At 45.5% G+C, this 57,671-nt stretch carries 33 protein-coding genes and 1 pseudogene (2 of these 34 running past the window's edge); 12 read left to right on the top strand and 22 right to left on the bottom strand.

Annotation, left to right across the window (positions count from 1 at the left end; translation table 11 throughout):
* The 6 genes from J4N45_RS08265 to cobB all read left to right on the top strand — a co-directional run.
* On the top strand, positions 1 to 137 hold the 3' end of the coding sequence (locus tag J4N45_RS08265; protein WP_252014484.1) for a formate dehydrogenase subunit alpha. It extends 2,719 nt beyond the left edge of the window; the window shows 137 of its 2,856 coding nt (coding positions 2,720-2,856); its start codon lies beyond the left edge, outside the window; the stop codon is at positions 135 to 137.
* A gap of 11 nt (positions 138 to 148) precedes the next feature.
* Positions 149 to 757, top strand: a complete 609-nt coding sequence (gene fdh3B / locus J4N45_RS08260; protein ID WP_042501521.1) for a formate dehydrogenase FDH3 subunit beta — start codon at positions 149 to 151, stop codon at positions 755 to 757.
* Positions 758 to 768: 11 nt separating this feature from the next.
* On the top strand, positions 769 to 1,845 hold the full coding sequence (locus J4N45_RS08255; protein ID WP_252014483.1) for a formate dehydrogenase subunit gamma: 1,077 nt from the start codon (positions 769 to 771) through the stop codon (positions 1,843 to 1,845).
* Positions 1,846 to 1,860: 15 nt separating this feature from the next.
* Complete coding sequence (locus tag J4N45_RS08250) at positions 1,861 to 2,292, top strand: hypothetical protein (RefSeq protein WP_252014482.1); 432 nt, start codon at positions 1,861 to 1,863, stop codon at positions 2,290 to 2,292.
* A gap of 353 nt (positions 2,293 to 2,645) precedes the next feature.
* The gene (locus J4N45_RS08245; protein WP_234496007.1) at positions 2,646 to 3,866 is read left to right on the top strand and encodes an ammonium transporter; all 1,221 of its coding nucleotides are present in this window, start codon (positions 2,646 to 2,648) and stop codon (positions 3,864 to 3,866) included.
* A 176-nt stretch (positions 3,867 to 4,042) separates the two neighbouring features.
* Positions 4,043 to 4,777, top strand: coding sequence for a Sir2 family NAD+-dependent deacetylase (cobB, locus tag J4N45_RS08240; RefSeq protein WP_234496008.1), 735 nt, complete (start codon positions 4,043 to 4,045; stop codon positions 4,775 to 4,777).
* Between the two features lie 76 nt (positions 4,778 to 4,853).
* On the opposite strand, the gene J4N45_RS08235 is transcribed toward cobB, so the two are convergent.
* The 5 genes from J4N45_RS08235 to potA form a co-directional block, all read right to left on the bottom strand.
* The gene (locus tag J4N45_RS08235; protein ID WP_252014480.1) at positions 4,854 to 5,891 is read right to left on the bottom strand and encodes an extracellular solute-binding protein; all 1,038 of its coding nucleotides are present in this window, start codon (positions 5,889 to 5,891) and stop codon (positions 4,854 to 4,856) included.
* A gap of 240 nt (positions 5,892 to 6,131) precedes the next feature.
* A complete protein-coding gene (locus J4N45_RS08230; RefSeq protein WP_234496010.1) occupies positions 6,132 to 7,166 on the bottom strand; it encodes an extracellular solute-binding protein in 1,035 nt (344 codons plus the stop codon).
* 95 nt (positions 7,167 to 7,261) lie between these two features.
* Entirely contained in the window at positions 7,262 to 8,032 is a 771-nt protein-coding gene (potC, locus tag J4N45_RS08225) for a spermidine/putrescine ABC transporter permease PotC (RefSeq protein ID WP_042472982.1), read from the bottom strand.
* Positions 8,032 to 8,889, bottom strand: coding sequence for a spermidine/putrescine ABC transporter permease PotB (gene potB, locus J4N45_RS08220; protein ID WP_042472986.1), 858 nt, complete (start codon positions 8,887 to 8,889; stop codon positions 8,032 to 8,034). The genes potC and potB overlap by 1 nt, the downstream gene beginning before the upstream one ends.
* Positions 8,873 to 10,042: a spermidine/putrescine ABC transporter ATP-binding protein PotA gene (potA, locus tag J4N45_RS08215; RefSeq protein ID WP_252014478.1), complete on the bottom strand. Its 1,170-nt coding sequence runs from the start codon at positions 10,040 to 10,042 to the stop codon at positions 8,873 to 8,875. Before potA ends, potB begins: the two co-directional genes overlap by 17 nt.
* A 275-nt stretch (positions 10,043 to 10,317) precedes the next feature.
* Between potA and J4N45_RS08210 the strand changes: the two genes are divergently transcribed.
* From J4N45_RS08210 to ttcA, 4 genes are all read left to right on the top strand, one after another.
* On the top strand, positions 10,318 to 11,166 hold the full coding sequence (locus tag J4N45_RS08210; RefSeq protein WP_252014477.1) for a hypothetical protein: 849 nt from the start codon (positions 10,318 to 10,320) through the stop codon (positions 11,164 to 11,166).
* Entirely contained in the window at positions 11,159 to 11,953 is a 795-nt protein-coding gene (locus J4N45_RS08205) for a glucosaminidase domain-containing protein (protein ID WP_252014476.1), read from the top strand. The genes J4N45_RS08210 and J4N45_RS08205 overlap by 8 nt, the downstream gene beginning before the upstream one ends.
* A 21-nt stretch (positions 11,954 to 11,974) precedes the next feature.
* Positions 11,975 to 12,631: a DUF2987 domain-containing protein gene (locus J4N45_RS08200; protein ID WP_234496014.1), complete on the top strand. Its 657-nt coding sequence runs from the start codon at positions 11,975 to 11,977 to the stop codon at positions 12,629 to 12,631.
* 168 nt (positions 12,632 to 12,799) lie between these two features.
* Complete coding sequence (gene ttcA / locus J4N45_RS08195; protein WP_128648504.1) at positions 12,800 to 13,693, top strand: tRNA 2-thiocytidine(32) synthetase TtcA; 894 nt, start codon at positions 12,800 to 12,802, stop codon at positions 13,691 to 13,693.
* Positions 13,694 to 13,755: 62 nt separating this feature from the next.
* Here ttcA and J4N45_RS08190 read toward each other — a convergent pair.
* The 12 genes and pseudogenes from J4N45_RS08190 to ccoN form a co-directional block, all read right to left on the bottom strand.
* Positions 13,756 to 14,595 (bottom strand): annotated as a pseudogene (locus J4N45_RS08190) (IS3 family transposase); the annotation flags it as partial.
* Positions 14,595 to 15,098, bottom strand: a complete 504-nt coding sequence (locus J4N45_RS08185) for a helix-turn-helix domain-containing protein (protein ID WP_252011666.1) — start codon at positions 15,096 to 15,098, stop codon at positions 14,595 to 14,597. The gene J4N45_RS08185 and the pseudogene J4N45_RS08190, both read right to left, overlap by 1 nt.
* A gap of 214 nt (positions 15,099 to 15,312) precedes the next feature.
* Positions 15,313 to 16,257 carry a universal stress protein UspE gene (gene uspE / locus J4N45_RS08180; RefSeq protein ID WP_042472992.1) on the bottom strand — a complete coding sequence of 315 codons (945 nt, stop codon included), beginning with the start codon at positions 16,255 to 16,257 and terminating at the stop codon, positions 15,313 to 15,315.
* 166 nt (positions 16,258 to 16,423) lie between these two features.
* Positions 16,424 to 17,170 (bottom strand): fumarate/nitrate reduction transcriptional regulator Fnr, encoded by a 747-nt coding sequence (fnr, locus tag J4N45_RS08175; RefSeq protein ID WP_042472995.1) that lies wholly within the window; start codon positions 17,168 to 17,170, stop codon positions 16,424 to 16,426.
* A gap of 91 nt (positions 17,171 to 17,261) precedes the next feature.
* Positions 17,262 to 17,936 (bottom strand): sulfite exporter TauE/SafE family protein, encoded by a 675-nt coding sequence (locus tag J4N45_RS08170; RefSeq protein ID WP_252014474.1) that lies wholly within the window; start codon positions 17,934 to 17,936, stop codon positions 17,262 to 17,264.
* Positions 17,926 to 18,129, bottom strand: coding sequence for a cbb3-type cytochrome oxidase assembly protein CcoS (gene ccoS / locus J4N45_RS08165; RefSeq protein WP_252014472.1), 204 nt, complete (start codon positions 18,127 to 18,129; stop codon positions 17,926 to 17,928). The genes J4N45_RS08170 and ccoS overlap by 11 nt, the downstream gene beginning before the upstream one ends.
* 1 nt (position 18,130) lies before the next feature.
* Entirely contained in the window at positions 18,131 to 20,500 is a 2,370-nt protein-coding gene (locus tag J4N45_RS08160; protein WP_252014471.1) for a heavy metal translocating P-type ATPase, read from the bottom strand.
* Between the two features lie 3 nt (positions 20,501 to 20,503).
* Entirely contained in the window at positions 20,504 to 20,983 is a 480-nt protein-coding gene (locus tag J4N45_RS08155; protein ID WP_252014470.1) for a FixH family protein, read from the bottom strand.
* Between the two features lie 89 nt (positions 20,984 to 21,072).
* A complete protein-coding gene (gene ccoP, locus J4N45_RS08150) occupies positions 21,073 to 22,047 on the bottom strand; it encodes a cytochrome-c oxidase, cbb3-type subunit III (protein ID WP_128648507.1) in 975 nt (324 codons plus the stop codon).
* Positions 22,047 to 22,223 (bottom strand): cbb3-type cytochrome oxidase subunit 3, encoded by a 177-nt coding sequence (locus J4N45_RS08145; protein ID WP_128648508.1) that lies wholly within the window; start codon positions 22,221 to 22,223, stop codon positions 22,047 to 22,049. Before J4N45_RS08145 ends, ccoP begins: the two co-directional genes overlap by 1 nt.
* Positions 22,224 to 22,233: 10 nt before the next feature.
* Positions 22,234 to 22,854: a cytochrome-c oxidase, cbb3-type subunit II gene (gene ccoO / locus J4N45_RS08140; RefSeq protein ID WP_006074497.1), complete on the bottom strand. Its 621-nt coding sequence runs from the start codon at positions 22,852 to 22,854 to the stop codon at positions 22,234 to 22,236.
* Positions 22,855 to 22,865: 11 nt separating this feature from the next.
* A complete protein-coding gene (gene ccoN / locus J4N45_RS08135; RefSeq protein WP_042473011.1) occupies positions 22,866 to 24,293 on the bottom strand; it encodes a cytochrome-c oxidase, cbb3-type subunit I in 1,428 nt (475 codons plus the stop codon).
* A 259-nt stretch (positions 24,294 to 24,552) separates the two neighbouring features.
* Here ccoN and J4N45_RS08130 point away from each other — a divergent pair, with 259 nt between their 5' ends.
* Entirely contained in the window at positions 24,553 to 24,909 is a 357-nt protein-coding gene (locus J4N45_RS08130) for a hypothetical protein (RefSeq protein WP_252014469.1), read from the top strand.
* 26 nt (positions 24,910 to 24,935) lie between these two features.
* On the opposite strand, the gene J4N45_RS08125 is transcribed toward J4N45_RS08130, so the two are convergent.
* Genes J4N45_RS08125 through J4N45_RS08105 form a run of 5 tightly spaced genes read right to left on the bottom strand, consistent with a single transcriptional unit; the run spans position 24,936 to position 33,664 of the window.
* Positions 24,936 to 27,080: an ATP-binding cassette domain-containing protein gene (locus J4N45_RS08125; RefSeq protein ID WP_234496018.1), complete on the bottom strand. Its 2,145-nt coding sequence runs from the start codon at positions 27,078 to 27,080 to the stop codon at positions 24,936 to 24,938.
* The gene (locus tag J4N45_RS08120) at positions 27,077 to 28,705 is read right to left on the bottom strand and encodes an ABC transporter transmembrane domain-containing protein (protein ID WP_252014467.1); all 1,629 of its coding nucleotides are present in this window, start codon (positions 28,703 to 28,705) and stop codon (positions 27,077 to 27,079) included. The genes J4N45_RS08125 and J4N45_RS08120 overlap by 4 nt, the downstream gene beginning before the upstream one ends.
* A 17-nt stretch (positions 28,706 to 28,722) precedes the next feature.
* Positions 28,723 to 30,105: a TolC family protein gene (locus tag J4N45_RS08115; protein WP_252014466.1), complete on the bottom strand. Its 1,383-nt coding sequence runs from the start codon at positions 30,103 to 30,105 to the stop codon at positions 28,723 to 28,725.
* Positions 30,080 to 32,314 (bottom strand): ATP-binding response regulator, encoded by a 2,235-nt coding sequence (locus J4N45_RS08110; protein ID WP_252014465.1) that lies wholly within the window; start codon positions 32,312 to 32,314, stop codon positions 30,080 to 30,082. Before J4N45_RS08110 ends, J4N45_RS08115 begins: the two co-directional genes overlap by 26 nt.
* A 3-nt stretch (positions 32,315 to 32,317) precedes the next feature.
* Positions 32,318 to 33,664, bottom strand: coding sequence for an HlyD family type I secretion periplasmic adaptor subunit (locus tag J4N45_RS08105; RefSeq protein WP_252014464.1), 1,347 nt, complete (start codon positions 33,662 to 33,664; stop codon positions 32,318 to 32,320).
* A 322-nt stretch (positions 33,665 to 33,986) separates the two neighbouring features.
* Here J4N45_RS08105 and J4N45_RS08100 point away from each other — a divergent pair, with 322 nt between their 5' ends.
* Positions 33,987 to 57,671, top strand: partial view of a tandem-95 repeat protein gene (locus J4N45_RS08100; RefSeq protein WP_252014463.1) — the 5' portion only. The gene runs 1,659 nt beyond the window's last position; 23,685 of the gene's 25,344 nt are visible here — the first part of the coding sequence; it begins with the start codon at positions 33,987 to 33,989; its stop codon lies off the right edge, out of view.

The raw sequence follows: 57,671 nt of genomic DNA, 5'->3' as shown, positions 1-57,671 counted from the left end.
TCACCAACAAGTATCCGGAGGGCACTGTGCCTTACGTTATTGGTGAAGCGGCCAACACTGCGACCACTTATGGTTATGACCCAGTGACCCAGATGCAGGAAACTAAAGTCACTCTCTGTAACATCAAGAAAGCGTAAGGAGTCACCTAATGGCTAATATGAAATTCCTATGTGACACCAAGCGTTGTATTGAATGTAACGGCTGTGTGACCGCATGTAAAAATGAAAATGACGACGCGCTGCAATGGGGTATCCAACGCCGTCGTGTCGTCACGTTAAACGACGGTCTTCCGGGTGAGAACTCGATCTCCGTGGCTTGTATGCACTGTACTGATGCTCCTTGTATGGCAGTATGTCCAGCAGACTGTTTCGAACGCACAGAGGATGGCATTGTACTTCACAACAAAGATCTTTGTATCGGTTGTGGCTACTGCTTATTTGCGTGTCCGTTTGGTGCTCCTCAGTTCCCGAAACAGGCAGCATTTGGTGAGCGTGGCAAAATGGACAAATGTACTTTCTGTGCCGGTGGCCCTGAAACTGAAGACAATTCAGAAGAAGAGCGTGCTAAATACGGTGCGAACCGTATTGCAGAAGGTAAATTGCCAATGTGTGCCGAGCTTTGCTCAACCAAGGCTCTTCTAGCAGGTGACGCAGCGAAAGTATCGGACATTTTCCGCCAACGTGTTGTGGAACGTGGTGCTAAAGATGCTGGCTGGACAGACGGTAATGACCTAGCGTATGACGCAACGAAAAGCTAATGGAGAGAGCAATGGCTATTTTGTCTAAACAACAAGGTTTGCTTGGCTCTATCTTCCAATTACTGCTGCCGCTATTGGCAGCAGTGGTTCTAGTGATGTCGTTTGGTGTTCACGCTGAAGAAAGCAAGAGCAATAAAGTTGTTCAAGGTGAGATGACACAGCTCGCTGGAGCGGACTATTGGCGCATGGTAAAGGAAGGAGTAGAGGGTACAACGACCTCCGCTTCTCCTGAACACGGTGTGTTGATTAGTACTCCGGGTGAGACGTGGTACATCTTAAAAGAGAAGTGGATGTCGCCTGCGGGAGCAGTTGCCATTTTTGGTAGCATCACCCTCGTTATGCTGGCGTATTTCATCGGTGGCCCGATGAAACTGTCAGGTGCTAGAACGGGACGTAAACTGCAAAGATGGAGTCGAATGGACCGAGCGCTTCACTGGAGTATGGCGTTTGTATTTCTAACGCTTGCATTCAGTGGTCTTATGCTGGTTTATGGTAAGCACTTTATGAAACCTTACGTCCCTACTGACTTGTGGGGGTGGACCGTATACCTAGCGAAACAATACCACAACTACATGGGGCCTATGTTCCTTGTACTGTTAGTTGCACTGCTAATCAAATGGTGGAGTAAATCTATTTTCACCAAAGTGGATGTACAGTGGTTTATGAAGCTTGGTGGTATGGCTGGGAAACACAAAGGCAGTCACCCGTCTGCGGGCTTCTCCAATGCAGGGGAAAAAGTACTGTTCTGGATGTTGATTATTGTTGGTGCTGTTGTTGCAGCAAGTGGATTGATTCTTGATTTCCCTATCTTTGGTCAGACCCGTCGAGATATGGAATGGTCAAACCTAATCCACATGCTCGCAGCGCTGATCCTTATTTGTGGCTTTATCTTCCACATTTATATCGGTCTATTCGGTATGGAAGGGGCGCTTGAAGGTATGGTAACGGGTGAGGTTGATGAGACTTGGGCTAAAGAGCACCATGACTTATGGTATGAGGAAGTCAAACACGAGTTAGACAACCCTAAGCCTAAAGAAGAGAAAGCCCAACCCAGTGTTGACGCCAAAACACGTAGCGACCTGACTTAAGGAGAGTATTAGGATATGCAAGAACAACACAAAGGTATTTGGATAGCATATATTCTCAGCCTCTTTACGCCTTTCACTCTACTAATTTCAGGTGTGATTGCTATCGTCTATGCGGGCTATCGCCTTGATAAAGGCGAAGATAGTGACGTAGTCAATTCGCACTACTACGGGTTGATTAGGACCTTCTTCCTGAATCTAACTTTCTTTGTCGTTTTAATCGTAACAGTAGCGACCTCTAACGGACTGCTAAAAGGCGTAACGCACTACTGGTATCAGGCGACTTGGATAGATCAGATTGCTAACTTCATCCCGTACGTGGGGATGTTGTTCGCATCAGTAGCGATTGTAGTCTGGATCATTCGAATGTTTGCCGGTATGAGTAAGCTTAAGCAAGACATCCCGATGACATTTGGTAAAGACGCGAAGCCAATTCAACACCTTCCTTAATCCGTTTCAAGATCGACTAAAAGGGTTTGCAGTGTTTCTGCAAACCCTTTTTTATTGGTTTAATTACAAATAGTTACATTTTTGCAACACAGTGGTGCACGCCAATTTGGTGCGAATTCACTTATATGGTGCATTTCTGGGTTGGATTGACTTTACTTACAAATAGCGACTTACAATAAAATCATTATTAATCAATGGAATAGACTAATTCTTCTCTCAATAAATAAATTGGAACGTTCTTTGCTCTATCAGTCGTTCAGATAAAAACGCATTCACCAAAATGGTGTATTGCAAAATGATGTAGCACGATTTTGGTGCGCGCATCCAATCATCGATAAAGGAGTGATCGACACATGACCCCCTCGGTAGAGCACGTACACGGTGCCGTACAAACACTAACTCAAAGCTCAGATACGCTTTTTTTATTGCTGGGCGCCATTATGGTGTTCTTAATGCACGCTGGTTTTGCATTTCTTGAAGTGGGGACTGTCAGGCATAAAAACCAAGTAAACGCTTTGGTTAAAATATTAGCTGATTTCGGCGTGTCCGCTATCGCTTATTTCTTTATCGGATATTGGGTCGCTTACGGAGGCACCTTCTTCGCAGACGCAGAAACGCTTTCTCAAGGAAATGGTTACGAACTCGTTAAGTTCTTCTTCTTGCTTACCTTTGCAGCGGCTATACCAGCTATTGTCTCTGGTGGTATTGCAGAACGCGCTCGATTTTATCCCATTCTTCTTGCAACGTTTTTCACCGTTGGATTAGTTTATCCATTATTTGAGGGCATGATTTGGAACGGCAACTTTGGGTTCCAAGGTTGGTTAGAATCGACATTTGGTGCGGGCTTCCACGACTTTGCCGGCTCAATCGTTGTTCACGGTGTGGGTGGCTGGATTGCATTAGTGGCGGTTGTCTTTCTTGGTATGAGAAAAGGGCGCATTCGTGCCGGTAAACACACTAACTTTGCTCCTTCGAATATTCCATTCTTAGCTCTAGGTGCGTGGATTCTGAGTGTAGGTTGGTTTGGTTTTAATGTCATGTCAGCCCAAACGTTAGAAGGTATTAGTGGTTTAGTTGCCATGAACTCGCTGATGGCGATGGTAGGCGGTATTCTTGCTTCTCTCGTCGTTGGTCGTAATGACCCAGGGTTTATTCACAATGGACCATTGGCTGGCCTAGTTGCCGTATGTGCGGGCTCTGATCTTATGCATCCAATTGGTGCTCTAATTACTGGCGGTGTTGCAGGTGCATTGTTTGTTTGGGTATTTACCTATCTTCAAAACAAAACCAAGATTGATGACGTATTAGGTGTTTGGCCTTTGCACGGTTTGTGTGGTGCTTGGGGTGGTATTGCCGCAGGTATCTTTGGTCAACAGGCATTGGGCGGTTTAGGTGGTGTTAGCCTTATGTCTCAAATTGTGGGCACAATTGCGGGTATCTCAGTAGCGGTTATTGGTGCGGGACTTGTATACGGTATTCTCGATAAGCTAACAGGATTGCGTCTATCAGAAGAAGATGAGTTCAAAGGTGCCGATTTAGCCATCCATAAAATCTCTTCAACAAACGAAGACTGATTGATTACAAGAGCTAGCGATGAATTCGTTAGCTCTTGTTCCTTAATACCTATTAACCTATTGAAGAACCGAAACTTCCTCCCAATTAGACTATCGTCTAATCCCCAAAACTATTGATGTTATTCGTTACGTGTTACTCTTGTGATAACAATAATAAGTTAGCACAAGGAAGGTCTATGAAGTTTCCCTACAAAAATGTCGTTGTTTTGACTGGTGCTGGTATCTCTGCGGAATCAGGCATTCAAACATTCCGCGCTCAGGATGGTCTTTGGGAAAACCACAGGATTGAAGATGTCGCTACGCCAGAGGGTTTTGTTCGTGATCCTGATCTGGTGCAACACTTTTACAATCAACGTCGCCGAAAACTGCAGCAAGAAAACATCTTGCCCAATGCAGCACATATCGCCCTAGGTCAATTAGAGAAAGAACTAGAGGGGAGTGTCACTGTTATCACTCAAAATATAGATAACTTGCATGAGAGAGGTGGTAGTGAAAATATCATCCACATGCACGGTGAACTGCTTAAAGCACGCTGTGAAGAGTCTGGGCAGGTTGTAGAAATGAAAGACGACATTATGACGGGTGATCTTTGCCATTGTTGCCAAATCCCTTCGCAAATGCGCCCTCATATTGTTTGGTTCGGTGAAATGCCTTTACGCATGGGCGATATCTACGCTGCCATTGAGCAAGCAGATCTGTTTATTTCTATCGGTACGTCGGGTGTTGTATATCCAGCAGCCGGATTTGTTCATGATGCCAAAATGCATGGTGCTCATACCATAGAAATTAACCTAGAACCGAGTGCAGTAGAAAGTGAATTTGAAGAAAAACGATATGGCAAAGCGAGTCTTGAAGTGCCAAAGCTAGTTAAGGAAATACTCGCTCTGCAAACACAAGACCACGCGGTATAACCTATAAATTTCATCGATTGACAAAAAAATAAGCCCTCCACTGGAGGGCTTATTTGTGTATGAAACAGTAGTTGGATTAGTTATCTACTTTTAGCTTTTGGAAGTACTCTTCATAAAGCGTACCTGCCTCGCCAACTTCATCTTGCCATGTGCCTGAATCCATGACTTCTTGAGGAGGGAAGACGTTAGGATCTTCAGCAAACTCTTTCGGTAGTAATGGATATGCGGATTTAACAGGAGTTGGGTAACCAATCTCTAAAGCAATCTTTGCAGCGTTTTCTGGGCGAAGTAGAAAGTCGATCATCTTGTGTGCCGCATCAATGTTCTTAGCACCAGAAGGAATCGCTAGGCTGTCCATCCAGAAGATCGCACCTTTCTCAGGCCATACGATATCTATTGAAGCGCCTTCCTGACGAGCCATGTATGCAGAGCCATTCCAAAGCATACCAAGTGACACTTCACCAGCGAGGTAAGGGTTAGCAGGGAAATCTGAGTTAAATACTAGAACGTTTGGTACGAGTTTTCTCAGCTCTTCATAAGCGGCTTTGATTTCTTCGGGATTAGTTGTGTTTGGAGAGTAACCCAGCTTCGTCAATGCGATATGGAATACTTCACGAGAGTCGTCCATCATCATCAACTGACCTTCCCATTGCGGGTCCCAGAGGTCGCCCCAAGAGCTAACTGCTGAACGGTCGAGCATGTCAGTATTGATACCGATGCCCGTCGCACCCCAGATGTATGGGATTGAATATTTATTGTCTGGATCAAAAGGTTTGTCTAGATAGTTAGGATCCAAATCTTGGTAGTGTGATAGCTTCTCTTTGTCGATTTCTTGAAGCATACCTTCTTTACGCATTTTAGAGACAAAGTACGTAGAAGGTACCACTAAGTCGTAACCAGAGCCTTGCGTCTTAAGTTTCGCATACATGCTCTCGTTAGATTCGTAAGTGGAGTAGATGACTTTAATACCAGTTTCTTTCGTAAAGTCTTCTAGTACTTCGTTAGGAATGTATTCAGACCAGTTGTAGAAGTAAAGTTCTTCGTTGGCTGCAAACGCCGGGGTAGTGAAGAGAGTCGCCGCACAAAGTGCGCCTGCATACAATTTGCTTTTCATTACTTTTCCGTTTGTATTGGTAAACAAAGAGTCTCTTAGAGACATGACAATATGAGAACGTAGGGTTTCTCACACTACTTTGCACGCCACCATTATTTGATGTGCATCACAACATTATATCAGTCATTGATTAAATACTCTATGTAGGAATTTACAAAAATTAAACGTTTAGAATGGTATAGGGTGACAGCCATAAAAAAAGGTGGCAAATGCCACCTTTAAAAATATCAATAAAACGAGTTACTGACCTGCTTTTAGCTTCAAGAAATAATCTTCGTAGATAACTGTACTATCGCCTACAGCATCTTGCCACTCCACGCGGTCTAGATCTTCTTGTGACGGGAACAAAGCTGGGCTGTCTTTAAACTTCTCATTCGATTCTTTAACCGCAGTTAAATAACCCGTGTCACGAGAAATTTGTTCAGCAATTTCCGGGCGCAGTAAGAAATCAATCATCTTGTGCGCCGCATCAACGTTTTTTGCACCAGAGCTAATAGCAAAGTTGTCTACCCAACCAATGCCACCTTCTTTAGGGAAGACAAGTTTAATTGGCAAACCCTCGTTTTGCGCTGCTGCAGCTGAGCCGTTCCAAAGCATACCCAGACCAACTTCACCAGACATATAAGGTGCACCTGGGTTGTCAGAATTGAAAACTAATACGTTTGGCATAAGTTTTTGAAGCTCGGCGTATGCTTCATCAATTTGAGCTTTGTCTGTCGTATTACCAGAGTAGCCAAGTTTGCGAAGTGCGATATGGAATACTTCTCGAGTATCGTCCATCATCATCAATTGACCTTCTAGCTCAGGCTTCCATAGATCAGCCCAGCTTGTGAACTCGTCTGGGTCATACATATCGGTATTGACAGCGAGACCTGTAATAGCAACAACGTGTGGAATAGAGTAGTCATTGTTTGGATCGTAAGGCTTATCCAAGTAGTTTGGGTCTAGATTGCTGAAGTTTGATAGTTTTGATTTATCAATTTTCTGAAGCATGCCTTCATCACGCATCTTTGCGACAAAGTAAGTTGACGGCACAACAAGGTCATAACCTTTATTGTGAGTCTTTAGCTTTGCATACAAGGTTTCGTTCGACTCATAAGTAGAGTAGATAACCTTGATACCGGTCTCTTTGGTGAACTGCTCAAGGAGATTACTGTTGATGTAAGGTCCCCAGTTCATGAACACGAGTTCTTTATCTTCTTCTGCACTAACTGCTCCAGAGAGAAGAGAAAGTGCACATGCACTACCAGCTAAAAAAGTAGCCCATTTTTTCATTGACGTTAGCTCCAAAACAAACGCTGCCGTTATGGCATAGATATAAAAAGAGCAGAATGACAACGCCATTCTGCTCCAGTCGGTAAAATAGCGGATTATTTCACTTTTTCTCTGGCAAGTAGTTGCGATGCAACCACAAGTACCAAAGATACAATCAACATAAGTGTAGCCAATGCATTCACTTCTGGCGAAATGCCGACCTTAACCATCGAATAAATCTTCAATGGAAGGATTTCATAAGTAGGCCCGGTTACGAAAGAGCTCACAATGACATCGTCTAGAGATAGCGTAAACGAAAGCAACCAACCTGCTGCTACAGCGGGTTTTGCTAGTGGCAGGATAATCTGTTTCAAGATCGTCCATTCACCTGCGCCCAAGTCTTTCGCAGCCTCAAGCATCTTCACATCAAAGCCTTTCAAGCGGCTATATACTGTGACTACCACGAAAGGTAGACAGAAAGTGATGTGGGCAATTAGCAAACTAAAGAAGCCAAGCTGAGCACCAAGTACCAAGAAAATCGCAAGCAGTGAAATTGCCATCACGATATCTGGTGACATCATCACGATGAACAGCAAACCACTGACCGCTCCTTTGCCTTTAAACTGATAGCGGAATAGGGCGACTGCCGTCAAACTACCAATAATTGTCGCCGCGGTGGCCGAGAAAACCGCCACGTTGAGAGAATGCCATGCAGCTTGCATCAAACTGTCGTTGTTAACGAGAGCGTCGTACCACTTGGTTGTAAACCCGCCCCATTTCATACCAAATTTGTTGGCATTAAAGGAGTTAGCAATCAAAACAATGATTGGTAGATACAAGAACGCGTACACTACCGTCATAAAACTAAATCTTACAGCGCGTCCCATTATTCGAGCTCCACTTTACGGTTTAAGAGCTTGCCTGCTCGGTAGTAGGCGTACAGCATGACAGCCATCGCTGCCGTAAGCGCGATACTCGTCGCTGCACCGAACGGCCAATCTCGAGCATTGAGTATTTGACTCTTAATCACGTTACCAATGAGAAGGTTCTTCGCCCCGCCCAATAGGTCGGCAATATAGAACATTCCAAGTGCTGGTAGTAGCACTAACAAACACCCACCGATGATTCCCGGCATGGTCAATGGAAGAATGACTCGAGTCAGTGTTTGCCATTTGTTGGCACCTAGATCTCTAGCAGCTTCGATATACGTGCCATCGAGTTTCTCAATCGCTGAATAAAGCGGAAGGATCATAAATGGCAACAGAATATAGACCAAACCGATCATTACCGCTGTTTCTGTGTACATGATACGCAGTGGCTTATCGATAATATCGAGTGCCAGTAAGCTCTTATTTAAAATGCCTTGTGTACCCAGTACAATCTTTAATCCGTAGGTGCGGATTAGAGAGTTGGTCCAAAATGGCACAATAACCAAGAACAACATAAATGGTCGCCACTTTTCAGGCATTTTCGCAACGATATACGCAAATGGGTAACCAACAACCAAGCAGATAAGCGTCGCCACGATCGCCATATAGAACGAGTGGAACAACACTTTCGCGTAAAGAGGGTCGAGTAAACGCGCATAGTTCTCGAGTGTAAACGTCATCTCAATTAAGTTAGCTTCATCTCGAGTTAAGAAGCTAGTACCGATGATCATCACGTTCGGAATTAGCACAAATAGTACTAACCAACCAACAATCAGCGTAATGATGGCGTTTTGTAGATTAAATTTCTTGCTCATCTTTTAGCACCACTTCCCAGCTTTCAACCCAAGTTACGGCTACTTTTTGACCTAGCGAGTGGTCTACATCTGGATCATCTTCATTGAAGAATTCGCTGACCATGACACGCATGCCAGACTCAAGTTCCACAACAGAATCCAAAGTCATACCTTTATAAGTACGCTCTGCCACGTGACCAACGATACCTTTATTTTCAGACTCTTTGATCTCTTCGATACGCAAGTCTTCTGGGCGGAGTAGAACTTGTAGTTTCTCGCCGGACTCAAAGGCTTTATCGTAGTAAACAATACTCTTCTGACCTTCGATTTCTGCATTGATACGTTTGTCATCGATACGGTCGATCGCAGTCGCGTTAAACACGTTAATTTCGCCAATGAAGCGAGCAACAAACAAGTTTTTAGGTTCTTCGTAGATCTCACGAGGAGAACCATCTTGCTCAATAACACCATCACGCATCACGATGATACGGTCAGACATGGACAAAGCTTCTTCTTGATCGTGCGTTACGAAGATAAAGGTGATGCCTAGCTGTCTTTGTAACTGCTTGAGCTCGATCTGCATCTGCTTGCGGAGTTTGTAGTCCAGCGCAGACAGTGATTCGTCCAAAAGCAGAACCTTTGGTTTATTAACAACTGCACGAGCGATAGCGATACGCTGTTGCTGACCGCCCGAAAGTTGGTGCGGTTTACGTTGAGCCATTTTCTCTAGGCGAACCATCTTCAACGCTTCTAGAACACGAGGTTCTATTTCTGCATTTGGTACTTTTTGCATACGCAAACCAAATGCCACGTTTTCGAAAACGGTCATATGAGGGAATAGGGCATAGCTCTGGAAAACTGTGTTGACGTGTCTCTGTTCAGCAGGGACTTCCGTTACATCTTGACCGTCGAGGTTGAGTCTTCCACTGTCGACGGTTTCGAAACCGGCGATCATTCTAAGTACTGTGGTTTTTCCGCAACCTGAAGGACCCAATATAGTGAGAAACTCACCATGATTAACGTTTAAGTTAAGATTTGCGATGATTTCCTTACCATCGAAACTTTTCCTCACACCAGCTAGCTGTACGACTGGTGTTCCTTCTGAATGTTTAGCGTTCAACGTCTGTTTTTCTCCACCTTGGCCAAAAATATAGCGGCCAGTTGCTATACACATTTAAGGCGCGCATCATAATCACCAATTGGGTGAAATCAAAGCATTTTCTTATCTCGAAACAGAAAAAATTTTGCAGGTAAAACTAAACATTATTTACCATACTAGGTTTATAGTGTAACGAGTTGAATGTTTTGCCTTATCAATTGGTTAATTATCACCCAAAAAGACTAGAAAGCAAGGTGATAACAGTGATAAAACAATCTCGTTACCGCTATAATGTCGCAGCCTTTTCAACGAAGAACACACGTTAGCAAAACGTGTAACTTGGAAAACTTATGAATAAAGACTTTGAAAGAGACTTCAATTTAGGTGGGACAATAGAGCGCGCCATTTCAGGGAAATACGAACTCAAAGCGGGTGCTGTGTTTCATGAAGCATGGCAACAAACGATGAAGCATTTTTTATCTTTCTCACCTGCGATTGTAGCTCTGATTGTTGTGCAGCTTGGTATCTTCTATATCGCTCTCAAGCTGCAACTGGGTGACCCTTCCGTAATATTGCAAGGGTTCCAAGACCCAAGCTTGCTTAACGAGGGGATTTTTCAAGCTATTTTCGTCGCGAACTTCAGCTATGAAGTTGTCAGCGCTCCGGTTTATGCCGGGATCTCTTTAATGGCGATGAGCCATGCCGCTGGCCTTACGACCAAACCACGACATATAGCGAAAGGGCTTCAGTATACGGTTCCCGTGATCATCGCGACTTTATTTAGCCTTATGCTGCAAGGCATCGTGAGTATGATTTTACCATTCTTGTCGATGTACCTCTCTTTGGCGTTCAGTCAGTCTATTCTGCTCATCTGTGAGAAGAAAGTGCCACCGCTGCAATCTTTGTTGCTATCGCTTCGTGCAGTAAATAAGAAGATTTTCGTGCTTTCGGGTATTTATCTACTCCTCGTACTCATGTTTATCGTCGGTGCTATGTTTTACGGAATCGGTTTGATTTTCGTTTTACCATTCTTCTTCCACGTCAAAGGGATCCTTTATCGTGAAATGTTTGGCATTACGTTGAAAATCGTTGCTACCGAAGACAATGGCTCTAGCGACCAAGATGGGGATGATAACGACCCAACGCCACCAAGTAATGACGACAAGCCAAATAAAAACCCAGAGGTATTTGATGCGTAAGTCGCATAAGTTTCTGTCTCTAGCCGCTCTCCTCACGGGGAGCGCTTTTTTATTCTTCTACGAAAAACACTCTGACGATGCTGATGACGAGGTGATATCGCTACCCGCGATCACCGAAGATAAACCCGATATCGCAAGCATTACAGACGTGACCGTGAAAAAAGAGACCTTCTTTGATTATTTGCGTCCTGGCATTGCTATTGAAAATGCTCGGATTGAAAAAGAAAGAAGACGATTGCTCGCCATTAAAAACGCGTTGGATGAACAAGCTTTGACGAGCGAACAAGAGGCGACAGCGAAGCGACTAGGTAAGCTGTATAATCTAGAACCTACAAACGTTGACTATGAGTGGGTAGACACAATGCTAGCGCGCGTTGATGTTCTTCCTGAAGCACTTGTGTTGACTCAAGCAGCCAACGAGTCTGCATGGGGAACATCGCGATTCGCGAAAGAAGCAAATAACTACTTTGGTCAGTGGTGTTACTCTAAAGGGTGCGGACTGGTACCACTTCAACGTACGGAAGGCATGACACACGAAGTCGCCAAATTTAGCTCTCCTCAAGGGTCTATTCACGGCTATTTTATGAATGTTAATCGTAATAGAGCGTATCAAGAACTTCGAGACATACGCGCATCTATTCGTGAGCAAGGTGCTGATCTGACCTCGGAGCAAGCTGCTTTAGAGTTAACGAATGGATTACTTCGATATTCAGAGCGAGGTGAGGCATACGTCAAAGACCTACAAGCGATGATTCGACATAATGAGCGATTCTGGACAACACAATAATAATCAAAGCATAAACACAATATGAAAGTAGTAAAATTAGCCCTTTTAGGACTGGCCGCATCAACCTTTGCGGTTCCGACTCTAGCTCAAGAGTATATGTTCACCTATTCAAAGTTGTATTCTCAAATGAAGAACAACGCCAAAGAAGGCCATGAAGATGTCAAAGTGGCCTTCTTCTTCGTTGATGCCGACTCAAAAAACCTTTGTCCTATTGAAAAAGCATGGATGGAGAAAGAGGAGCATTATGAAGAATTGCCACCAAGTCCAATCAACGAACTTGTCGTACCGTTAGATAACAACCTTAAGTCTGCGAATCCATTAGTGTTTGTTCATACTCCTGAAGACCAGCGCTGTGATTTTTCAATGGTTGTCATGACCACCGAACCTATGTCTGGCGAGGTGTCGTATGGCGAAGTTGAAACACTGTTACCCCAAATGCAAGTTATGCTAGAAGACTTAGGTGGCATGTTCGCTAGCTGGTTCACTCCGGATGTCGAAGGTATTACTTTAGAGTTTGCGCCTAATATAGAGGGTAAGGTTTCGTTTTCAAATGGTGGCTCTGTAGCATTACAAAATGGTAAAGCTCAAGTTCGCCTTAGCGACATAGGAGAGGGTGGCTATATGACCCTACCAGGAGAAACGATTCGAATCCTTCCTTATCTACCTGGCGCTGAGTAAACCATACGCTCATCTCATCATACACCTATCTCATATTGTTTGACTCCCAACCTAAAGGGGGTCAAACAACCATTTAATCTTTCTCAAAAAGCTCGTATAATCCACGCCCCAGATAATTCCCAGTAGGAAATCCTATCGTCGACTTTGTCGGCAATGTGAGAGCACGTGATGAATCAGACAGATACAAGAAAAGAAACCCTAGAGTTCAACAAGCTTCAGAAGCGACTTAGAAGAAATGTTGGCAACGCAATCATCGACTACAACATGATTGAAGAAAATGATGTGGTGATGGCGTGTATCAGTGGTGGTAAAGATTCGTTCGCGATGCTCGATATCCTATTGAACCTTCAAAAAGCAGCACCGATCAAGTTTGATGTGGTTGCGGTAAACCTTGACCAAAAACAACCAGGTTTTCCAGAGCACATTCTGCCAGACTATTTCGAAACTCTGAACATTCCTTACTACATCGTAGACAAGGACACTTACTCAGTGGTTAAAGAGAAAATTCCTGAAGGTAAAACCACATGCGGCCTATGTTCACGACTTCGTCGTGGTACGCTTTATTCTTTTGCTGAGAAGATTGGCGCTACAAAAATTGCCCTTGGTCATCACCTAGACGATATTGTGGAAACCATGTTCCTAAACATGTTCCACGGCTCTCGCCTAAAAGCGATGCCACCGAAACTTCGTTCAGATGATGGTCGTAACGTGGTTATTCGTCCACTAACATACTGCCGTGAAAAAGATCTGATTAAATACGCTGAGCACAAAGAATTCCCAATCATTCCATGTAACCTGTGTGGTTCTCAAGAGAACCTGCAACGTCAGTCAATTAAAGCGATGCTGATCGATTGGGATAAAAAGACGCCAGGGCGTGTTGAAGCTATCTTTAAATCTATTCAAAACGTGAGCCCAAGCCAATTGGCTGACCGTGAACTGTTCGATTTCGTGAACCTTCCATTGGATCGTGAAGGCTCACGTGAAGAGTATGAGTTTAGTGAGGCGACGGTTTCGTCGACAAACATCGATGAGTCCATGTTTATTGATGTGACTAATGTTTAGTGCACAGCTAGATTGACGAAAACGCCCCTCATTGAACTGACCCCATAAAGTTGGACTCATTTCTAAGCGGCTGCTAAGGCTTGATTTCGATATGCTATCGGACTCAGGCCTTTTAACTTCAGCTTAATTCGTTCGTTATTGTAATAGTCTATGTATTCTCTAATTCTTTCAATCAGTTCATCTGCACTTTTAAAGACTTCGTTATGATACATCTCTGTCTTGAGTATTCCGAAGAAGTTCTCAGCAACCGCATTGTCTAAGCAATTCCCTTTTCTAGACATACTTTGAGCGAGCCCTTTCTTCTTGAGATGGTTTTGATACGCCTTATTTTGATACTGCCAGCCTTGGTCTGAATGCACGATGGGATTCTCATGCTTTTTAAGTGTCTTTATCGCCTTTTTTATCATGTCAGTGACCAAGGGTAATGCTGCTGACTTACGCACCTCATAACTCACGACTTCTTGGTTGAATAAGTCGATAACGGGTGACAGATAAACCTTCTGACCATCGACTTTAAACTCGGTCACATCCGTTACCCACTTTTGGTTCGGTTTGTTGGCATTGAATTCTCTTTTTAATAAGTCCGAAGCGATCCGCCCAACTTCGCCTTTGTATGATTTGTATCTCTTGGGCCTGACCTTGGACCTAAGACCAAGCTCAATCATAAGACGTTGAACTCGTTTATGGTTAATCACCATGCCTGCCTTCCTCAAGGTGCATGTGATTCTGCGATATCCATAGCGCCCTTTGTGTTGCTGATAGATATCACGTATTTGCCTTTTTAAACTCGATTCAGAGTATGACTCCTGTGTTGTATTACGATGATAGTAATACACACTTCGGGCTAACCCAGTAGCTTTGAGTAAATGGTGCAAGCGGTACTTTGCCTTGAGCTCATCGACTACGAGTGTCTTTGCTTTGCTTTTTTCTTTTTGGCTTGAGCCAAGGCCTCTAACTTTTTTAGGACAGCATTCTCTGCACGTAAATACTCAAGTTCCTCTCTTAGTTCTTTCTCTGTCATCTGCTCAGATGGCTTAGGTTTAAGAGAGTGGTTTGTCATGCAAGGTCTGCCTTTTTTCTGTGGTTTAAGCCGGGATATACCCTGCTGAGCATAAAGCTTTTGCCATTGAAATAGTATCCCTGGAGACGATAAATCAAAGTAAGCACTGGTATATCTTAAGGACCAGTTATTAATACGCATAGTCTTTAGAACTTCTAGTTTAAAGTCTTGACTATAGGGAGCTTGCTCGTGACGAAAGCTATTTTCCCCATGAATTTGATAAACCGACACCCAATAACGAATTTGGTCTGACGATACTCCGAATTTAAGGGCAAGAGCTCTTGACCCCTCGTGTTGTGCATACTTAGCCAATTTTAGCTTGAATGCTCTGTGGTGTTTGGACATAAAAAGACCCCCAGTAATTGGAATGTCCAACTATTGGGGGTCAGTTCACATTGAGGGGCGTTTTTTAAAATAGGTTCCAATTTATTCTACCAAGGTTTGGTAGATACGCCCGTCATTCCTGTGTAGGCAGGAATCTACTTGAGGCTTGGTGCATGCGTTGAGAAGACCCCTGCCTGCGCAGGGGTGACGGACTTATGGAGCTCAACGAATCCTATCAGGCTTCACTTGGGTCGAGCGGGCTAATATAACCGTCAGGCTTAAGTGCCATTACATCACAGTTAATTTTATCGATCACATGCTCTGCTGTATTACCAATGAATACTGCGGATAAGCCAGTTCGTCCAGTCGTCCCAAGGATCACCATACCCGCATCGAGTTGTCGGGCGACATCTGGGATGATGTCTTCAGGTAGACCCTGTTCGACAATGGTTTGCTCTTCTGAATAACCGTGTTTTTGACGCAGTGCTTTCATCGCCGTTAAATGGTGTCCTCTAACAGCATCTGTATAGGTCGCTGGGTCAAATTCAGGAAGTTCAATAGTGATGTTTGCAGGGGTAACAGGGTAGGCATTGACCAAATAGCCAGTCGCTCCCAAACGCTCGGTTAAACTATCAAGCTGTTTGACCATGCAGTCATTGAGATCAATGTGAGTGGGGTTTTCTGAACCGACATGCACAGAGGCAACGATATTTGCTTTCTCTGGCCAGTCTGCATTTTTAACGAGAAGAACAGGCACCGGACATTTACGAAGTAAGTGCCAATCGGTTGGGGTGAAGATAACCGACTCCAAAATATCGTGCTTGCGTGTTGCTTTGATCACGATATCTTTTTGACCCTCAAACACTTCTTCAACAATCGCCACATAAGGGCGATTATGCCAAACAACTTTGACATCAAGATCAAAACTGTCATCGAGGAATGGCTTTGCCACGTTCCTCATCCACTCTTCCCGCTGGTGTATTACTCCACGTCTCATTGCGTCACGCTCTTCGTGAGACAACATAGAGGTCATGTCATAGGAAAAGTCGTAGATAGATAAGAAGAAAGAAATGTGGCTCCTAGATTTACTCTTCTTAGCAAGTTGAACCGCACGAGCAAGGGCAGGTTGCTCATCGCTATTAAGGTTCGCAACGACGAGGATTTTACTGTAGATGCTCATAGATACTCCCTACCTATATGGGCTATTACCTATAGATAACTTTAGCGCAAATCTATGAATCTTTGAATCTTTTTAGAAAAATTCGAAAACAGGGAGGGAGAAATTTGAAGTGGCTCATTATAGAGCCACTTAGGAAAGGATTATGAGTTTGAAATGAATAACGTATCTATTCTTTAGAAACGCCAGCCATTTCCATCAAAGCATCATGATCAATGATAGTGATGTATTTACCTTTTACACTCAGCACTTCTGACTTTTGGAAGCGACCGAGTAGGCGGCTGATAGTTTCAACCGTTAAACCTAGATAGTTACCGATATCACCACGTGTCATCGTTAAGCGGAACTCTCTTGGGCTGAATCCGCGCTGAGAGAAACGCGTTGAAAGGTTGTATAGGAATGCCGCTAAACGTTCTTCTGCATTCTTCTTAGAAAGAAGCAGAATCATTTCTTGGTCACCCTTAATCTCATTCGACATCAGACGCATGATCTGTTGGCGAAGCTTTGGCATTTTTCCAGATAGGTCGTCTAAAATCTCGTAAGGGATTTCACATACCATCGAGGTTTCAAGCGCTTGAGCGAAGCTAGGGTGCTCATCACCAGTAATTGCGTCGAAGCCCACTAAATCACCTGCCAGGTGGAATGCAGTAATCTGCTCATCACCTTGCTCTGTGATTGTGTAACTCTTAATTGTCCCTGAGCGAATGGCGTACAAAGATTTTAGTTCATCACCAGCTTTAAATAGCTCCTGACCTTTTTGAATTGGTTTCTTACGCTCAATGATCTGATCGAGTTGATCAAGTTCAGATTCGTTGAGAGTAAAGGGGATGCAAAGCTGACTGATACTACAATCTTGGCAATGAATGGCACAACCACCAGACTGAATACGTTTTGCTACAGGCTTTTCAGAAATCATAACAACCTTTCACTATTTGATGTACATCAAGATTTTATCATTCATTACCCCCAAAGGGTAGCTAAAAAATCAATGATAAAACAATCATCTATTAGTTTGCGCTAAAAATCATCACTGATTCGTAACCTGTATATATGCCATAAACAAGTATCGAAACAGCAGCGATGTTGCGAAAAATGAGTGAATTTTGCAGGGATTTTAATTTTGTAGCGCTTGTTCCAACAAGCAGCATCGCGGGTAGGGTACCCAAGCCAAACGCCAGCATTGTGGCCGCACCACCGAACGCGCTTCCAGACACCGCTGCCCAAGTTAAAACCGAGTATACAAGGCCGCAAGGCAGCCAGCCCCACAGAAAACCAAACGGTATCGCGTAGGTACTATGTTTTAGAGGAAGTAGTTTGTTCGCAATAGGTGATACTCGCTTCCATAGCGACTGTCCCAATTTTTCAACCATGAGCAAACCGTTCCACCATCGCCCGACATAAAATGCCAGAAGCACCATAAAGAATGCGGCGATGATACGAACAAATGCAAGTGCATGATTAAACTGAGAAAGCGATGCAATCCCTGCAATCGTTCCACCTACCACACTACCTATGAACGAATAACTTAGCAAACGCCCGAGGTTGTAATTAACAATAAGTGCAGTAGGGGTTTTATTCGATTGTCCTATGGAAAGCAGGGAAGCTATTCCTCCACACATCCCCATACAATGACCAGCGCCCAGAAGACCGACAGTAAAAGCACCGATGAGGTCAAGATTCACTCTCGTTTCCTTCTTTGGTCTTCTCTTGTTTACGCTGTTGATGCGTAGCCTCGGTCTCTTCATCGAACAAGATGTTGTGACCTTGACGTTCTAAATCTTCAAACTGCTCGCTTTTCACTGCCCATAAGAAGATCGCGACCGCCACGCATACAAGCACAATAGCAATGGGGATGAGAATATAGATACTTTCCACGTTACTTACCTTCTTCTTTTAGCAAGCGTAGCGAGTTTGACACCACGATAATTGAACTACCAGACATGCCGACTACTGCTATGTAAGGTGCAACCAGGCCGGCAACCGCGAGCGGTAGAATGAGAAGATTATACCCTAAAGACCACGCAAGGTTCTCTCGAATAATCTTGCGAGTTCTTAAAGCAAGTTCGCGGGCTGTCAAAATCTTATCGAGTCGGTCACCGAGCAGTACCAAATCGGCAGACGCTTTTGCTACGTCCGTACCACCACCCATCGCAATAGAGAGGTGAGCCCCTGCTAAAGTAGGCGCATCGTTAATGCCATCACCAATCATCATTGTTACGTCTGAGCTGTCCAAAGACTTCAAATAATCAAGCTTGTCGCTCGGAGAAGCGCTAGCCACTACGTTATCAATACCAACACTATCAGCTACAGGCTTGGCATTTGCTAACGTGTCACCAGTTAATAGCGTTGTCTTAACGCCAGCTGCACGCATTTTGTTGATAAAGTCTGCCGCTTCTTTACGAATGGGATCGCGATACTCGAAGGTTGCAACGTGTGTGTTATTTATTGACATATAAACACTGTTTCGAGCGTCATCTTCTCTGCCTAATACAAAAAGCGCATTACCTATCTTCACAGAGTCAGAATCCACCATTCCTTTAAGACCTGAGCCGATAACATTCTCGACGTCGCTGACTTCTACATTTCGGTCTAGATAAGGTTTGAATGCACGCGCAATAGGGTGGTTTGCATGGCTCTCAATGGAGGCGGCAATTTTCAGCAACTGACTTTCTTCAAACCCACCCAGAACAGTCGTTTTAGCAATCTCAATATCACCATGCGTCAATGTACCGGTTTTATCGACCACCAAATGATTTACTTTACACAGCGTTTCGAAGACATGACCGCGTCGCGACAAGATCCCTAAGGTGCCCATTCTCGAGCTCGAACACGTAATTGCGGTAGGGGTCGCAAGAGATAAGGCACAAGGGCACGTCGCGACCAATACAGATAGCATTATCCAGAATGCATCATCTGGTTTGCTTTGATGCCAGAAGAACCAGGTGCCGGCCGCTATGATTAGGATAATGGCAACGAAGTAGCGGGCAACAATGTCCGCGATCTCAGCGATTTTAGGCTTACTAAGCTGAGCTTCATCTTGCAAGCGAACGATGCTGGAGATCATCGAATCTGCTTTAGTTGAACGCACCTCTAAATCAAATGCTTCGTCTCCATTGAGCGTACCTGCATAAACAAAGTCGTCTTTGTTTTTTACGACAGGTAGCGACTCACCCGTAAGCATGGATTCATCGATATGAATACGACCATTAAGCACAACGCCGTCTGCTGGAATATGTTCTCCGGGTAGGACTTTAATCTGATCACCAATCTGTAGAGATTTTACCGGAACTTGGTCGCCATTAAGTTTATTGGCGATAGCGGGAATAAGCTTTAATAAGTTCCCACTTGCCGCCGCAGCTTTACGGCGAGCACGCATTTCCAAATAACGTCCAACCAATAAGAAAAAGGTGAACATAGAAATCGATTCAAAGAACACTTCGCCTTTTTCTGCCACCGTCGCAACAAGGCTAGCGACGTAAGCGAGGATCAACGCAATGGAGACGGGGACATCCATCCCAAGCGTACGGCCTTTAATACTGCGCCATGCATTGATGTAGAAGGGTAGCGCAGAATATAAAAGAACCGGCGTAGCAAAGATCAAACTAACCCAACGGAAGTAGTTTTTGAACTCGGGTTCTAAATCACCGAACACTTCAAGGTACAGGGCAACGGCAAGCATCATGACCTGCATGGTTGCAAGGCCCGCAATACCTAATCGATATAGATATTGCTTCATGGTCGCGTGGTAAGCCGCTTCTTGCTTATCTGCCTCGAACGGTGCGGCTTTATAGCCAAGAGCATGAATAGAAGAGAGGAGTTGGCTAAGTTGCGTCTTGGTTTTATCCCACTGAAGCAAAGCCCGATTAGTCGTGGTGTTTACGCGTATAGAGACAACACCCGGCTCTACTGTCATTCGTTTTTCAATCAACCAAGCACAGGCGGCACAGGAAACACCTTCTAGTGACAACGTCACTTCTTTTGTGTCCTCGTGGTTCCTCACAAACTCAGCTTGTACGTCCTCGTTGTCGTAATGAATTAATGACCGCAATTGTTCTGGAACGAGATCTGCTTTCTCGGCAGGTGCCGTTCGATATTGATAGTAGGACACAAGGCCGCTATCAACGATGGTTTGAGCCACGCTTTCGCAGCCAGGACAACACATGTCCCGCTGCTCTCCTAAGATATCTACGCTGAAGTTCGTGTTGGCTGGTACATCTTCACCGCAGTGATAACACGTCTTACACATAATCTAATCTAACAACACTACATCGGTTTCAGTTGGGAAAGTGACTCGTCCTTGCACCATCCATGCTTGGTCATGTGGCTGAAGCTCTACAAACCATGGCCCTTGCACTTCATGATCAAGCACAAGACGATACGTACCTCGAGCATCGGCAGTAAGCAGTTTTTCGAAGTCTCTATCTGGTAATGTGCGGTGTGTAAAGGTAGCAGTTAGGGCAGGAAAGTGGGGCAGCTGACCTTTTTGAAGGGTAATAAGAATCGTGTCGCCTGAAGATGAAACGGTAGCATTTAACCCCATTTCTTTAGCGACATTAATCTTGGTTAGGTCGACGTTAATTCCCTTACCTTTTTTATAATAATCCTCAGCAACAAGGTTAACTTTGTTGTCCAGTAACAGGGAAATCCTGTAGAAGGTAGCAATCACAACGACTAGCGGCAACGCGATCAGGAACCACGGCCAAAATTGTTTATACCAAGGCTTTATCATAAAAAAGTTCTCAACAACTGACTAAGAAAGAAATTATAATTTTTCTAGAAAAGACAGCCCCTTACAAGGGGCTGTTATTGAAATGTTACTTATTTGTCGGAATTACTTAGGCTCCAAACGTACGCTGATACTAGCTGTACTTTTTCTTCACCTAAAATGTCTTTCCATGCTGGCATTACACCAGAACGACCGTTCATTACAGTCTCTGTAACGGCGGCACGAGAATCGCCAAACAACCAAACTTGGTCAGTAAGGTCAGGCGCACCAACAGCAGGGTTACCCTTACCATCAGTACCGTGACACGCAGCACAAACTACAAAGCGTGCTTTACCCGCTTCTGCTTCACGTGCGTTCACTTTACGACCAGATAGGCTGAGTGTGTAGCTAACTACTTCACGAACACCATCTTCACCTAGCGCTTCTTTCCACGCAGGCATCTGACCAATGCGACCTTGCATAACCGTAGTGACGATAGCTTCAGGCTCACCGCCGTATAGCCAAGCGTCATCCGTTAGGTTAGGGAAGCCAGTTTGACCACGAGCATCAGAACCGTGACACTGTGAGCAGTTTTGTAGGAACAGACGTTGACCTACTTTAATTGCTTCACTGTCAGCTGCAATTTCAGGGATAGGGCGCAGTGCTCCATCCGATGTCTTCGCTAGACGGTTAAATGCTTCGCCAAAGTACGCTTCTGCATCATCAAGCTCTTTCGCATACTGGACAAGCGTTTTGTTTTGCTGCGCAGCGGCGATTGAGGCTTTTGACTCTTCAATTGAGCGTACTGTTTGGTCAGAACTTTGCCAACCTAGTAAGCCTTTATAGTTGCCCAGACCTGGGTACATTGCAAGGTATATGGCTGCGAAGATAAATGTACCAACAAACAAATAAGTCCACCACTTAGGTAGTGGGTTGTTCAGTTCACGAATACCATCGTACTCGTGCCCCATATCTTCACCTTCTTCGACACCCATTTTGTCGCGAACACACCAATACAGGATGGCTGCACAACCAAGCAACGTACCGACTGTGATGACAATAATCCATAGACTCCAGAATGTAGTCATTACTTAGTCACTCCTTTTTCTTCGGAGGTAGGTTCCTTTTGCTCGTCGGCAAACACTAAGTTTGCATCTTCTTCAAATCGTGCTTTGCGGCTTTTGCCAAAGGCCCACCACACAACACCAAAAAAGCTAACGAACAAAACTATGGTCCAAATACTGTGAATAGTACCGATATCCATAAGCCCCTCCTTATTTCATCGCATGGCCTAAAGATTGAAGATAAGCAATGATGGCATCCATCTCTGTCTTACCTTCTACGTCTTTAGATGCGTTTGCGATTTGCTCATCCGTGTATGGAACACCAAATTGGTTACGGAAGATCTCAAGTTTCTTCTGTGTCAATTTGCCATCCAGTACGTTTTCCTCTAGCCAAGGGAAACCTGGCATGTTTGATTCAGGAACCAACTCGCGAGGATCGATTAGGTGAACACGATGCCACTCATCAGAGTAACGTCCGCCTACACGGGCGAGGTCTGGACCAGTACGCTTAGAACCCCATAGGAATGGGTGTTCCCAAACGCTTTCACCAGCCACAGAGTAGTGACCGTAACGCTCAGTTTCTGAACGGAAAGGACGGATCATTTGGCTGTGACATACGTTACAACCTTCACGAATGTAGATATCGCGACCTTCCATTTCTAGTGCACTGTACGCACGTAGGTTTTTCACAGGTTCAGTGGTTTGCTTTTGGAAAATCAACGGTGTGATTTCAACAAGTGCACCCAAGCTGATTGCAAATACGATTAAGATAGCCAGTAAGCCAACGTTACGTTCAACGACTTCATGGCGATTGTTAGAGTTTGAGCTCATCTTTAATCTCCTTAAGCCGGTTGAGGGATAGCTTTCAAGCTACCTTTGGTTGCTGTTACTGTCTTATACGTGTTGTATGCCATTAAGAACATACCCGCTAAGAAGATGAAGCCGCCAACGAAACGAACGAAGTAGAACGGGTAGGACGCTTGTACAGATTCAACGAAGCTGTAAGTTAGCGTACCGTCCGAGTTAACTGCACGCCACATCAGACCTTGCATTACACCAGAAATCCACATTGCAACGATGTACAGAACGGTACCGATAGTTGCTAGCCAGAAGTGGGTGTTAATAAGGCCTACAGAGTACATACGCTCTTGACCGAATAGACGAGGTACTAGGTGGTAGACAGAACCGATAGATACCATCGCAACCCAACCTAGAGCACCCGAGTGTACGTGACCGATTGTCCAGTCTGTGTAGTGAGATAGTGCGTTGACTGTCTTAATAGACATCATCGGACCTTCAAACGTTGACATACCGTAGAACGATAGAGAAACGATCAAGAAACGAAGAATTGGGTCGTAACGCAGCTTATGCCAAGCACCAGACAGTGTCATGATACCGTTGATCATACCACCCCACGAAGGCGCGAATAGAACCAAAGACATCACCATACCTAGAGACTGAGTCCAGTCTGGTAGCGCTGTATAGTGTAGGTGGTGAGGACCAGCCCAGATATACAGAGAGACAAGCGCCCAGAAGTGAACGATCGATAGACGGTAAGAGTAAACAGGACGTTCAGCTTGCTTTGGTACGAAGTAGTACATCATACCCAAGAAACCGGCTGTAAGAAGGAAACCTACCGCGTTATGGCCGTACCACCATTGAACCATCGCATCGACAGCACCTGAATAGACGGAGTACGACTTACCCATCGATACAGGAATCGCCATGCTGTTCACAATGTGAAGAACAGCGACGGTGATGATGAACGCACCAAAGAACCAGTTCGCTACATAGATATGTGACGTTTTACGCTTGATGAGCGTTCCGAAGAACACAATAGCGTAAGACACCCATACCACTGCAATAGCGATATCGATTGGCCATTCTAATTCTGCATACTCTTTACCTGAGGTAAAACCTAACGGCAGAGTAATTGCAGCGGCTAAAATAATTGCTTGCCATCCCCAAAAGGTGAATGCGACAAGAGGGCCTCCAAATAATCTCGTTTGACAGGTACGCTGCACAACATAATAAGACGTTGCAAACAGAGCACTGGTACCAAACGCAAAGATTACCGCATTAGTATGCAAAGGACGTAAACGACTGTACGTCAACCACGGCGTATCAAAGTTGAGCTGTGGCCAAACTAATTGAGCGGCAATCAAAACACCTACTGCCATACCAACAATACCCCAGAGAATCGTCACTAATGTGAACTGGCGTACGACGGTATAGTTGTAGACTTGTTCAAGCTGCTTTTCTTGGCTCATTAACATGCTTCCAATTTTCTAATTAACTACACTTTACTTCCAACACGACACATGTCGTAATGCTACCCAACCCATCAAAAGAACTAACGCTTAATCAAAACGTTACTTCTCTTGCCGGATTTAACAAAAAGTAGCATTTTCAAGCGACAATAATACTTCAATTAACAAATCAAGAACAGGGTAGTAACCTTACCCTTGGTTGGGTTTTTGACCATTTATTTCAAAACTTTGAAGTTTGTTACACGGAGAACTCGTAACAATGGCAGCTCAGAAGCTAACAAAAGCAAGGCTTGTACAAATAATCGTCATGATGACGGTGTTAATTACGGCATTTAGCTACCGCACCATGACCCACTCTGATGGGAAAGTAGTCAACTGTGAGGCAAATGAGCCTTGCGCGGTAAGTGTTGGGGAAAAAACCATCACATTTTTGTATCAAGGTGATTCAAAAGTGCTAAGCGTCACAAAATCAAAAGATTTAACAATTGACGTCCAAAATATTGAGACTGTGTTAAATGAATCGTCTAAAGAATCGACAATTCATGGGGTAAATCTTCCAGCAGAGATCAAAGTTACCGACAGAAATGGCGAATCCGTTCTAGTTCAATATCAGTAACCTTAGTTGGATATCTACTGCGATTTTTAGCCCATGGTAGCCATAACTTTGTCCGGAAGGCCAAAGTATTTTTGGTTACCATCGGGTTCAAGTAGCAGACAATGAGTAGAGCTTGTGATCAACGCCGGATCCATTGTGGTATAAACCACCGTCTTGTCCTTGAGTGCACCACTAAATAGCCTATTCAGATAGCTCGCATGTTCATTCTCTACACCGACAAAAGGCTCATCGATAATGAACAAGTTCTGAGACATATCTCCTAGTCCTATCGCAATTCTCAGACGCTGAATAACGCCGCTCGGCATATTCTTTAGTACTTCGGTATTGAGGTTGCTATCTAGTCCATCTGGGAACCATTTATGAAGTTCTAATAACTTAAAGGTGTAGAGCATCTGGTCAGTAGAGACGACGCCGTTATGCAGAACATAGTTAGAGCGAATTGACCCCTCGAACAAATGCATATCAAATGGTATGAAGTTGATGGCTTTTCGATATCGAAAGTTGTTGAACTGCTTGATGTTGTAGCCATCGATGTAGACAGCACCTTGATAACGCTCTTCTAATCCAGCGATAACCATAAGTAAGGTGGTTTTTCCGCTACCGGCAGGACCCGAGATGGCGGTTTTGCTGCCAGGCGCAAGCTTGAAACCAAGATTAGTCAAACCTGTTTGAGCACCTTGATAACGATGGGTAATCCCGCTGCCAACCACCTCACCATAAAATTTGCGAATAGGTGGGCTTTTTTCAAGAGAAGTCTTGTCGTCGTTTAGTGACATCAACGCATTAATTTGCGCTGCAGAGGATTTAATTGTTTGGAACTTGGTGATTGAGTTGTATATACCCATGATAGGTCCCAGCGCCTTCCAAACCAGTATGACTGTCGCCAGCATAGCACCAGCATCTGAATTCCCATCCATCACTGTGATAACGGCAGTCACGATAGAGGCGGTACCGATTGCTTGAATAAGCCCGCCACCAATAGCTTGAATCTTACTGTTGGTCATCGCGACGTGAGCGGCGTCATTTGAGCTTTGCTCGTGCGACGCGTTAAAGCGCGACTGGATAACTCTCAGAAGCGGAAGACCTTGAATTGTATTGATGCCTCTTAGTAACTCATTCCACTGATAAGAGACCATCGCATTGGCTCGAGAACTATTCGCGGTTGCTTGAGAGTAGATGTAACGTGAATAGATACAGAACACGATCATTAACAATATGCCTGCAAGCACTGTTAGCGCGGCATAACCTGATAGGATCGTCACGGCCAATATGAATATGACGATAAACGGCATATCAAAGTAACTTAATGTTGCCTCTGCTGTGACCAATTTTCGGAACTGGTCTATATCCTTTAGACGCGCTAACTGGGACGATACGCCGGCAGAGGAAGTCATAGAGTAGGGAAGCCACAATAGTTTAGATATGACGTTACGTGATATGTGTACTGCTAAGTCTTGTCCTGAAGTGGCAAGGATATTCATCCGTACCTTTTTAACCGCATACTCAGCAAAACCGAGAAACACGGCAAATAAGGTTAGCCAATATAGCGTTGGCTCAGAGCTAGACGCTAGAGCGAAATTGTATACGCTCATGATAAAGAAGGGCTGCAACGCACCAAAGATATTGATCACCAAGGATAGAAAGACAAGACTCTTAAATTCATCGTTGTAGCGATAGAAAGCGTACTTTATCCAGTTCGACTTATCTTGAGACTCCGGCGGTGGTTCACGGAACAGTTTTGAGTACTCAGAGATCACCGTTGTAGAGAACGCTTTTCCCTCCAAAGGGATGGTCACACTATTATTGTTTTTATAGTCGAACAGGGTGCCTTGTCCATTTTCAACAGACATCAATACAGCTTCAAGTTTATCTAGCTCTATAAAGCAAGGCAGATGAAGGGAGCCGATATCCTCCAACGTCGCTTTATCTTGTTTTGTTGTTCTACATTGATAACCCAATCGAGTCAGCGTCGATTCAAACCCCTCTACGTCCTTCTCTCCAGGTATAAACGCATCAGATAATAGTTCTGGTGTTCCTTCCCATTCCATCGCGATCAGGGTGTAGGCCAAACCTCTTAATAGAGGGGAATGACTGTATCGTTCCTGAAATTGAGCAGACTCAAAATCATGTAAACGCTCAGAGATGTTGTTAAAGTCGACAAGTATACTCATGCAGCCACCATCTCGTTGGTCAGACGAATCGATTTGAGACCGTACTTCTTACTGTCTAGTTTATTACTGACAATCAGAAGAAATTGCTGATTCGCTTTCGGTACCAGACTTGATATCACTCGCTCTCCGAATGCAGAGTCGAACACGGTGTCGATATCATCAAGAATCAAGACTTGCTTTTGGCTCAGCATGGCGCGGACAATGAGTAAAGCGTATTGAACCTGACGAGAGACTGGCGCATTCTTATGACCCGTTAACTGGGTGTAGAAACCGTCGGTCAATGCATCAATTTCACTCTTGATACCTAGGTTTTTACACAAGGTAAACGCTGCGCTATTTAGGATAGGTCGAAAGCAAGTGAGGTTATCTATGATGGTTCCTTCAACAAATGTACTGTGCGAATCGACACGATGCACTGCCTCTCTCCAAAAGTGATAGTGAAGACTTTCCAGCGGCCTACCACTCACCAATATTTGCGAAGAGTCGCAAACAATATCGCGTGTCAGGCAACGAGTAATATGACTCTTACCTGTTCCAGAGTTACCTTTAATGACCGTTGGTTTTCCCAACTCAAACAGCATCCGCTGCCCAGAAGCAAGCTTGACCTCAATATTATCTCCAACGCCTTGGATAGGAATGAGCTTAGAATCCGACTCAGTAGGGGTGTTCACATCTCTTTGCTGTTTGTACTCTAGCTCTAACAGCTCAGTGACATTCTCTATGTGTAGTTTGTTGAGTTTCCAACGACCTATGGTTCTCATTACTTGCTGATAGGGAGCGAAATATCGGTTAGTCAGCATAATGATGGCGGCCATCACACCTTGACTTGCCTCAAGGTTTATCACGGAAACCGCGAGTAGGACGACGACACAGGCTATAGAAAGCTGTTGAATAAGCGCGAGCACTAGGTTGAACTCAGACTCTAAGTTTTCATACTCGATGTTTTTCTTTTCTCGAACCCGAACCATTTCTGTCATCAGGCTTTCGAGGCGGTATTCCATGGTGCGACTTTTGTTGTCCAATGGGCTAGAGACAATCTCAATGATCTTTGAGTTGGTGAGTCCTTCTATTTCTGACTTTTCTTCCAAAGTCTGTATCTTTTTGTCTGAGATTCGACGTGCAGCGTAGTAGAGCACAAGAGATGCCACTATAAGAGTTAAACCGGCCCCGAAATTAATGAGTCCAATGATGACGATTGTGATAATACTGACAACCGCATTGATAGCAGCTCGAACAGTTTCGCCACCAAAGAAGCTTTTTATCTCAGGAATCGTTGAAATACGCTCAAGATACTGACCTGGCTCTAAACGATTAAACTTACTAATTTCGGCTAAACAGACAGATTTAAAGACTCGATTCGTTAAATCACTTTCAAAGTCTTTCATTAACGTTGAGGTAATCACTTCCTCTTGTTTTTTGAGCAAATAATCAAGAAATATCGCTACGAGTATTATCGCGAATAGCAGGGATAGGGTGTCCTTGGCTTGATTGGGAAGCACTCGGTCAAAAATAATCAATATTGAGAAAGGCAACACTAATGCAAACAGTGTCGACATTATCGTCGAAAACGTTAGATACAAGGTATCGGCTGCGGTAATTCTCTGTTTGAAGTGTTCATTGCTCATGCTAGTCGTTTCCTAAATCAGTTCTTTAGGTGCTCGGGTATTACGTCGCTCTCACGAATTGTCGAGGCGTTGACCATAAGATCCATGATTTTCTCAATACTTAATGGAGATAGATTTCCAACGGTCTTGTCCAACCGTATCGACTCAATAACATAGTCATACTTTGCACTCTCATAATCCCTTATGGCATTAAATAGCTTACTCTCCGCTGCTAGAAGGTCGGTTAGGGTGCGAGTCCCTAATTCGTATGCTCTCTTGATCCCATTGTAGGAAGAATAATTAGCGCGAATAATATTTTCGAAGGTGAAGATGGATTGAGAAAAGTCGTTAATGTTAAGAACAGACGTTTCTAGATCGTTCTTAACGGTATTCCTGGTATCTAACAGAAGTAACTCATTCCGCTCTATCGTCTTTTCGTTCTTTTTATAGGCATAGTAATCCGAACCGCCCGTTGTAATCGGCACAGTAAGTGTCAAACCGAGTGATTTAGAATCACTGATACCCGTTGCACCTGGTGTAGTGATCGGATCGAAGTTATTGGTATCATCATGTCGGTAACTGGCATTGGCTGCTACGCTAGGGGCGAAATTAGAACCTGTTTCTTTTAAGGTTCTGAAACTACGCTCCAGCGTTTTTTCTGACACAATGATGTCGTTGTTGTATTGCATTGCTTGAGTGAGCAGGTCATTTCGCTTATCGAGCGTAATTTCTGCCAACAATAGACTGCGCTGCAGATCTTGTGTAGGAATAACAGGATATTGAGTTAAAAGCTCTAGAGTATTCAGTATCACATCTTTATCCTTGCCGAGAGTTCGAAGTCGGTTGGCAATCCCTTCCTTTTGCGCAACGACTTCATATAACTCGCTCGCGGCTACATTTCCTAACTCAACGTTTCGTTGCATTTGTTTGAGTCTTGCAAGAGAGGAGTCTAGTTCTGCTTTGGTAGCACGAGTTTGGGCACCATTCTTTAAAAACTCAAAGTATTGAATGGCGATCTCTTGGATGATTTCTTGCGTTTTTGCCTCGTTTTTTATCTCTTCGATATTAAAGTCGAGCTTCGCTGTACCGTATTTGTAGATATCGGCTAAGTTGAACAGGCTTTGACTCAGCGAGACACTATAACCGTGATCGTTGTAGCTGTTCGTCGTGTCATCAGCGCCACTCAATACAGTACGATTTCCGCTCCACGTGCTTGTCGCGTTTGCAGAGATTATAGGAAGAAACTTCGAACGACTAACATCAATGTTGTACGCGTTCTCTTCAACACCTTTTCGACTAGCGATAAGAGACACATTATTATTGAGGCCAATCTGAACAGCCTCTAAAAGGGTTAGCGCATATCCATTAAAGGGTAAGAGACTAACCAGAGCGACATTAACTGATCTTCTGATAGGCCACATACTTCTTGATCACCTTCAATATTTCATCACTTTTATATGGCTTACTAATAACGTAATCCATACCTGCTTCAATACACGCCTTGTGTTCTGCCACACTGGTTAATGCAGTCGCACCAATAATGGTAGAAGGCGTTGATACGTCGGTTTCTTTTTCATGTTCACGAATAAGTTTGGTAGCTTGAATGCCTCCCATACCGGGCATGATACAGTCCATAAAGATAATATCGGCACGCTGACTTTTCACCCATTCCACCGCTTCTGAGCCATCGCCAACCGTGTCTGCGTTGTACTCCTGCTTCATCAAGATACGTTTCAGCAAGAACTGTTGAACCTTGTCATCCTCAACGATCAAGAATGAGCTGTTCTCTAAGGTCTCTTCTACGGACTCTGCTTCAAGGGCTTCACGGAGGTTGGGGATGAATTCATGAGGCAGGATTGGACTAAAGAAGACCTTGTCGACAAACTCATGTGTGCTCTGGGCGAGCTCAGAGGTACTCGATAGCAAAAATAGTTTTGTGCCAGTTGCTTTGAGGCGAGAGCTCAGTGTTTTGCTGAATGGCGCTATTTGGATACCTTCGATTGCATCGGTGATAATAATTCCATCGACTTTGCTTTCTTTTGGATTGAGTCTAAATAAATCATTCGGATCTTCACTGATTTCAAATGTCGCGCCAGCAGTGGTTAAGGTCGTTGAAAGAATATCCAGCGATAGGGCACCAGAACTACAAATCACCAAGTGTTTGCCCTCTAATGTACTTGAATTAGGGGCATAGTAGCTCTGCGCTTCTAAATCAATATCAACTTGAAACAGACGCTGTTTACCAGATTCAAACCATTTGGAAGTAAAGTGACCGACATTTCCAAGAATAGACTTGGTCCACTCATCATTGCTCCCCACAGAATCCGCACGCTCTGTCCAATGAAGGGAGTCTACCTTTATCATTTTTACATTAGTGGTAGTCAGAAAAAAGAGTGACAACGTAACCCTGGATTTATCAACATCTTCAGAATTTCCCGTCTCGATTTTCAAAAGAACGTTGCGCCCACTTTGAACTTGAATCGCATTTGAGAGTTTTAGGAACAACATCCAAAACAGACTCGTTTGGTGACCAAGAACTAAGTTTGGGATACTGCCAATAAAGGCACATTCCAAAGAGAGGTCTTCACGCTGTAGCTTTGATTTAACATGAATCGTTAATTCAGACACAACGTCAAGAAAGGAGAAAGCGCTACTACTCTTATCACGCCCCTGAGACAGCAATCTATTATAGTTTTCAGCTAACTCAGAAAGCGTATTGGCAGCAGAAGTGATGTCTTGCGCAAGCACTGCTGTATTCTCATCTGCATCTTGCACTAGGTAATGAATACCGCCTTTGATGGTATTGGTAATGCCGCGAATCTCATAACCGATGAGACCGTAGAGCTGCTGATTTAGGTCGGCATCTTGTTGCTGTTTGTCCACTTTCTCATGCAAAACACGCAGTTTCGAATAGATGCTTCTTTCGACAGGATCGATATCGGTGGTATTTAGTATTTGGTCAATTTTAGGCGAGTCTAACTCGTCAAGCCTGTCGGCTAACGACTCAAAACTGTCATTCACAGACTTACGGGCTCGCACCGTCTTCTTGAGTCGATTCCACCCGCCAAGGACGACTGAGATCGCGATAATAGAGAGCAGAGGGAAAATAGCGATGATCACGTTGACTGACGTTTTCATTGTGTCCAAAACGTGTTGATGTTCCACAAAAAATAGATCATCGAAGCGGTTACGGATTTCCACATAATTCGTATTTAGAGCTTGCTTTAGTTGTCTATACTCGAGCTCACCAACATCCAATTTAGAGAAGAAACGATTAATCGCCACCTGCAAGTTACTATACTCAACAGCGCCCACTAGGCTCACTTGTTTTTTATCTAGTGCCGCTATTGCTTTGAATGAATTCAGTTCCAACAGGACATCATTTAGGTTTGCGCGTACCTCTTCACATTGCTGAGTATCAAGGCAAGAATCCAATATCAAAATGGTACGCTCTAGCTGCAAATTAAGCTGTTCGGTCTGACGAATGAGCGGAGTTGAAAAAATGGATTCGTTGTTCGAGGCAGTCAAATATTGAAAAGAGAACCAAGCCCCAATGGCAGAAAGGCATAGTAAGAATACTATGCCGAGTTTAATGATTGGGAAAGTATAAACTTTATATGGTTTCTTCATGCATCACCGCTCATCGAATGCATCCTCAATGGCTGACATCACTGGCTTAGCCGCATATTCAATGACTCGCCGGTCGCCGGTTTTAATATCGGCAGTAAACTCCATAAAGGGCGATAGGCTATATTTGGTCCCTGAACGCTCCAAGAAATCATGCTCAATGGTAATTTTTGCTAGATAGTATTCTGTTTCCTCCTCCTCATAAGACGATCGACTAATCGAAGTAATTGTACCTGGCATAAAGCCATACTTAGCAAAGTTGTAGGTATCAAACTTAAGCTTCACCTCTTGTCCGACTTCAACAAACCCCATTTCCTTTCTAGGTATTTTCGCTTCACCATGCAGACGATTATTGAGTGGGGCGATATCAGCGATACTCTCACCAGGAGGGACTACCGCCGAGCGGAAGTTAAAATGCACCTTATCTACAACGCCATCCACTGGAGAATAAACAATCAAACGATCAACTTTGTCCGAGTGCTGAGGTTGTTGGATTCTTTTGATATCGAGGTCCTTATTCGCCTGAATAATCTGAGATTGATACTCGGAGTTTCGATTGACGATCAAGTCGGTCAACTGCTTACTTAGTCGCGTGAGTTGAAAATCCTCGTTCATTAAAGACTCGTCTAAGTTTTCAATCTCACGAACCATATTAGATTCCTGAACCTTCATATTCAGCACATCAACATATGACGCCATTTCTTCTTTGTAGAGCGTTTCTTTAATTTCCAGCTGCTTTCTGATGAGCTTCAATTGATTTAGAGAGCTTACGCGCCGCTTTTTCATTGACGCGATTAACGTCTCTTTGTGCTCAATGTCATGCTGAATCAATACTTCAGCAGATACGTTCTTATCATTTTCATGTCTCCACGTAGTTTGGTTTACACGCACCAAATCAGGAAAATTACTGTACTCACTAAAGTCAGGTTCTGTTTGCGATATAAGATGCTGATATCGTAAACGGTCCATCTCAAGTTGGGCTATTTCAGTATTGGCAGTCGTTAATTGAGAGTTACGCTCGATAGCTCGGAGTCGAGCAATAGGCTGACCTTCATAAACAATATCTCCTGGTTTAACGAGCATAGAGTCTAAAATCCCCCCCTCAAGGTGCTGCACCTTCTCAATATCGGACTCAAGAAGCAGTTCCCCTCTCGAAGAAACGACGATGTCGATCCTCGCCTGAGATGCGATGATAAGTAGCACTAGAACAATGACGAATGTGAGCAGTAAGGTCTTATGCACCGTCGTCATAGCACTTTTGATTTCAACAGCTTCAACGTAATCTGACTCAGACTTTTCGCTGTTTTTTATCAGCGCGTTCTTAATGTGATGCTCGATGTTACTTTTACTCACGATCGCCCCCCGCTGATAGCAAACTAAACTTTCCTACTAGAATATACGCTGGATCAGTTGGTTAGATTAGTTTTGTGTACAAATATCGTTCATCAATAGCTAAGTATATAAATCGTCACTTTTCAAAAAAATTTCCTTGTTTATCTGTAGTTTGTGGGGCCATCCCAAAAGCCTCAAAGAAGCTTAAATATGAGGTTCGTGATCAACGTCTAAACTTTTCTCTAATTTTTACCTCAGAAATTCTTGTCTTTTGTTTCTCATTTCCTTTACTGCCTAACATGAAAGTGTCTGATTTATAAGCTCGCGTGGCAATGGAGGCAACATGGCTGACAATAACGAAAACAACCCTCTCAATGATGCAGTCGAACAGGTCGAGACGGGTAATGATGGAACAGAGCAGCAGCAGGCTCAACAAAACCAGCAAAACACTATTGCAACAACTATCGCGACAGGGGCAGATGCAGCTGACGCTGCCGACGATGCGAATCAGGCCATGGAAAATAACCCGAGCGGAGCTGGATCATCAGACGATCCCGATGCCACCGGGGGAGCTCAGTCAGCACAGCCAGTAGATAGTGAAGCTGCTTCTTCCGAAGGGGCTCAATCAGGTGTTGTCGATAGCCAAATGGCAGACTCCGGAGTAGGTGCTGATTCTGGAGCTGCCGGCGGCGCGGCCTCTGGAGCCGGAGCACAAAGCGTTGGCGGGCAACAATCTGAGGGATCTGATGGTGGCGCTGATGCAGAGGGACAAACACAACAGGCAGGATCCGCACCGCAAGCAGCTGCCGCGTCTCCTGCTGCTGGTGGCGCTGCAGATGATGGATTTGACACTCAAACAGACAGCGAAACATTTGAAGTCAATGTCTTAGATGATGCCGAGCAAGCAAATCTAGCTCAAGAACGTCAAGATGATGATTTCGACTCAGAAACAGTTTCTCAAACCTTCGAAATTCAAGTAGAAGACGTCAATGATGATGCAGAAGTAGAAGATGTTGCTTATACGATTCAAGAAGATGGCTCATTAACCTTTACTGATGAACAACTGTTAGCTGGCGCCAGTGATATCGATGGCGATGATCTTTCTGTTGCAGACGTTAGTTACTCGGGCACAGATGGTGTATTTACCGACAATGGCGATGGCACCTACACATTTTCACCAAACGAGAACTTCAATGGCGAAGTCGACATCAGTTTTTCCGTAAGCGATGGTACTTCGACAACAGAAGCAAATATTGATATTACGGTCGAAGAAGTTAACGACATTCCTGTAGCGGGTTCAACCACTTACTCAGTAAACGAAGATGGCATCATAACCATCTCTGACGACCAATTGCTTGCTAACTCAAGTGACGTCGAAGGCGAGGTGAGTGTTAGCGATGTGTCTTACTCAGGCACGGATGGTATCTTCACTGATAATGGTGATGGTACCTACAGCTTCGCTCCAAACGAAAACTTCAACGGTAACGTATCGCTTGATGTGACTGTTGTTGATGAAGACGGTGCAACAGCGGATACCACTGCGGGTATTGACGTCATCGCAGTGAACGACGCACCTGTCTCTGGTGACCTGGCTTATTCAGTCGACGAAGATGGGGCGATTACACTGTCTCAAGACCAACTACTGTCTCAAGCATCGGACGTAGATGGCGATAACCTCACTGCAGCTAACCTAAGCGCAGGTGATAACGCCACAGTAACAGCAAACGAAGATGGTTCATTCACCATCACACCGGATGCTGACTTCAATGGCGACATTGACCTCAGCTTCGACATCTCTGATGGCACCGACACCATCGTGGCCAACGCTGACCTCACTGTGAATCCAGTGAACGACGCAGCGGTTGTAGAAGATGTCGGTTACACGATTCAAGAAGATGGCTCGTTGACCTTTACTGATGAGCAGCTTCTTGCTAGCGCTTCTGATATCGACGGCGATGACCTATCTGTAGCGGATGTTAGCTACTCAGGCACAGAAGGTGTGTTTACCGACAACGGTGATGGCACTTATACCTTTGCGCCAAACGAGAACTTCAATGGTGAAGTCGACTTAAGCTTCTCAGTGAGTGACGGTACAACCACCACAGAAGCCAACATTGATGTAACGGTTGAGTCGGTCAACGACATTCCTGTTGCAGGTTCAACCACGTACTCAGTCAATGAAGATGGCATTATTACTATCTCAGACGACCAACTTCTAGCGAACAGCTCTGATGTTGAAGGTGAGGTGAGCGTAAGCGATGTGTCTTACTCGGGCACTGACGGTATCTTCACTGACAACGGTGATGGTACGTACAGCTTCGCGCCAAACGATAACTTCAACGGCAATGTCTCGCTTGATGTGACTGTTGTTGACGAAGATGGAGCAACGGCAGAGACCAGTGCGGGCATTGACGTTATTGCAGTTAACGATGCACCAGTTTCAGGTGACTTAGCTTACTCAGTTGACGAAGACGGTTCGATTACGCTTACGCAAGAACAACTTCTGTCACAAGCAAGCGATGTAGACGGCGATGACTTGACTGCCGCTAACTTAAGCGCAGGTGATAATGCTACAGTTACCGCCAACCAAGACGGCTCATTCACCATTACACCGGACGCGGATTTCAATGGCGCGATTGACCTCAGTTTTGATATCTCAGATGGCACTGAAACGGTTGCAGCTAATGTTGACTTAACGGTTGACCCAGTTAATGACGCGGCAGTTGTGGAAGATGTGGGTTACACCATTCAAGAAGATGGTTCATTAACCTTCACTGATGAGCAGCTTCTTGCGGGTGCGTCTGATATTGATGGTGATGACTTGTCAGTAGCAGATGTTAGCTACTCAGGCACGGAAGGGGTGTTCACGGATAACGGTGACGGCACGTATACCTTCGCACCAAATGAGAACTTCAATGGTGAAGTCGACTTAAGCTTTTCAGTAAACGATGGCACAACCACAACAGAAGCTAACATTGATGTGACTGTAGAGTCGGTCAACGATATTCCTGTTGCCGGTTCAACGACTTATTCAGTACAAGAAGACAACTCGATTACCATTACTGACGATCAGTTATTAGCTAACAGTTCAGATGTTGAAGGTGACGTTTCCGTTCAGGATGTCTCTTACTCAGGTACTGATGGTGTCTTTGCTGACAACGGTGATGGTACGTATACCTTCTCGCCAAACGATAACTTCAATGGTGAAGTCAGCTTTGATGTAGTTGTAGCCGACGAAGACGGTGCCACAGTCGAAACAACGGCTGGCCTAACCGTTATAGAGGTAAACGACCCACCAGTTGCAGGACCAACGTCTTACACTATTGATGAAGACAGCGTGCTGACATTCAGTGAATCTCAAGTACTTGCCAATGCTTCTGATATTGAAGGTGATGTTTCGTTAGTGGGTATCAGCTACGATGGTCCGCACGGTATCTTCTCCGTCAATGGTGATGGTACTTGTAGCTTTGCGCCAAATGAAAACTTCAATGGCGAAGTTCAATTGAACGTCACCATCCAAGATGAAGATGGCGCCACCGTCGATACAGTGATTAATGTGGACATCCTTCCAATCAACGACGCCCCTGTGTCAGGCGACCTGGCTTACAGTGTTGATGAAGATGGAAGTGTGACATTGTCACAAGAACAGCTTCTTGCTCAGGCTTCAGATATCGAAGGTGACGACCTGACTGCTGCCAACTTATCAGCAGGTGATAACGTTACGGTTACTGCTAATGAGGATGGTTCATTCACCATCACGCCAGATGCCGACTTCAATGGTGCGATTGACTTAACCTTTGACGTCTCAGATGGCACTGAAACAGTCGCAGCCAATGTTGACTTAACGGTTGACCCAGTGAATGACGCAGCCGTTGTGGAAGATGTGAGTTACACCATCCAAGAAGATGGTTCATTGACCTTTACTGACGAGCAGCTTCTAGCGGGCGCCTCTGACATCGACGGTGATGATCTATCAGTAGCCGACGTGAGTTACTCGGGTACAGAAGGTGTCTTTACTGATAACGGTGACGGTACCTATACCTTCTCACCAAACGAAAACTTCAATGGCGACGTCGACCTAAGCTTCTCAGTCAGCGACGGTACGACGACCACAGAAGCCAACATCGATGTTACTGTTGAGTCGGTCAATGACGTTCCAGTTGCAGGTTCGACAACGTACTCAGTCGATGAAGACGGCATCATCACCATTTCTGATGACCAACTACTGGCGAACAGCTCAGACGTTGAAGGTGAAGTCGCAGTTGATGATGTCTCTTACTCAGGCACGGATGGTATCTTCACTGACAACGGTGATGGTACGTACAGCTTCGCACCAAATGAAAACTTCAATGGTGACGTATCTCTAGATGTGACAGTCGTTGATGAAGATGGCGCGACAGCTGAAACTACGGCAGGCATCGAAGTCATCGCAGTTAATGACGCACCAGTCTCTGGTGACTTGGCTTACAGCGTTGATGAAGACGGTTCGATTACGCTGACTCAAGACCAACTATTGTCTCAAGCATCGGACGTTGATGGCGATGACCTCACTGCTGCTAACCTAAGCGCAGGTGATAATGCCACGGTTACGGCTAACGAAGACGGTTCATTCACCATCACACCGGATGCGGACTTCAATGGTGACATTGACTTAAGCTTCGATATCTCCGATGGCACCGACACCATCGTGGCCAATGCCGATCTCACTGTGAACCCAGTGAATGATGCAGCGGTTGTCGAAGATGTGGGTTACACCATCCAAGAAGATGGCTCGTTGACCTTCACTGATGAACAGCTTCTTGCGGGTGCGTCTGATATCGATGGGGATGATCTATCTGTTGCTGATGTCAGCTACTCAGGTACAGAAGGTGTGTTCACTGACAACGGTGACGGCACTTATACCTTTGCGCCAAACGAAAACTTCAATGGTGAAGTTGACCTAAGCTTCTCCGTAAGCGACGGTACGACTACGACTGAAGCCAATATTGATGTGACAGTTGAGTCTGTCAACGACCTTCCAGTGGCCGGTTCAACCACATACTCAGTGAACGAAGACGGCATCATCACTATCTCAGATGATCAGCTTCTAGCGAATAGCTCTGATGTGGAAGGCGAGGTGAGTGTCAGCGATGTCTCTTACTCGGGCACTGACGGTATCTTCACTGATAACGGTGATGGTACTTATAGCTTTGCTCCAAATGAAAACTTCAACGGTGACGTATCACTAGATGTTGTCGTTGTTGATGAAGATGGCGCTACAGCAGACACGACAGCAGGCATCGAAGTGATTGCCGTTAACGACGCGCCAATCGCTGGCTTCACCTCATATTCAATGGATGCCAATGGCACTATCACGATTACGGAAGAGCAGCTACTAGCAAACAGTTCAGACATAGAGGGAGATGTTTCCCTTGAGAGTGTTAGCTATACCGGTAGTTTTGGTGAACTAACGGCTAATGATAATGGAACCTACACGTTTGAACCTGCAGAGGATTTTGCAGGTAACTTACTACTCGATGTAACCGTTGTCGATGAAGATGGGGCTACAGCAGACACTAAAGCGGGTATCGAGGTCTTCCCAGCAGCTCCAGGGCCTGGTCCGGTAGATCCTGTCGACCCGGTTGATCCTGTCGATCCAGAAGAACCGGGTGTTGAACCACATCCACCTGAAGAGCCAGAAAACCAAGCTCCAGAAGCCGATGTCATTAACTACACCATGAACGAAGATGGCACCCTAACATTTAGCGAAGCTGACTTGCTGCAACATGCTACGGATCCCGACGGTGATGACCTAACGCTCATGGTAGACAACTACTATGGTAGTGACGGCATCTTTACTCACAATGATGATGGTACATTTACCTTCGCTCCAAATGAGAACTTCAATGGTGACCTAAGCATTAACTATGCTGTAACCGATGGTGAAGCTATTTCAGAGTCGCGAATAAACATTACTGTTGAGGAAGTCAATGATCCTCCTGTAGTGGGTAGTACGTCCTACAGTGTTAATGAAGACGGTGAAATCACAATAAGCCAAGAGCAGCTCCTAGCAAACGCGACTGACATTGAAGGTGATGATCTCACTGCGAGTAACCTAACAGTATCAGGAAATGCGGATGTTGTAGAGAATGATGATGGTTCGTTCACTATCGTACCTGATGCTGACTTTAATGGTGATATTGATATCTCATTTGATGTGACTGATGGTACCGATACTGTCCAAGCAACAGCCGACCTTACTGTCAATCCAGTGAATGACTTGCCTCAGCCACAAGATCAATCCTTCTCTATTCAGGAGGACGGTTATCTCACATTCACTGACAGTAATCTGCTTGAGAATGCAGTTGATATCGATGGTGATGACTTAACGGTAGAGGATGTCACCTACACCGGCACAGACGGTATATTGACCGACAACGGAGATGGTACCTACAGCTTTGCTCCGAATGAAAACTTCAATGGTGATGTAAACTTCTCATTCGATGTTAGCGACGGTACTGAAACGGTATCGGCAAATGTCGCCGTGGAAGTCACGCCTGTTGATGATGCACCAACGGTTGAAGGCAACCTTGCTTACACCGTCGACGAAGACGGTGAGATCACACTTAGCCAAGAACAGCTTCTTTCGCATGCGAGTGATATCGAAGGCGATGAGCTCACAGCGACCAACCTTAGCGTTGATGGTAATGCTACAGTCACAGCCAATGACGATGGTACATTTACCATTACGCCTGATGCAGATTGGAATGGTGATATCGATATCAGCTTTGATATCACTGATGGCAACAACGTTATTCAATCCACTGCAGACCTTACGGTCAACCCAATAAATGACGCACCAGACGCTGGTGACGAAATCTATGTTCAAGCAGAAGAAGACCAAACTGTTGGTGTCACTCTAAGAGATGAGCCAACCATACGTCTAGATCAGGCACCTGAGAACGGATTTATTGAGGCGAACCTTAACGACGAATGGGTCGCATTGGATGTCGGTGTTGAGATCCCTGCAGATACAGAAGTTCGCTTCGTGGCCGACGACGATACTATTGCTGCAGGTACTCATACCTCTCAGATTGGTACATTTGATGATAATGCAAGTGTCGATGATTGGGGCACTGAAGTTGACCCATATACGCGTGAGTTTGTAGATGGTGACTTGACTGTTACAGTCCAAAGTAACGATGATCCACTAGGTGCCTGGAACGGCAACACCCACATCGGTCACGGTATTGGTGACACGGATCGCCAGGGTCTAAGTGGAGATGAAAAGCTTACAGTCACAGTTGAAGGCCAGGACATAAACGAAATCAGCTTCCACCTCGATGGACTAGGTGGCTGGTTTATGGAGGACTCGAAGCACTTCACCGAAGTCGAAATCAAAGCGTTCAATGAAAATGGCGACTTGATTGACTCGATGACTTACCACAAAGAGGATCGTGGTTCGTACGAGACAGATTACACGCTAACCGTCGACCAACCTGTATCTTACTTTGAGCTAGGTACCATCCAAGGTAACGGTACTTATGTTGTCCAAAACATGACAGTGTCACAAACTGTCCATGATGAAGCGGTGTTCACATCACTTGGCGTCGATGGCACTGAAATCACAGAAACGGTCTCGCTTAACCTAAGACAAGGTGATAGTGAGATAGACCTAACCGCAGAGCTACCAAACCTAGCTATCGACTCAGAGGGAGCGACACAATTTGCTTCTGTCGTTATCACTGAAGAGCAATTGCTAGCACAAGCGAGCGATATCGACAGTGAAAACCTAGACATCCAAAACCTAGAACTCATTGGAGAGAATGCCGAAAACGCAACACTCGTCGACAATGGTGATGGCACATGGACAGTGACACCAGATGAAAACTTCAACGGGGAAATAGAGGTAGGTTACCAAGTCACAGACGGCGAACTCGTTGATGACAACATCATCAACATCAACTTTGAAGCCGTGAACGACGCGCCAATTGTCTCTGGTCCAATTGTACTTTCTACTGACGAAGACGTTGGGATTACTTTCAGTGCCGACGATCTGCTCGCTAACGCCAGCGATATCGAAGGCGATGACTTGACTATCTCTGATATCACATACAATGGTGAAGACGGCGAACTTGTTGATAATGGCGATGGTACATACACCTTCATGCCGGATGAAAATTTCAACGGTGACATTGATATCAACTACAGCGTTTCCGACGGTCAAGACACAACAGAAACGCACTTAGATCTTACTGTTGTTCCAGTCAACGATGTTCCTGTACCGGGTGCTCCGCTACAGACTCAAATGCTCGAGAATGGCTCTATTGTCATTGAAGCAAAAGACTTGTTGTCTGGAGCGAGTGATGTAGACGGCGACATTCTCCATATTGAAAACTTGCTGCTTGCCGACCAGACTCAAGGTACGTTAACAGACAATGGCGATAACACCTTTACCTTCGAACCAACAACGGATTTCCATGGTGAAGTGAACCTTACGTTCGATATTAGCGACGGACAAGCAAGCGCACCTAGCACCGCTTCAATTGATGTTGAAATGGTTAATGAAGGTCCTGAAGTGTCGGGCCCATTAGATGCGAGTGTCGATGAAGATGGCTCAATCACTATCACACAAGAGGAATTACTAGCGAATGCTTCTGATGTTGACGGTGACTCGCTAGAAGCGACAAATCTTCAAACCAACGACCTTAACGCGACAATTGTAGAAAACTCAGATGGCAGTTTCACCATTACACCAAGCCAAGATTTCAATGGCGAGATTGAGTTCACCTATGATGTCACGGATGCGATAGAGACGGTCTCGACAGGTCTGAACTTGACCGTCAACCCAGTCAACGATCTTCCTGATGTTCCTGACCTAAGCTTCGCTACTCAAGACGGCGAATCTATTACGTTGACGCAAGAGCAGTTGTTAGAGCAAGCAACCGACATTGATGGTGATGCGCTTACCGCTATAAACGTTACCAGCCAGAATGACAGTGTTGAAGTGGTTGATAATGGAGACGGTACGTTCACTGTAACTACCGACCAAGGTTACTTTGGTAATGCAGATCTCACTTTTGATGTCAGCGATGGTACAGACGTTGTTAGCGCTAATATCGATCTAAAAGTTGAGTTCGTTAATGATGCGCCTGAGGCGGACGCCGTATCGGCGACTATCGATGAAGATGGCAGTATTGTCGTCACCCAAGAAATGTTGCTAGAAAACGCTAGCGATATTGATGGCGATGACTTGTTCGCGACAGGACTTACTACCAACGATCCTAATGCGACTGTCGTAGATAATGGCGACGGTACCTATACCGTTACACCTTCAGAAGACTTCAACGGCCAGATCCAGTTCGATTATGAAGTCAACGATGGTGAACTGAGTACAACAACTCAGTTGAACCTCGACGTAACCCCTGTTAACGATGCACCCGAAGTACAAGCCGCCAACTATTCAATTGATGAAGACGGCACGATCACCTTCACTCAAGAGGACCTGTTAAGTGGAGCTACCGATGTTGATGGTGATGACTTAACGGTAACCGACGTTGCTTACAGTGGCTCTGATGGCGCTATGGTAGCTAATGATGACGGTTCATTTACCTTTACGCCGAATGAACACTTTAGCGGTGAACTTCAATTTGACTTCACGGTGTCAGATGGCACAACAGAAGTGCAACAAACTATTGATCTTAATGTCGAAGCAGTGGCTGATGCACCAGATTTAACGGTGACCGATGGCGATGGTCAGAGCGTTATGGATTCGACCATTGTTACAGCGCCAGGTGAGGTTGTAGAACTCAACATTGGTGCAAGCCTCGTCGACCAAGATCTATCCGAAACGCTCACTGTTGATATCGATGGCGTACCAGAAGGCACCGTCATTCGCTACGACAATGAAGCGGTTCTTAATGATCAAGACAACGGTATTACCAGTTACAACGACTCTGAAATTACCGTGACCTTTGAGGGTGAGACAGCTGGCTTCCAAAATGCAGCGGGTTATTACAAAGTTGATGACGAAGGTAACATCACTGGAGTCGAGGTTATTTACGAGAATGCGTCACAAGTAGGAGGTGGTGGTGACCTTGTACCAGGACAGGACTCTTTCACTTTCCAAGTAGATGAAGGTGAAAGCTTCAACCTATTCTTGGTACCTAACGGCTTTAATTACAATGACTTTGACTCAATGCAAGACGGTAGTTTTGAGTTTAGAGCAGCTGACGGTTCTCCAGCTACAATGGACACTGTCGATCCTCAGTTAGTCTTTGTCGATGCCAACGGTGACACTACAGTAATACAAGGTCAGTTCGGTGATACCGTGTTCCACGGTGGTTCAAGCGCTCAACTCAACCAAGATGGCATGGAGCACACCCGCACAACCGTCAATGAAGATGGTGAGTTAGTCTATGGATTTGAAGATCTATATGGCGGGGGCGATGCCGACTTCAGTGATTTCAACTTTACGATTGATGTCGGTGAGGTGAACAGTCAGATTTATAGTGGTGAAATAGTTGTAGGCGAGGATGGTAATGTTGTTGTACCGACTGTAGCGATTGATCAGACGCTCGAGTTCACACTGCCAGAAGAGGTCGTTGATCCGTTTGACATCACGGTAAGTGCAACCGCGACAGAGCTATCCAATGATGATTCTGAAACAGTCTCGACAACCATTACTATCGATGTAGAACATGCCCCTGAAGCAACCGGTGTCCAAGCAACGGTTGACGAGGACGGCTCAATTACTATTACTCAAGAAGAGTTACTGGCAAACGCGAGCGATCTTGATGGTGACGACTTAACGGCGTTGAATCTGTCGACTGACGATGAAAACATAATGATTAGGGCCAACGAAGACGGCTCGTACACACTTACACCAGATGCGGACTTCAATGGTGATGTTCAATTTGCCTTTGATGTATCCGACGGTGACCAAATCGTCACAACGAATCTGGATCTTACTGTATCACCAGTTAACGACGGTCCCGTGGCACAGGACCTCGCCTATACGGTGGAAGAAGATGGCTCTCTCACCTTTACCGATGCACAGCTACTTGCCAATGCAAGTGATGTCGATGGCGACGCACTTACTGTTGAATCTGTTGACTACAACGGTGCTGAAGGGGTCTTTACTAACAACGGTGACGGCACCTATACCTTTGCGCCAAATGAGAACTTCTCTGGCGATGTTGATTTATCATTCCGAGTCTCAGATGGTACAGAGACAGTCACTGCCAATATCGATATCACCGTCACCGAAGTGAATGATGCGCCTGTTGCTGGTTCGACATCCTATTCGGTTCTTGAAGATAACTCGATCACTATTAATGATGGTCAGCTCCTTGCGAACTCAAGCGATGTAGAGGGAGGGGTGTCTGTTTCAGAGGTGACATACAGTGGCACCGATGGCGTGTTTGCCGATAACGGTGATGGCACTTATACCTTCACGCCAAACGAAAACTTCTCTGGTGATATCAGTCTAGATGTCAAAGTGGCAGATGAAACTGGTGAAGTGGTAGAAACAAGCGCTGGTATTAACGTTATAGAGGTCAATGACCCTCCGATCGCTGGTCCAACGTCATACACCATCAACGAAGATAGTGTTTTAACATTTAACGAGTCACAGGTGCTTGCGAATGCTTCAGATATTGAAGGCGAGGTCTCGCTCGTTGGCGTGAGTTATGACGGTCCAGATGGTATTTTCTCGGTCAACGATGATGGTACTTGTAGCTTTGCACCGAACGAGAACTTCAACGGTGAAGTCCAGCTTAACGTTACGATTCAAGATGAAGACGGCGCAACGGTCGATACTGTCATTAATGTTGATGTACTGCCTATCAACGATGCACCAGTTTCTGGAAACTTGGCTTACTCAGTAGATGAAGATGGCAGTGTGACATTGTCACAAGAACAGCTTCTGTCACAAGCATCTGACGTAGAGGGTGATGACTTAACCGCTTCAAACCTCAGCGCTGGGGATAATGCAACCGTCACTGTGAACGAAGACGGCTCATTTACTATTACACCTGACGCCGACTTCAATGGCGATATCGACCTAAGCTTCGATATTTCTGACGGCACTGATACAACCGTTGCGACTGCTGATCTGACTGTTAATCCGGTTAATGATGCGGCAGTGGTAGAAGATGTCGGCTACACCATCCAAGAAGATGGTTCATTGACGTTTACTGATGAGCAACTCCTCGCTGGCGCCTCGGATATTGACGGCGATGATTTATCCGTAGGCGATGTTTCATACGCAGGTACAGACGGTGTGTTCACCGATAATGGTGACGGTACCTACACATTCTCACCAAACGAAAACTTCAATGGTGACGTAGACTTAAGCTTCTCCGTTAGCGATGGCACAACAACCACCGAAGCAAACATTGATGTCACTGTAGAATCGGTGAACGACGTTCCGGTTGCAGGATCAACGTCATATTCAGTAGACGAAGATGGCATCATCACGCTGTCTGATGACCAGCTTCTTGCCAACAGCTCCGATGTTGAAGGCGACGTCAGCGTTAGTGACGTCTCATACTCTGGAGCGGATGGTATCTTCACGGACAACGGCGATGGTACCTATAGTTTCGCACCAAACGAAAACTTCAATGGGGATGTATCACTTGATGTAACCATCATCGATGAAGATGGTGCAACGGCAGAGACGACCGCAGGCATTGACGTTATCGCGGTAAATGATGCTCCAGTATCGGGTGATTTGGCCTATAGCGTTGATGAAGATGGTTCGATAACCATCAGTCAAGAACAGCTATTGGCACAAGCATCGGATGTCGAAGGTGATGTGCTCACTGCGGCAAACCTTGAGGCAGGAGACAATGCGACAGTTACGGCGAATGATGATGGCTCATTTACCATCACACCGGATGCCGATTTTAACGGCGATATCGACCTGACTTTTGATATCTCGGATGGCACAGACACCATCGTGGCTAACGCTGATCTCACCGTCAACCCGATGAACGATGCGGCTGTTGTGGAAGATGTTGGCTATACGATTCAAGAGGATGGATCGCTTACCTTTACAGACGAACAGCTATTGGCTGGCGCTTCGGATATAGATGGTGATGACCTGTCTGTGGCCGATGTGTCTTATACCGGCGCTGAAGGTGTCTTCACTGATAATGGCGACGGCACCTATACCTTCTCACCAAACGAAAACTTCAATGGCGAAGTGGACCTAAGCTTTTCAGTAAGTGATGGCACGACTACGACTGAAGCTAATATCGATGTGACGGTTGAGTCAGTAAACGATATTCCTGTAGCAGGTTCAACATCTTACTCTGTAAGTGAAGATGGTGTTATCACTCTCTCAGACGACCAGCTTCTTGCAAATAGCTCCGATGTCGAAGGAGAGGTCGCCGTTGATGATGTCTCTTACTCAGGTTCTGATGGTATCTTCACCGATAACGGCGATGGTACATACAGCTTCGCACCGAATGAAAACTTTAACGGTGATGTGAGCTTAGATGTCGTTGTAGTTGATGAAGACGGCGCGTCAGTTAATACCTCTGCAGGTATAGAAGTCATTGCTGTCAATGACGCTCCAGTCTCTGGTGACTTAGCGTATAGCATTGACGAAGATGGTTCTATCACGCTATCGCAAGAGCAGCTATTGTCACAAGCAAGCGATGTCGATGGTGATGAACTGACGGCTGCAAACCTAAGCGCAGGAGCAAATGCTACAGTCACTGAAAATGAAGATGGTTCATTTACCATCACGCCAGATGCGAACTTCAATGGTAGCATCGACCTAAGCTTCGATATCTCTGACGGCACTGAAACCATAAGTGCGGGCGTGGATTTAACTGTCGATCCTGTCAATGATCTACCAACGACTTCCGATACATCGGCGAGGGTAGATGAAGACCACTCAATCACTATCACTCAAGAGCAGTTATTGGCGAACGCAGCTGATATCGATGGTGATGATTTAACGGCTTCTGATCTCACGGCTGAAAACGCGACTATCGCTGATAACGGTGACGGCACATTCACCATTACACCGGCTGAAAACTTCAATGGACACATAGACGTAGGCTACAGCATCAGCGATGGCGATACGCCAATCGCTGCTAACTTAGGTCTAACCGTCGATCCGGTTAACGACGCGCCAATAGTCTCCGCCGATGTGGCCATCACCATTGAAGAAGATGGTTCGTACACCATCACCCAAGAAGAGCTACTGCAGTTTGCGACTGATATCGAAGACGACGATATGACGGCAATTATTGGTGAACAGGGTGATGACACGACTGTCACTGGTACAGTACTCGATGCTGAAACCAGTAATCCTGTCGTTGGAGCAGAAGTAACGCTCACTGACTCTGCAGGCAACAGCTATACCACAGTCACAGATGAATCAGGTAACTACTCAGTTAGCGGCTCTGTTGTCGACCAAGGTACTGTATCTATTGAACAAGAAGGTTCAATCAGCACCAGCTTTATCGTTTCGGCAGGTGAAGATACTAACGGTGGTGTAACTGCGCTATCGGAAGTGTTGGAAGAGACCGATATGCGTGTTGTGGTCACGTGGGGTGAGCAGCCAACGGATATGGATAATCACCTATGGCTATATGACACAGAGACTGGCGCAGAGCTCGACCACATCTTCTGGGCGGACATGAGCCATGATTTAGGTGAGGGTAACGTTGTTCAACAAGATGTTGATGACGTGAATGGGCATGGTCCAGAAACCATTACTATACCTAATTATCAAGATGCCAATATGCACTATTCGGTGCATAACTACTCTGACCGCAGTTGGGATGTCGATGGCGTTGAAGATGTACAGGTACAGATCTTTGTAGGTGATACGCTTGTCCAAACCTTTACCCCAGATCTTCCTGATAATCCTACCGGTGATCACTGGCACGTATTCGACATCGTCGATGGTGTGATTGTCCCAAGCCAAGATGTAGGTTCGATGTCTAGCTTCGAACTCCCTACGTCAGAAGAAGCAGCGAATGCCGAAAACGGCATCGATATTTCTGAAGTAATGTCGCCAGAAAGTGATGACGACAGTTCTGCAAGCGAAGAAGGCGGCAACGAACAGAGTATCAGCGATATTGCCATTGAGAACGCACTTATCACCGACAACGGTGATGGCACCTATACCATAACCCCAGAAGAAAACTTCAATGGTGAGTTCTCGATAAGCTACAACGTGGATGATGGCAATGGTGGTGTTACGCCAGCAGAACTAGACGTCACCGTTACAGCGGCCAATGATGAATCGATAATCTACGATCATGACTACACCATTAACGAAGATGGTTCGCTCACCTTTACCGATGAGCAGCTTCTTCAAGGTGCAACGGATATTGATGGTGATGATCTGACCGTAGAATCCGTCAACTACGATGGCGCGGAAGGTGTGTTTACCGACAACGGAGATGGCACCTATACGTTCGCGCCTAATGAGAACTTCAACGGTAACGTTGACCTAAGCTTTAGCGTTAGCGATGGTACAGATACCGTCACTGCAAACATTGATGTCCAAGTAGTACCTATTAATGATGTGCCAGTTGCCGGTTCAACAACTTACTCCGTTGAAGAAGACAACTCGATCACTATTTCGGACGAGCAATTGCTGGCAAACAGCTCTGACGTCGAAGGCGAAGTATCCGTTCAAGATGTCTCTTACTCAGGAACAGACGGCGTTTTTGCCGACAATGGAGATGGAACCTATACCTTCACACCAAATGAGAACTTCTCTGGCGATGTCAGTTTCGATATCACTATTGAGGACTCAGAAGGTGCGACGGCAACCACTACTGCCGGGCTAGATGTCATAGAAGTGAATGACCCACCAATCGCTGGACCAACGTCTTGCACCATAAACGAAGATAGCGTGTTGACCTTCAATGAGTCTCAAGTACTGGCAAATGCTTCTGACATCGAGGGAGATGTATCGCTCGTCGGTATTAGCTATGACGGGCCAGATGGTATTTTCTCTGTCAACGGTGACGGCACTTGTAGCTTTGCTCCAAATGAGAACTTCAATGGTGAAGTGCAGCTTAACGTCACCATTCAAGATGAAGATGGCGCAACAGTAGACACTGTAATCAATGTCGACGTACTGCCGGTTAATGACCTACCAATCGCAGGCACGACTTCATATTCGGTTGATGAAGATGGCGTAATCACATTAAGCGAAGATCAGCTACTAGCGAACAGCACTGATGTTGAGGGCGAGCTTTCAGTCAGCGACTTATCATACTCTGGTGACAACGGTACGCTAACTGCCAATGATGACGGTACCTACAGTTTTGCGCCAAGCGAAAACTTCAGTGGTGACCTCACACTTGATATGACCGTTGTAGATTCAGACGGAGCAACAGCAGAAACCAGCGTCGGTATTGAAGTACAATCCATTGTTGATATGCCTGAACTGTCTATCACGCCAGATCTTTCTATTACGCCTGATCTCATCCTTGCAACCGACAACTTTGAGTCTGGTTCTGAGGGTTGGAACACGGGCACTGAGAGTTCTCAAGGCTTTGATAGTGGCGATATGCTCGGTCGAATAGGTGGCACGGACGGCGAAGAAGCGGTCAGTAAAACCTATAATATTCCGACTGATGTCGATGAAGTCGATATTTCATTTAGTTTCTATGAAATAGATTCTTGGGACGGTGAATCGTTCCAGATCTTCGTTGGTGGTGAAGAGCTAACATCGTTCGATAATTCTGCATTTAGAACACAAGATGGCACCACGACGCTTTATGACTCTGATGGAAATGAAGTAGGCGAAGTTGTCCATGGCACATCACAAGGCGAAGGTTTCAGTGATTGGAATGAACAAGCGCATGAAGTTCATCTCACAGTGCCAATTGAAGACGGACAACTTCAACTCGGGTTTGGTTCGACACTCAACCAAGAGCTGAGAGATGAATCATTCGGTATCGATAATATCGAGATTTCAGTCGCTAATGCCGACTTCCAAATCATTGGTGTTGAAGACTCGAGTATTCCTATCGAGATTAACGCGAATCTAACCGACACAGATGGCTCCGAAGCACTATCAATCCTCATTGAAAACGTTCCAGAGGATGGCGAGCTTTCCGCAGGTACTGATAACGGTGATGGAACATGGTCACTTGAGCCGGGAGAACTAGAAGGATTGGAGTTCACGCCAGCCGCCGATTTCAGTGGCAGCATTTCTCTGACAGTGAATGCAACCTCAACAGATCTTAATACCGGGGATACCGCCACTGCCACGGAAGAAGTAAATATCTATGTGTCTCCAATCAATGATGGCCCAGAAGCTGAGGATAAGGCTTACACCATAGAGGAGGATGGCTCGCTTACCTTTACCAATGAGCAATTGCTGGTTGGAGCCACCGATATCGAAGGGGATGACCTGTCGATCGCCGATGTTTCTTATTCGGGAACGGATGGTGTGTTCACCGACAATGGTGATGGAACCTATACCTTCTCTCCAAACGAGAACTTTAATGGCGAAGTCGACATCAGCTTCTCTGTCAGTGATGGTACTGACACGACCCAAGCTAACATAGATATTACCGTTGACGCGGTGAACGATATACCAGTCGCTGGGTCTACAACGTACTCTGTCAATGAAGATGGCATCATAACAATTTCGGACGCTCAGCTTCTCGCTAATAGTTCAGATGTCGAAGGTGAGGTGAATGTAAGCGATGTCTCTTACTCAGGTACGGACGGTATCTTTACCGACAATGGTGACGGCACGTATAGCTTCGCTCCAAATGAAAACTTCAACGGAGATGTCTCTCTCGATGTAACAATTGTTGATGAAGATGGTGCCACAGCCGATACAACGGCTGGGATTGAAGTCATTGCTATCAATGATGCACCGGTCTCCGGAGACTTGGCTTACTCTGTCGATGAAGACGGTTCAATCACATTATCTCAAGAACAATTGTTGTCCCAAGCATCCGACGTCGATGGTGATGATCTTACAGCGTCCAATCTAAACGCTGGCGACAACGCTACAGTGACGCAAAATGAAGATGGCTCATTCACTATCACACCAAATGCGGATTTCAATGGCGATATCGATTTAAGCTTCGAAATCTCAGACGGTACAGACACCATCGTTGCTAACGCTGACCTCACAGTTAATCCTGTTAATGATGCTGCTGTGGTAGAAGATGTCGGTTATACCATCGAAGAGGATGGCTCACTTACGTTTACTGACGAGCAATTGCTTGCTGGAGCCTCAGATGTAGACGGTGATGACCTGACTGTGGCTGACGTGTCATATTCCGCTACTGACGGTATTTTCACTGACAACGGAGACGGTACTTACACCTTTGCACCAAACGAGAACTTCAATGGTGAAGTCGACCTAAGTTTCTCGGTCAGCGACGGCACGACAACGACTGATGCAAACATCGATGTTACTGTTGATTCGGTGAATGATCTTCCAATCGCTGGGTCGACGACGTATTCAGTTGATGAAGACGGCGTCATTACCTTAAGTGAAGCTCAACTACTCGCGAATAGTTCGGATGTAGAAGGGGATCTATCTGTCAGTGATGTGTCTTATAGCGGTGATAACGGAACATTAACGTCAAACGATGATGGCAGCTATAGTTTCGCGCCGAGCGAAAACTTCAGCGGCGACTTGACGTTGAACATGACCGTGGTTGACTCTGATGGTGCCACTGCTGAAACGACAGTGGGTATTGAAGTTCAGTCCGTAGTGGATATGCCGGAGCTATCGGTAACACCAGACTTGTCTATCACTCCAGATTTAATTTTGGCAACCGACAATTTTGAATCTGGCTCTGAAGGGTGGAATGCTGGCACCGAAAGTTCTCAGGGCTTTGATAGCGGAGACATGTTGGGTCGAATTGGTGGTACAGACGGCGAAGAGGCCGTCAGTAAAACCTACAATATTCCTACTGATGTCGATGAAGTCGATATATCGTTCAGCTTCTATGAGATAGATTCTTGGGATGGTGAATCATTCCAGATCTTTGTTGGCGGTGAACCACTAACGTCTTTCGATAACTCCGCATTTAACACGCAAGACGGAACGACCACACTGTATGACTCTGAAGGCAACCAAGTAGGCGAAGTCATTCATGGAGGCGCACAAGGTGAAGGGTTCAGTCAATGGAACGAGCAATCTCATGAAGTACACCTCACTGTTCCAATCGAGGATGGCCAGTTGCAATTGGGCTTTGGCTCAACGCTAAATCAAGAACTTAGCGATGAGTCATTTGGCATCGATAACATCGAGATATCTGTCGCTAACGCTGACTTCCAGATCATCGGTGTTGAAGACTCGACAATTCCAATCGAAATCAACGCAAACCTTACCGATACAGATGGCTCTGAAGCTCTGTCGATTCTCATTGAAAATGTACCTGAAGATGGCGAGCTATCAGCTGGTATCAATAATGGAGACGGAACTTGGTCGCTGGAACCACAAGATCTAGCCGGACTTGAATTTACGCCTGCGAGTGACTTTAGCGGTAGCGTTTCACTCACTGTAAATGCCACATCCACTGACCTAAACACAGGCGACACAGCAACTGCGACCGAAGAGGTCAATATCTATGTGTCTCCAATCAACGATGGTCCAGAAGCAGAAGACAAAACATACACTGTCGAAGAGGATGGTTCGCTAACCTTTACCAATGAACAGCTATTAGTAGGGGCGACGGACATCGAGGGTGACGACTTGTCTATCGCTGATGTTTCGTATTCTGGCACTGATGGTGTGTTTACCGATAATGGCGACGGCACCTATACCTTCGCACCAAATGAAAACTTCAGTGGCAACGTTGAACTGCTGTTCGAGGTATCGGACGGTGAAGATGTTACCCCTGCAACCATTGACGTCACCGTGACTGAAGTTAACGATGCGCCTGTTGCTGGCTCGACGTCTTACAGCGTTGACGAAGATAATGTGCTCACGTTCAGCAATGAACAGCTTCTCGCCAACAGCTCTGATATCGAAGGCGAGGTAGCGGTAAGTGGCGTAAGTTACTCCGGATCAGATGGCATATTCACCGACAATGGTGATGGCACCTACAGTTTTGCACCGAACGAAAACTTCAATGGAGATGTGTCTCTCGATGTTAGCGTTGTTGATGAAAGCGGAGAAGTCGTCAATACAAGCGCAGACATAGAAGTGATCGCGGTGAATGATGCTCCGGTCACTGGAGATTTGTCTTACTCAGTCAGTGAAGATGGCGCGATTACTCTGTCGCAAGAGCAGCTCCTATTTCAAGCATCTGATATCGACGGAGATGACTTAACAGCAACCGACCTAAGCGCAGGAGATAATGCGACCGTAACCGCTAATGAAGATGGTTCATTTACCATTACTCCAAATGCAGATTTCAACGGCGATATTGACTTAACCTTCAATATCTCAGACGGCACGGATACGATCGTAGCAAATGCAGATCTCACTGTTAATCCAGAGAATGATGCCGCGGTTGTGGAAGATGTGGGTTACACCATTCAAGAAGATGGCTCGTTAACCTTCACTGATGAACAGCTTCTTGCTGGCGCGTCTGATATTGATGGTGACGACTTGTCTGTCGCTGATGTCAGTTATTCTGGTACAGAGGGTGTGTTCACCGACAATGGTGACGGTACCTATACCTTTGCTCCGAACGAGAACTTCAATGGCGAAGTAGACCTAAGCTTCTCGGTAAGTGACGGTACTACCACTACTGAAGCCAACATTGATGTATCTGTTGAATCTGTGAATGATATCCCAGTTGCTGGACCGACTTCATACACTGTCAATGAAGACAATGTGCTGACATTCAACGAGTCTCAAGTACTTGCGAATGCCTCAGACATAGAAGGCGATGTATCGCTAGTGGGAATCAGTTATGACGGACCAGATGGTATCTTCTCAGTCAATGGTGACGGTACTTGTAGTTTTGCACCAAATGAAAACTTCAATGGCGAAGTTCAATTGAACGTCACCATTCAAGATGAAAATGGTGCAACTGTTGAAACAGTCATAAACGTTGATGTACTTCCTATCAACGATGTTCCAGTATCCGGCGATTTGGCCTACAGCGTTGATGAAGATGGAAGTGTGACATTGTCACAAGAGCAACTTCTATCACAAGCATCAGACGTGGAAGGTGATGACCTAACGGCAGCCAACCTGAGTGCGGGGGACAACGCTACCGTCACTGCTAACGAAGATGGCTCATTCACCATCACACCGGATGCGAACTTCAATGGCGACATTGACCTAAGCTTCGACATCTCAGATGGCACCGACACCACCATCGCGAACGCTGACCTTACAGTGAACCCAGTGAATGACGCAGCGGTTGTGGAAGATGTCGGTTACACCATCCAAGAAGATGGCTCGTTGACCTTTACTGATGAACAGTTACTTGCTGGCGCGTCAGACATTGATGGCGATGACCTGTCAGTTGCTGATGTCGGTTATTCTGGTACAGAAGGTGTATTCACTGATAACGGTGACGGTACTTATACCTTCGCGCCAAACGAGAACTTCAACGGTGAAGTGGACTTGAGCTTCTCCGTAAGTGACGGAACAACCACCACAGAAGCCAACATTGATGTGACCGTTGAGTCTGTTAATGACATTCCAGTAGCGGGGTCTACAACATACTCTGTAGACGAAGATGGCATCATCACTATCTCCGATGATCAACTTCTAGCGAACAGCTCTGATGTTGAAGGTGAAGTTGCGGTAGATGATGTGTCTTACTCAGGCACGGATGGTATCTTCACGGACAACGGTGACGGTACTTACAGCTTCGCGCCAAACGAAAACTTCAACGGCAACGTATCGCTTGATGTGACTGTTGTTGATGAAGACGGTGCAACAGCGGATACCACTGCGGGTATTGACGTCATCGCAGTGAACGACGCACCAGTCTCAGGTGACCTAGCTTACTCAGTTGATGAAGATGGCTCGATTACTCTGACTCAAGAGCAATTGTTATCGCAAGCGAGTGATGTGGACGGCGATGATCTCACTGCAGCTAATCTAAGCGCAGGCGATAATGCTGCGGTGACTGCAAACGAAGATGGTTCATTCACTATCACACCGGATGCTGACTTCAATGGCGACATTGACCTCAGCTTCGATATCTCTGATGGCACCGATACCATCGTCACCAATGCTGACCTCACTGTTAACCCAGTGAATGATGCAGCGGTTGTCGAAGATGTGGGTTACACCATCCAGGAGGATGGTTCATTGACGTTTACTGACGAACAGCTTCTTGCTGGCGCGTCAGATATTGATGGCGATGACCTATCTGTAGCGGATGTTAGCTACTCAGGTACAGAAGGTGTGTTTACCGACAATGGTGATGGCACGTATACCTTCGCTCCAAATGAAAACTTCAATGGCGAAGTGGACTTAAGCTTCTCCGTAAGTGACGGAACAACCACCACAGAAGCCAACATTGATGTGACTGTAGAGTCGGTCAACGACATTCCGGTGGCGGGCTCAACCACGTACTCAGTCGATGAAGATGGCATCATCACCATCTCTGACGATCAATTACTTGCTAACTCAAGTGATGTCGAAGGCGAGGTGAGTGTCAGTGATGTGTCTTACTCAGGCACTGACGGTATCTTCACTGAAAACGGTGACGGTACCTACAGCTTCGCGCCAAACGAGAATTTCAACGGCAACGTTTCTCTTGACGTGACCGTTGCTGATGAAGATGGTGCAACGGCAGAAACTACGGCAGGTATTGACGTCATCGCAGTGAACGATGCTCCGGTATCAGGCGATTTAGCATACTCGGTCGATGAAGATGGTTCCATTACGCTGACTCAAGAGCAATTGCTCGCTCAAGCAGGGGACGTCGATGGAGATGCGCTAACTGCATCGAACCTCAGTGCGGGAGACAACGCAACAGTAACGGACAATGGCGATGGTAGCTTTACTATTACGCCAGATGCCAATTTCAACGGAGATATCGACCTTAACTTTGATATCTCTGATGGAGCAGAAACGATCGTTGCAAACGCTGATCTTACGGTCAATCCGGTAAATGACGCTGCAACATCGGATCCTGTGAGTCTTGAAGGTGTAGAAGACAACGCCATCATCATTTCTCAAGAAGATTTGTTGAAGCATGCTCAAGACATTGATGGCGACGACCTAACCGCGAAAGATCTATCTATCGATGAATCGTTTGGTTCACTGGTTGATAATACTGATGGCACTTGGACATTCACACCAACGGAAAACTTCAACGGCGACGTTCCATTCAACTTTAACGTTGATGACGGTACTGAGCTGACACCGGTTCAAGGCAATATCGACATTGCTGCTGTTAACGATGAACCTCAGGCGCCTGCAATCGAAATGCAGGGAGAAGAAGACCAAGTTATGGTCATCGATCCTGAATTCATCTTGGCACAAGCAAGTGACTTAGATGGCGACGAACTCACACTTGAAAGTATCAGTGTTAAGTCACCACAAAATGCGCAGTTGCAACAGCAACCGGATGGTATGTATCACCTCGTTACTTCACAAGATTTCAACGGATTAGTTGAACTGGCTTACGAAATCACAGATGGAGAAGCGACGGCAGAAGGCTCGTTAAATGTTGATGTCATTCCTGTAAATGATGCTCCATTTGCTGATGGAAACGCCTTCTTAACGACCAATGAGGATGGGGCATTTACCTTCGATTCATCCGATATGCTCGACCTGTTTGGCGATATAGACACCGAGAACCTAGTTATTTCACGCATCATCATGCCAGATGGTGAGGATGCCGGTGATCTGAATGACAACGGTGATGGTACCTGGACATTCACACCAACGGGTGATTTCGCAGGAACGTCAGGGCTTCAGGTTATCGCTTCAGATGGAGAGTTTGAAACCTCACTCGATGTCCCTGTATTTGTTCGTCCAGTAGCGGATGGAGCCGTTATTACAACCGATCATGACGGACCATTGGTGTTCTCTGAAGATTCAACCGGTCACTTAGGGCTTAACGTTGACCTCATTGATGATTCGGAAATGCTCAGCAACTTGGTTATGACT

The organism is Vibrio sp. SCSIO 43140, from assembly GCF_023716585.1.
Lineage (GTDB): Bacteria > Pseudomonadota > Gammaproteobacteria > Enterobacterales > Vibrionaceae > Vibrio > Vibrio maritimus_B.
The sequence above is the reverse complement of the archived record's forward strand: the minus strand, read 5'-3'. Positions and strand labels throughout refer to the sequence as shown.

Excerpts from the sequence above, each read along its gene's own strand:
- J4N45_RS08255 (WP_252014483.1), top strand. The coding sequence starts at position 769 with ATGGCTATTTTGTCTAAACAACAAGGTTTGCTTGGCTCTATCTTCCAA.
- potC (WP_042472982.1), bottom strand. The coding sequence starts at position 8,032 with ATGGGACGCGCTGTAAGATTTAGTTTTATGACGGTAGTGTACGCGTTC.
- potA (WP_252014478.1), bottom strand. The coding sequence starts at position 10,042 with ATGTGTATAGCAACTGGCCGCTATATTTTTGGCCAAGGTGGAGAAAAA.
- fdh3B (WP_042501521.1), top strand. The coding sequence starts at position 149 with ATGGCTAATATGAAATTCCTATGTGACACCAAGCGTTGTATTGAATGT.
- cobB (WP_234496008.1), top strand. The coding sequence starts at position 4,043 with ATGAAGTTTCCCTACAAAAATGTCGTTGTTTTGACTGGTGCTGGTATC.
- J4N45_RS08115 (WP_252014466.1), bottom strand. The coding sequence starts at position 30,105 with ATGTGGCCTATCAGAAGATCAGTTAATGTCGCTCTGGTTAGTCTCTTA.
- J4N45_RS08250 (WP_252014482.1), top strand. The coding sequence starts at position 1,861 with ATGCAAGAACAACACAAAGGTATTTGGATAGCATATATTCTCAGCCTC.
- ccoO (WP_006074497.1), bottom strand. The coding sequence starts at position 22,854 with ATGAGCTCAAACTCTAACAATCGCCATGAAGTCGTTGAACGTAACGTT.
- ccoP (WP_128648507.1), bottom strand. The coding sequence starts at position 22,047 with ATGACTACATTCTGGAGTCTATGGATTATTGTCATCACAGTCGGTACG.
- J4N45_RS08160 (WP_252014471.1), bottom strand. The coding sequence starts at position 20,500 with ATGTGTAAGACGTGTTATCACTGCGGTGAAGATGTACCAGCCAACACG.
- J4N45_RS08155 (WP_252014470.1), bottom strand. The coding sequence starts at position 20,983 with ATGATAAAGCCTTGGTATAAACAATTTTGGCCGTGGTTCCTGATCGCG.
- J4N45_RS08210 (WP_252014477.1), top strand. The coding sequence starts at position 10,318 with ATGAATAAAGACTTTGAAAGAGACTTCAATTTAGGTGGGACAATAGAG.
- J4N45_RS08235 (WP_252014480.1), bottom strand. The coding sequence starts at position 5,891 with ATGAAAAGCAAATTGTATGCAGGCGCACTTTGTGCGGCGACTCTCTTC.
- J4N45_RS08185 (WP_252011666.1), bottom strand. The coding sequence starts at position 15,098 with ATGTCCAAACACCACAGAGCATTCAAGCTAAAATTGGCTAAGTATGCA.
- J4N45_RS08245 (WP_234496007.1), top strand. The coding sequence starts at position 2,646 with ATGACCCCCTCGGTAGAGCACGTACACGGTGCCGTACAAACACTAACT.
- ccoN (WP_042473011.1), bottom strand. The coding sequence starts at position 24,293 with ATGAGCCAAGAAAAGCAGCTTGAACAAGTCTACAACTATACCGTCGTA.
- J4N45_RS08145 (WP_128648508.1), bottom strand. The coding sequence starts at position 22,223 with ATGGATATCGGTACTATTCACAGTATTTGGACCATAGTTTTGTTCGTT.
- J4N45_RS08205 (WP_252014476.1), top strand. The coding sequence starts at position 11,159 with ATGCGTAAGTCGCATAAGTTTCTGTCTCTAGCCGCTCTCCTCACGGGG.
- J4N45_RS08120 (WP_252014467.1), bottom strand. The coding sequence starts at position 28,705 with ATGAGCAATGAACACTTCAAACAGAGAATTACCGCAGCCGATACCTTG.
- J4N45_RS08125 (WP_234496018.1), bottom strand. The coding sequence starts at position 27,080 with ATGAGTATACTTGTCGACTTTAACAACATCTCTGAGCGTTTACATGAT.
- J4N45_RS08130 (WP_252014469.1), top strand. The coding sequence starts at position 24,553 with ATGGCAGCTCAGAAGCTAACAAAAGCAAGGCTTGTACAAATAATCGTC.
- J4N45_RS08230 (WP_234496010.1), bottom strand. The coding sequence starts at position 7,166 with ATGAAAAAATGGGCTACTTTTTTAGCTGGTAGTGCATGTGCACTTTCT.
- potB (WP_042472986.1), bottom strand. The coding sequence starts at position 8,889 with ATGAGCAAGAAATTTAATCTACAAAACGCCATCATTACGCTGATTGTT.
- J4N45_RS08200 (WP_234496014.1), top strand. The coding sequence starts at position 11,975 with ATGAAAGTAGTAAAATTAGCCCTTTTAGGACTGGCCGCATCAACCTTT.
- ttcA (WP_128648504.1), top strand. The coding sequence starts at position 12,800 with ATGAATCAGACAGATACAAGAAAAGAAACCCTAGAGTTCAACAAGCTT.
- uspE (WP_042472992.1), bottom strand. The coding sequence starts at position 16,257 with ATGAGCATCTACAGTAAAATCCTCGTCGTTGCGAACCTTAATAGCGAT.
- fnr (WP_042472995.1), bottom strand. The coding sequence starts at position 17,170 with ATGATTTCTGAAAAGCCTGTAGCAAAACGTATTCAGTCTGGTGGTTGT.
- J4N45_RS08110 (WP_252014465.1), bottom strand. The coding sequence starts at position 32,314 with ATGAAGAAACCATATAAAGTTTATACTTTCCCAATCATTAAACTCGGC.